This window comes from Streptomyces montanus, assembly GCF_005786655.1.
GTDB classification, from domain to species: domain Bacteria; phylum Actinomycetota; class Actinomycetes; order Streptomycetales; family Streptomycetaceae; genus Streptomyces; species Streptomyces sporangiiformans.
The window spans coordinates 56792-114462 of record NZ_VBZC01000027.1 but is presented as its reverse complement, the minus strand read 5'-3'; the positions used below and the strand labels follow the sequence as shown (position 1 = coordinate 114462).

Sequence of the window (57671 nt, the reverse complement as noted above, 5' to 3'; positions counted from 1 at the left end):
CGGGAACGGAGTCCTCGTGGGTCGCTACGACCTCCCTCAGTCGTTCCTCCGCGGCCGCGCGGTCAAGGTCCGTCGCGCTCATGACGAACGTGACGACTGCGGCTCCGGCTTCGTCTCCTGCTCCGGCTCCGTCTCCTGCTCGGGCTCCTTCAAGGTGGCGTGTGACGGCTCGTACGAGGGTGTCGTTCTCGTGTCCTTCGGGGATCACGACGAGCCAAGTGCCGTCCGGATGGGCGGGGGCAGGGGCGGGTTGGGCCTGCGGCCGCCATACGACGCGGTAGCGCCAGCTGTCGACTGTGGACCGCTGCTGACGACCCTTGCGCCAGGAGGACAGCGCGGGCAGCACCTCACCCAGCGACCCGGTATCCGCCACCCCCAGGGTCGCGGCGAGCCCCTCCAGATCCTCCCGCTCGACCGTCTCCCAGAACCGCGCCTCCACCGGATCCGCCGCCACCGCGGGCCTGGACGGTTCCAGCCAGTACCGCTGCCGCTGGAAGGCATACGTCGGCAAGTCCACCGGCCTGGGGACCTGCCCCGCGAAGGCCGGCGTCCAGTCGACCTCCACACCCCGGACCCACACCTCACCCAACGAGGCATAGAACCGCTCCAGGCCCCCCTCACCACGCCGCAGCGTCCCGGCCACCACCGCCTCCGAGCCGGCCGCCTCCACCGTCTCAGCCACCGGCACCGACAACACCGGATGCGGACTCACCTCAACAAACGCACCATAGCCAGACGTTGCGAGCGTGCGCACGGCAGGCTCCAGCTTCACCGTCTGCCGCAAATTCGCATACCAATACCCGCCATCGGTGACCGGCTCCTCGATCCACTCCCCCGTCACCGTGGAGAAGAACGGCACCTCAGGCACCCGAGGCTCCAACCCACCCAGAACCTCAGCCAACTCCTCCTCGATCAACTCCACATGCGCCGAATGCGAGGCATAGTCCACCTCGATCCGCCGCACCCGCACACCCTCCACCTCGCAGTGCGCGACCAACTCATCCAACGCGTCCGCATCACCGGAAACCACCACCGACGACGGCCCATTCACCGCCGCCACCGACACCCGGCCCACCCACGACGCCAGCAACACCTCAACCTCGGCCCTCGGCAGAGCCACCGACACCATCCCGCCACGGCCCGCCAACCGCACCAGAGCACGCGAACGCAACGCCACCACCCGCGCCCCGTCCTCCACACTCAACGCACCCGCCACCACCGCAGCAGCGATCTCCCCCTGCGAATGCCCCACCACCGCAGCAGGCACCACACCATGAGCACGCCACAGCTCCGCAAGCGACACCATCACCGCCCACAACACCGGCTGGACGACATCGACGCGGTCCAGGCCCTCACCGGAACGCACCACATCCACCAACGACCAGTCCACAAACGCAGACAACGCCGCCTCACACTCACCCAACCGGGCAGCGAACACCGGCGAGGAATCCAGCAACTCCACCGCCATCCCCACCCACTGCGCCCCCTGCCCCGGAAACACAAACACCGTTTCGATGTCGCCCTCGGAACCCTCGGCGACCCCGCGCGCCCCGCCACGCGGGATCTCCCCCGCAGCCACCGCCCGCAGCCCGTCAAGCAGTTGGTCACGGTCGTCGCCGACCACCACGGCGCGCTCCTGCAGGGCCGCTCGCGTGGTGGCCAGGGCATGTGCGACATCCAGCGGGTCGAGATCGTTCTCTTCCACGCGCTCCACGAGCCGCCCGGCCTGCTCCCGCAGCGCCGCCGCCGAACGCGCCGAGACCACCCACGGAGCCGCCACATCACCAACCGGTTCAGCCGACGAGGACGCTTCCTCCACCGGTTCCGGCTGTTCGAGGACGACGTGCACATTCGTACCGCTGCCGCCGAACGACGACACACCCGCCCGCCGCGGGCGGCCGGTATCCGGCCAGTCGACGGTGTCGGTCAGCAGCCGGACGGTGCCTGCCGACCAGTCCACGTGCGGCGAGGGCTCGTCGAGGTGCAGGGTCTTCGGGAGGACGCCCTGCCGGAGTGACCCGACTGTCTTGATCACACCGGCGATGCCCGAAGCGGCCTGCGTATGACCGATGTTGGACTTCACCGAACCCAGCCACAGCGGACGACCTTCGGCCCGCTCCTGCCCGTACGTCGCGATCAGCGCCTGCGCCTCGATCGGGTCACCCAGCTTCGTCCCCGTACCGTGCGCCTCCACCACATCCACATCAGCGGCCGACAGACCCGCGTTCGCCAACGCCGCCCGGATCACCCGCTGCTGAGATGGACCGTTCGGCGCCGTCAACCCATTCGACGCACCGTCCTGGTTCACCGCCGAACCCCGCACCACCGCCAACACCCGATGCCCACGACGCCGCGCATCCGACAACCGCTCCAGCAGCAGGACACCGACACTCTCGCCCCAGCCGGTGCCGTCGGCACCGGCGGCGAACGGCTTGCACCGGCCGTCCGGAGCCAGCCCGCGCTGCCGGCTGAACTCCACGAAGTTGCGCGGGGTCGCCATGACGGTGGCACCGCCGGCCAGGGCCATCGAGCAGTCGTCCATGCGCAGCGACTGGACTGCCAGGTGCAGGGCCACCAACGACGACGAGCACATCGTGTCGATGCTGACCGCAGGTCCTTCCAGGCCGAAGCTGTACGCGATGCGGCCCGAGAGCACGGCGGCGGACCCGCCGGTCAGCAGGTGGCCCTCGACGCCGTCGGGCGCGTTGCTGCCGTCTGCCGCGTAGCCCTGGTTGCTCGCCCCGATGAAGACGCCCGTCTTGCTGCCGCGCAGGGAATCCGGGTTGATGCCCGCCCGCTCGAAGACCTCCCATGTCGTCTCCAGGAGGAGGCGCTGCTGTGGGTCGGTCGCGATCGCCTCACGGGGGGAGATCTCGAAGAAGCCCGCGTCGAATTCGGCCGCGCCGTGGAGAAAGGCGCCGTCACGCACGTAGCTGGTGCCGGACCGGTCGGGGTCCGGGTCGTACAGCGACTCCACGTCCCAGCCACGGTCGGTGGGCATGGCCGAGACGGTGTCGGTGCCCTCGGCGACGAGTTGCCACAGCTTCTCGGGGGTGTCCACTGCCCCGGGCATGCGGCAGGCCATCGCCACGATGGCGATCGGCTCCTGTTCGCGCGCCTCGACCTCCGCGAGCTTGTTGCGGGTCTGCCGCAGCTCCGTGGTGACGCGCTTGAGGTAGTCGCGGAGCTTGTCCTCGTTGTGCATGGGGGAGCCAACCCTTCGAGAATCGGGATGTCGTGACGAGATGTCGTGACGAGGTGTCATGACGGGACGTCGTGACGAAATGTCGTGACGGGGTGTCGGTTCAGGAAATCCCGAGTTCCCTGTCGATCAGGTCGAACATGTCCTGGTCGGAAGCAGTGGTCAGTTCTTCGTCCACAGTCGGTTCCTGCGGGCTGTCGCCGGTGTCCGCCCACGTGTCCAGCAGGGCGCGCAGCCCTTCGGCGAAGGCCTGGCGGGCGGCGGGATCCGTCGCCTGCCGCAGCGCGGCCTCCACCTGTTCCAGCCCTGCGGGTACGGGGCCGACAGGTCCGCCGGCGGGCCGCAGGAGCTCTGCGTTCAGGTGCTCGGCCAACGCCTTCGGTGTCGGATGGTCGAACACGACGGTTGCCGAGAGTTTGGTGCCGAATTCGGCGCCGAGCCGGTTGCGCAGTTCCACGGCGGTCAGGGAATCGAAGCCCATCTCCCGGAAGGCCTGGCCGGCCTTGACCGTGTCCGCCGTGGCGTGCCCCAGCACCGCTCGGGCGTGGGTGCGGACCAGGCCGACGAGCCGACGCACACGCTTGGCCTCCGGCAGCTCCGCGAGCTCCCGCAGCAGTGCGGGCGGCGCGTCGCTCCGTTCCCCGGCCCCCTCGGTCTGCTCCGCTCGCTGCCGGTCGATCAGCTGCCGCACCTCGGGCACCTCGTCCAGGAGGGGGCGATGCCCGTGGGCACAGTAGGCGGGCACGAAGCGGTCCCATCGGATGTCAGCGACGACGAGCGTGGTCTCCCGCCCCGCCACCGCCTCCCGCAGTGCGCGCACCGCCGGTTCCGGTTCCATCGGCGAGACTCCCCGACGGCTCAGCTGCTCGGCGACCGTCACGTCCACCATGCCGCCGCCTGCCCAGGCCCCCCAGGCGATCGAGGTCGCCGGCAGTCCCTGCGCCTGCCGGCGCTCGGCCAGCGCGTCGAGGTGGGCATTGGCCGCCGCGTACGGAGCCTGCCCGCCGTTGCCCCACACGCCGGCTCCGGAGGAGAAGAGGACAAAGGCCTCCAGCGGGTGGTCGGCGAGCAGTTCGTCCAGGTTCAGGGCACCGGTGACCTTGGCGCGCAGAAGGGCGACGACGTCGTCCATGGACAGGTCGGCCAGCGGCCGTGCCGCGTCGACCGCACCCGCCGTGTGTACGACGGCCGTCAGCGGAAGGTCACCGGGAACGGCGTCGATCACCGCGGCGAGTGCGGCACGGTCGGCCACGTCGCAGGGCGCGATGGTGACGCGGCAGCCCATTTCGGTGAGTTCGCACCGCAGTTCCTCCGCGCCTGGGGCGTCGCTCCCCTGCCGGCTGGTCAGCAGCAGGTGTTCGGCACCGTCGCGGGCCAGGGCGCGGGCGACGTGCGATCCGAGCGCACCGGTCCCACCGGTGATCAGTACGGTGCCACGCGGCTGCCACAACTCGCCCGCGGCGGAGGAGGGCTCGGCCGCAGCGGCTTCGGTGGATGACATGTCGGAGGGCTTGTCGGCGGGCTTGTCGGCGGGCTTGTCGGCGGGCTTGTCGGCGAGATTGCCGGAGAGCTTGAGCGGGAAGCGCACCATGCGTCGCCCAAGAATCCCGGCCGCTCGCACCGCGAACTCCGTTTCCCTGCCGCCGCCGTCCGCGTCCACCGCCCCGACGCCCGCGAGCAGACCGGGCAGTTGCTTCAGGCCGGACGCTCCGTCGGTGGCCGGAAGGTCGACCAGGCCGCCCCAGCGGTCGGGGGTGTCGAGGCCGATCACGCGTGCCAGCCCCCAGACCGCCGCCCGCGCGGGATGCGTGACGATGTCCTCGGGGCCCGTGGAAACGGCCCCCCGGGTGACACACCACAGCCGCCCGTGCAGCCCGGTGTCGTCCAGAGCCTGTGCCAGCGTCACCGTGCCGAGCAGGCCGCAGGAGACGCCCGGGCTGCGGTCGCTGTCCCGGTCGTTCAGCGCGAGCAGGGAGAGGATCCCGCCCAGAGGCTCGTCCGTGTCCAGTTCGGCGACGAGTCGTCCGGCCAACTCGGCACGGTCGGCACCGGCGGGCACGGAGAATTCGCTGATCCGGGCGCCCGATGCCTGCAGCACACCGATGGCGTTCTGTACGAAGCCGTCGTCTTCGTGGCCTTCGGGGATCACGACAAGCCAGGTGCCGTCCAGGCCGGCGTCCGCAGCAGGCGGGGCCTGGGGCCGCCATACGACGCGGTAGCGCCAGCTGTCGAGCATGGACCGCTGCTGACGGCCCTTGCGCCAGGACGACAGCGCGGGCAGCACCTCACCCAGCGCCTCTTGATCCGCCAGGCCCAGCGTCTCGGCAAGGCCTTCGAGGTCCTCGCCCTCGACCGTCTCCCAGAACGCCTTGTCAACAGCATCGGTCCCCACCGACGTCGGGACGACCTCACGGCTCGGTTCCAGCCAGTAGTGCTGCCGCTGGAAGGCATACGTCGGCAACTCGACACGCTTCGGCGCATGCCCGTCGAAGGCCGGCGTCCAGTCGACCTCCACGCCACGGGTCCACAGCTCACCCAACGAGGCGTAGAACCGCTGCAGCCCGCCATCGCCACGCCGCAATGTCCCGGCCACCACAGCCTCCGAGTCGGCCGCCTCCACCGTCTCAGCCACCGGCACCGACAACACCGGATGCGGACTCACCTCAACAAACGCACCGAACCCCGAAGTCGCAAGCGTGCGAACGGCAGGCTCCAGCTTCACCGTCTGCCGCAGATTCGCATACCAATACCCGCCATCGGTGACCGGCTCCTCGATCCACTCCCCCGTCACCGTGGAGAAGAACGGCACCTCAGGCACCCGAGGCTCCAACCCACCCAGAACCTCAGCCAACTCCTCTTCGATCAACTCCACATGCGCCGAATGCGAGGCATAGTCCACCTCGATCCGCCGCACCCGCACACCCTCCACCTCGCAGTGCGCGACCAGCTCATCCAACGCGTCCGCATCACCGGAAACCACCACCGACGACGGCCCATTCACCGCCGCCACCGACACCCGGCCCTCCCACCGCGCCAGCAACACCTCAACCCCGGCCCGCGACAGAGCCACCGACACCATCCCGCCACGGCCCGCCAACCGCACCAGAGCACGCGAACGCAACGCCACCACCCGCGCCCCGTCCTCCACACTCAACGCACCCGCCACCACCGCAGCCGCAATCTCCCCCTGCGAATGCCCCACCACCGCAGCAGGCACCACACCATGAGCACGCCACAGCTCCGCAAGCGACACCATCACCGCCCACAACACCGGCTGCACCACATCCACCCGCTCCAGACCCGGCGCACCCTCCACCCCCCGCACCACATCCACCAACGACCAGTCCACAAACCCAGACAACGCCGCCTCACACTCACCCAACCGCGCAGCGAACACCGGCGAAGAATCCAGCAACTCCACCGCCATCCCCACCCACTGCGCCCCCTGCCCCGGAAACACAAACACCGGCTTGGCCACATCGCCCGAGGCGGCACCTGTCGCCACGACGTTCGGCCCGATCAGCACGGCACGGTGCTCAAAGACAGGACGGTCGGTCTGGAGTGACCAACCGGCGTCCACCGGATTCAGGTCATGTGCACGGATGTGCGACAACAGGCGCTCCACCTGCTCCTCAAGGGCTTCGGAGGACCGGGTGGACACCGTGAGCGGTACGACGGGCGGCTGTTCCGCACCGGAGGTGTCAGCTGACGGTTCCTCCGCGGGTTCCGGCTGTTCGAGGACGACGTGCGCGTTCGTACCGCTGATGCCGAAGGACGACACACCAGCCCGCCGCGGACGGTCCTCCCCCTCCCACGACCGCGCCTCCGCCAGCAACTCCACCGCGCCCGCGGACCAGTCCACGAACGGCGACACCTCGCCGGCGTGCAACGACTTGGGCAGCACACCCTGCCGCATCGCCATCACCATCTTGATCACACCGGCCATGCCCGAAGCGGCCTGCGTATGGCCGATGTTGGACTTCACCGAACCCAGCCACAACGGACGGCCCTCCGCCCGCTCCTGCCCGTACGTCGCGATCAACGCCTGCGCCTCGATCGGATCACCCAACCGCGTCCCCGTACCGTGCGCCTCCACCACATCCACATCCGCCGCCGACAACCCCGCGTCCGCCAACGCCGCCCGGATCACCCGCTGCTGAGACGGACCATTCGGCGCCGTCAACCCATTCGACGCACCGTCCTGGTTCACCGCCGAACCCCGCACCACCGCCAACACCCGATGCCCACGACGCCGCGCATCCGACAACCGCTCCAGGACCAGCACACCCACGCCCTCCGAGAGGGCGAACCCGTCGGCCGCTGCCGAGAAGGGCTTGCACCGGCCATCCTCCGCGAGCGCCCTCTGACGGCTGAAGGCAACGAACTGGCCGGGCCCGGTCATCACCGTGACGGCGCCCGCGAGGGCGAGTGAGCACTCGCCGGACCGCAGCGACCGGACCGCCATGTGCAAGGCCACCAGCGACGACGAACACGCCGTGTCGACCGTCACCGCAGGACCTTCGAGCCCCAGCGTGTACGCGATGCGCCCGGACGCCACACTCGCCGCCGCCCCCGTCGCCAGATAGCCCTCCGCTTCTCCGGTCGCCGCGCGGAGCCGGGCGGCGTAGTCCTGGTCGGCCATGCCGACGTACACACCTGTCGTACTCCCGCGCAGCGCCTTCGGGTTGAGGCCGGCCCGCTCCAGGGCCTCCCAGGTGGCCTCCAGGAGCAGCCGCTGCTGCGGGTCCATCGCCAGTGCCTCGCGCGGCGAGATCCCGAAGAACGCGGCATCGAACTCCGCTGCGTCGTAAAGGAATCCGCCCTCACGGACATAACTGGTGCCGGACCGGTCGGGGTCCGGGTCGTACAGCGCCTCCAGGTCCCAGCCCCGGTCCGCCGGCAACGCGGAGACCGCGTCGGCCTCGTCCCGGACCAGCCGCCACAGGTCCTCGGGAGAACGCACCCCACCGGGGAAGCGACATCCCATCGAGACGATCGCGATCGGCTCGTCGCCCTCCCGGTCGTCCGACTCCCCGTTGTCCGACGCCCTGATGTCCGTCGCCGTGGCCGCGTCGGCCGCGCCGGAATCGCTCAGCTCACCGAGGAACGCGGCCAGCGTCGCGATACTGGGGTGGTCGAACACGACGGTGGTGGGCAGGCTCAGTTCGGTGGCCCGGGCCAGCCGGTTGCGCAGTTCGACGGCCGTCAGGGAATCGAACCCGAGCTCCTTGAAAGCGCGCTCGACCTCAAGAGAGCCGGCGTCGTCATGGCCGAGCACCGAGGCGACCTGCTCGCGCACGACTTCCTGGAGCACCGCCAGGCGCTCGGTCGGGTCGAGCCCGGAGAGCCGCTCGGCCAGGGCGGACTCGCGACCCGAACCCGGCTCCTCGCCCCCGTCCGCCCGGGCCTCCGGCAGCTCGGCGAGCAAGGGACTGCGCCGTACGGACGTGAACACACCGGCGAAGCGCCGCCAGTCGACGTCGGCGATCGCGACGAAGGTCTCGCCGAGGTCCAGTGCCTGTTGGAGGCCCGCGACGGCGGTGTCCGGGTCGATGACGGGCACCCCCCGGCGGCGGAGCGTGTCCTGTACGGACTCGGCGATCATGCCGCCCCCTGCCCAGGGGCCCCAGGCCACCGAGAGGACGGGCACGCCGTCGGCGCGCCGCCGCTCGGCACACGCGTCGAGGATGGCGTTGGCGGCGGCGTACGCCCCGTGGTCGGCCACGCCCCAGGTGCCGGAGATGGAGGAGAAGTACACGACCGCGTCGAGTTGAGCCGGGTCGAGCAGGGCGTGGAGTTGATCGGCGCCCAGCACCTTGCCCGACAGCGCGGCGGCCAGGTCACTGACACCGGCCGTGGCCAAGGTGCCGAGTGGGCTGACGCCCGCCGCGTGCACGACCGCGCGTACGGGGGTCGCGCCGTCCTGCTGGACCTCACACAGGAGCGCGCCGAGCGCGTCCCGGTCGGCGACGTCGCAGGAGGCGACGGTAACCCGGGTGCCCTGTTGCTCCAGCTCCGCGCTCAGCTCCGCCATACCCGGGGTGTCGGCGCCGCGACGTCCCGTCAGTACGAGATGCTCGGCGCCGTTGCGGGCGAGCCAGCGGGCCATACGCCGCCCCAGGGCACCGGTGCCACCGGTGATCAGAACGGTGCCGCGCGGCTTCCACCCCCTGGGCGCGGTGACGTCCTTGCACGGGGCGTGCACGAGCCTGCGTCCGAAGACGCCCGCGCCACGAATCGCCACCTGGTCTTCGGCCTGCCCGCCGACGGCCACGTCCAGGAGCAGCGCAACGGTACGCGCGTCCACCGCGTCCGGCAGATCGACCAATCCGCCCCAGCGCCGCGGATGTTCCAGAGCCGCGACCCTGCCGAGCCCCCAGATGCCCGCCTGGACAGGGGCGGTCGGCGCAGAGTCCTGCTCCGTGGCCACCGCGCCACGCGTGGCGCACCACAGCGGCGCGTCGATCTCCGCATCACCGAGCGCCTGCACGAGCGCGAGGCTCACCGCCAGGCCCACGGGGACGGAGGGGTTCTCCGGGTGCGGCTGTTCCTCGATGCCTGCCAGGGAGAGCACACCGGTGAGAGGCCCGTGCGCGACCTCGGCCCGAAGTCGCCCGGCCAGCGCTTCTCGCTCCGCGTCCCGCACACCCAGGGTCAACACCCGTAGGCGATACGCCCGTTCGCCCATCTCACCCACGACGGCTTGTACGAGGGTGTCGTCCTCGTGGCCTTCGGGGATCACCAGAAGCCAGGTGCCGTCCAGCCCGGCGTCCGCAGCGGGCCGGGCCAGGGGCCGCCACGCGATGCGATACCGCCAGCCATCCAGCTTGCTCCGCTCCCGACGCCCCTCGCGCCAGGAGGACAGCGCGGGCAGCACCTCACCCAGCGACCCGGTATCCGCCACCCCCAGGGTCGCGGCCAGCCCCTCCAGATCCTCCCGCTCGACCGTCTCCCAGAACCGCGCCTCCACCGGATCCGCCGCCACCGCGGGCCTGGACGGTTCCAGCCAGTAGCGCTGCCGCTGGAAGGCATACGTCGGCAACTCGACACGCTTCGGCGCATGCCCGTCGAAGGCCGGCGTCCAATCGACCTCCACACCCCGGACCCACACCTCACCCAGGGAGGCATAGAACCGCTCCAGACCGCCGTCACCACGCCGCAGCGTCCCGGCCACCACCGCCTCCGAGCCGGCCGCCTCCACCGTCTCAGCCACCGGCACCGACAACACCGGATGCGGACTCACCTCAACAAACGCACCGAACCCCGAAGTCGCAAGCGTGCGGACCGCCGACTCCAGCTTCACCGTCTGCCGCAAATTCGCATACCAATACCCGCCATCGGTGACCGGCTCCTCGATCCACTCCCCCGTCACCGTGGAGAAGAACGGCACCTCAGGCACCCGAGGCTCCAACCCACCCAGAACCTCAGCCAACTCCTCTTCGATCAACTCCACATGCGCCGAATGCGAGGCATAGTCCACCTCGATCCGCCGCACCCGCACACCCACTTCCTCGCAGTGCGCGACCAACTCATCCAACGCGTCCGCATCACCGGAAACCACCACCGACGACGGCCCATTCACCGCCGCCACCGACACCCGGCCCACCCACGACGCCAGCAACACCTCAACCTCGGCCCTCGGCAGAGCGACGGAAACCATCCCGCCACGGCCCGCCAACCGCACCAGAGCACGCGAACGCAACGCCACCACCCGCGCCCCGTCCTCCACACTCAACGCACCCGCCACCACCGCAGCCGCAATCTCCCCCTGCGAATGCCCCACCACCGCAGCAGGCACCACACCATGAGCACGCCACAGCTCCGCAAGCGACACCATCACCGCCCACAACACCGGCTGCACCACATCCACCCGCTCCAGACCCTCACCGGAACGCACCACATCCACCAACGACCAGTCCACAAACCCAGACAACGCCGCCTCACACTCACCCAACCGCGCAGCGAACACCGGCGAAGAATCCAGCAACTCCACCGCCATCCCCACCCACTGCGCCCCCTGACCCGGAAACACAAACACCGGACGGTTCACGGAGTCCGGGGCGAAACCGGAGCAGTGCGGCGCCCGCAGCGCGGTCACCATGGCCGAGGGATCCGAGCCCACCGCCATCGCGCGGTACTCGAATGCGGTACGTCCCGAGAGGAGCGACCAGCCCACCTCAACGGCGCCGGGAGCGGTCGCGGTCACACAGGCGTCGAGCCGTTCGACCTGCGCCTCGAGTGCCTGTGGAGTACGTGCCGAGACGAGCCACGGCACCACCACACCGTTGGCCGGTTCGGCCGGTTCGGCGGACGCGGTGCGCTCCTCCTCCACGGGTTCGGGCTGTTCGAGGACGACGTGCGCGTTCGTACCGCTGATACCGAAGGACGACACACCAGCCCGCCGCGGACGGTCCTCCCCCTCCCACGACCGCGCCTCCGACAGCAACTCCACCGCGCCCGCTGACCAGTCCACGTGCGGGGTCGGCTCACCGGCGCACAGCGACTTCGGCAGCACACCGTGCCGCATCGCCATCACCATCTTGATCACACCGGCGACACCGGCCGCCGCTTGGGCGTGTCCGATGTTGGACTTCAGGGAGCCCAGCCACAACGGACGCTCCTCCGCCCGATCCTGCCCGTACGTCGCGATCAGCGCCTGCGCCTCGATCGGATCACCCAGCTTCGTCCCCGTACCGTGCGCCTCCACCACATCCACATCCGCCGCCGACAGCCCCGCGTCCGCCAACGCCGCCCGGATCACCCGCTGCTGGGACAGACCGTTCGGCGCCGTCAACCCATTCGACGCACCGTCCTGGTTCACCGCCGAACCCCGCACCACCGCCAACACCCGATGCCCACGACGCCGCGCATCCGACAACCGCTCCAGGACCAGCACACCCACGCCCTCGGCCCAGCCCGTGCCGTCGGCACCGGCGGCGAACGGCTTGCACCGGCCGTCCGGAGCCAGCCCGCGCTGCCGGCTGAACTCCGTGAACATGCCGGGGCCGGCCATGACCGTGGCTCCGCCCGCGAGGGCGAGTGAGCACTCGCCGGACCGCAGCGACCGGACCGCCATGTGCAAGGCCACCAGCGACGACGAACAAGCCGTGTCGACCGTCACCGCAGGACCTTCGAGCCCCAGCGTGTACGCGATGCGCCCGGACGCCACGCTCGCCGTGGTGCCCGTGAGTACGTGGCCTTCGACGTCCTCGTCGCCCTCGTACAGACGGGGTCCGTACTCCTGCGCGGTGGCACCGACGAAGACGCCCGTGGGGGTGGACTGGAGGGAGCGCGGATCGAGTCCGGTACGCTCGACCGCCTCCCAGGCAGTCTCCAGGAGCAGTCGCTGCTGCGGGTCCATCGCCAGTGCCTCGCGCGGCGAGATCCCGAAGAACGCGGCATCGAACTCCGCCGCGTCGTAAAGGAATCCGCCCTCACGGACATAGCTGGTGCCGGGCCGTTCGGCGTCGCCGTCGATGAGCGCGTCCAGGTCCCAGCCGCGGTCGGCCGGGAAGGCGGAGACCGCGTCGACCTCGTCGCGCACCAGTCGCCAGAGGTCCTCGGGCGACTGGACGCCTCCCGGGAGGCGGCAGGCCATGGAGACGATGGCGACAGGCTCGTCGGAGGGACGGTCGGCCGGAGCCGCGGTGGCGGGCCCGGTGGCGGGCGCGTCGGTGCCGCTCAGTTCGCGGTCCAGGTGGCGCGCCAGGCGGGCGACGGAGGGGTGCTCGTAGAGCACCGTGTTGGGCATCCTCAGCCCGGTGGCCAGGTTGAGGCGGTCGCGCAGTTCGACGGCGGTGACCGAGTCGAAGCCGAGTTCCTTGAACGAACGTGTGACGTCGACGGCCTTCGCGTCACCGTGGCCGAGGACGACGGCCGCGTTCTCCCGTACCAGGCGCAGGCTGTCACCGCGGGCGTGGGGCGCCTCGGGCGCGGAGCCTGACGCCACCTCGGGCCCGGAGGCCGACGCCGCCGTGGGCACGGAACCGGACGCCGCCTCGGTGGCGGCGACAGCCGGGGGATGCACGGGCCCGCCGATCCAGTGACGCCGCCGCTGGAAGGCGTACGTGGGCAGGTCCACGACAGCGGGTGTGCGGCCCGCGAAGGCGGGTGTCCAGTCGACGTCGGCGCCGCGCGTCCACAGCTCGCCGAGGGAGGTGTAGAAGCGGGCGAGTCCTCCGTCGTCGCGCCGCAGGGTGCCGGTGACGACGGCGGGCGCGTCCGGGGTGGTGGCCTCCGCGGTCTCCTGGAGCGGGACGGTCAGCACGGGGTGCGGGCTGACCTCGACGAACGCCCCATGCCCTGCGGTGGCGAGGGCCCGTACGGCCGGTTCGAGGAGGACCGGCTGCCGCAGGTTGGCGTACCAGTAGGCGGCGTCGGTTCCGGTCTCGTCCAGCCAGTCGCCGGTGACGGTGGAGAAGAACGGCACGTGCGGCCGACGGGGGGTAACGGGTGCGAGCACCCGCAGCAGTTCGTGGCGTACGGCTTCCACATGAGCCGAGTGGGAGGCGTAGTCGACGCCGACGCGCCGGACGCGGATGCCCTGTGGTCCGGCCGCGGTGGCCAGTTCGTCCAGTGCCTGCGCATCGCCGGAGACCACCGTCGAGGAGGGGCCGTTGAGAGCGGCGACCGTGATGCGACCGTCCCAGGGGGCGATCAACTCCTCCGCCCCTTGTCTGGGCAGGGCCACGGAGGCCATCCCGCCGGGCCCCGCTATGGCGGCGAGTGCCTTGCTGCGCAGGGCGACGACCAGGGCGCCGTCCTCCAGGCTCAGTGCGCCCGCGACGACGGCGGCCGCTATCTCACCCTGCGAATGTCCCGCCACCGCGGCAGGCACCACACCATGGGCGCGCCAGAGCTCGGCCAGCGACACCATGACGGCCCACAGGACCGGCTGGACGACATCGGCGCGGTCCATCGGGGGTGCGTCGGCGTCGCCGCGCAGGACGGCGGTCGGGGACCAGTCGAGGTGCGGGGCGAGGGCGGCCTCGCATTCGGCGAGCCGGGCGGCGAACTCCGGGGAGGTGCACATCAGTTCGGCTGCCATGCCGGGCCACTGGCTGCCCTGCCCGGGGAAGACGAAGACGGCGTTGTTCACGGCGTCCCCGGCGGGTCCGGGGGACATGGAGGCGGCCAGGGCGGTGAGGATGGCGTCGGAGTCGGTGCCGACGCCCACCGCGCGGTGGGCGAAGTGGGTGCGGGTGGTCAGCAGGGACCAGGCGATGTCCACCGGGGCGGCGGCGTCGGTCACCGTGGTGCCGGCGGCACCGGTCACGGTGGGGTGGGCGGCGAGCCGGTCCGTCTGGGCGCGCAGGGCCTGTGGTGTCCGAGCCGACACGAGCCACGGCACGACCGGGCGGTCGGTGCCGGCGGGGCGCGGCTCGGCGCCTGCCGAAGACGACCGTGCCGGCGCCTGCTCCAGGACCAGGTGTGCGTTGGTGCCGCCCATGCCGAAGGAGGAGACGCCCGCGACGAGGGGGCGGGCGGCGTCGGCCGGAGTCCAGTCCGCCGCCTCCTGCTGCACGCGCAGACCGAGCGCGTCCATGTCGATGGCGGGGTTGGGGGTGGCGTAGTTGAGGCTCGGCACGAGGCGGCCGTGGGCGAGGCAGAGGACGACCTTGATCAGTCCCGCGATGCCGGCCGTCCCCTCCAGGTGGCCGATGTTGGTCTTGACCGAGCCGACACGCAGGGGCGTGCGGCGGGTGGGCGCCGTACCGAGGACCGCGCCCAGCGCCGTGGCTTCGACAGGGTCGCCGGCCCGGGTTCCGGTGCCGTGGAGTTCGACGTAGTCGACGAGGCCGGGGTCGACGCGTGCCCGGGCGTACGCCTGCCGCAGGACGGTGGCTTGAGCCTCCGCGTCGGGGGTGGTCAGGCTGGTGCCGGCGCCGTCGTTGTTGACCATGCCGCCGCGGATCACGGCGTGGATGCGGTCGCCGTCGGTGAGGGCCTTGGACAGGGTCTTCAGTACGACGAGGCCGGCGCCCTCGCCACGGACGAATCCGTTGGCACGGGCGTCGAAGGTGTGGCACTGCCCGTCGGGGCTGAGGGCGCCCAGGTGCGCGACGGCGAGTGTGCCGCTCGGCAGGAGATTGAGGTGCACGCCTCCGGCGAGCGCGAGTTCGCAGTCGCCATTGCGCAGGCTGTCGCAGGCGAGCTGGACGGCGACGAGGGAGGAGGACTGGGCGCTGTCGACGGACAGGCTCGGGCCGGTCACCCCCAGCGCGTACGAGAGGCGGTTGGCGATGAGGCCGCGGTTGAGGCCGGTCATCGTGTGATGTCCGATGCCCTCGGGGCCTTGGCGGTGGACGAGCTGGGCGTAGTCGGAGACGTCGGCGCCCACGAAGATGCCGGTGGCCTTCGGGACTTGGTCGGCGGGCGTGCGTGCGTGTTCCAGCGCTTCCTGTCCGAGTTCGAGCACGAGTCGCGCCTGCGGGTCCATGGCCTCGGCCTCACGCGGCGAGATTCCGAAGAAGTCCGCGTCGAAGTCCGCCGGGGCGTCGAGGAAGCCTCCCCTGAGGGGGATGGGGCTTCCGTCGGGCCCGGCCGGCGTCGTACCGGACAGTGCCTCGTCCCGGCGCTCCTGGGGAGTGTCGGTGACGGCATTGCGGCCTTGTTCGAGGAGGCTCCAGTAGGCGTCCGGTCCCTGAGCGCCGGGCAGCCGGCAGGCGAGGCCGACGACGGCAACGGGCTCGTGTTCCGAAGCGGTGGTCCAGGAGGCCGCGGAGACCGGCTCGTTCATGAAAGGCACTCCAAACACCAAGAGGACAGGGTCGGGGCGCCAACACGGTTGCACGACCCCACCCCGCCGGCATCGCTCGCGCCAGGTGCTCTAGGGGAATCTCTAAGCGGTCTCCGTCCGCCCCCTTCGGCGGTCACCGGCAGCGTCATATAGCGAGGACCGATGTGCGAGGCAACAGCCAAAACTTTAGGAGTACGCCGGAATTCCGCAGGCCATGCTGGGGCCAGGGCAGCCGGCCGTCGACGCCGCGGACCCCTGTGGGCCCGGAAGACGGCGCACACCGCACAACCCCGTGTCCAGGGAAGGGATGAGACAATACCGATGACCGCGACAAGCCCGGTGCTCCCGCCGCGCACCCCCGATTCCCGGGCGGCATCCCTGCTGGCGGAATCGGCGGCGGCCGTCGATGGCGGCGTGATGACCCATGCGGAATTCTTTCGCTGGCTCGACGAGCGCAGAGAAGAACAGGCCCAGCGAGTGGAGCGCGTTCCCTTCGAAGCATTGCGCGGCTGGGACTTCGATCCGCACACAGGGGATCTGCGGCATGCCACCGGAGGTTTCTTCTCCATCCGCGGGCTGCGGGTGCGTTCCGGCTTCGGTCCGGTGCGGGAATGGTCGCAACCCGTCATCCTCCAGCCCGAGATCGGCATCCTGGGTATCGCGGTACGTGAATTCGACGGCGTCCTGCACCTGTTGATGCAGGCGAAATCGGAGCCGGGCAATGTGAACGGCGTGCAGCTGTCCCCGACGGTGCAGGCCACCAAGAGCAACTACACCCGGCTGCACGGCGGGTCGGCCGTCCCGTACCTGGATTCGTTCCGCATGCCCGATCCGCGCAAGGTGGTGGCGGACGTGCTGCAGTCGGAGCAGGGATCGTGGTTCCTGCACAAGCGCAATCGCAACATGGTCGTCGAGGTGGGTCCCGAGGTCGAGGCGGGGCGGGATTTCTGCTGGCTGACACTTGGTCAGGTCAACGCCCTTCTGCACCACGACAACCTGGTCAACATGGATGCGCGAACGGTCCTTTCCTGCCTGCCCGACTGGCGGTACGCAAGCGGCGACTCGGCGCGGGACCACACGTCGGCGCTCCACAAGGACCTGGAGATCCGCAGTTGGATCACACGGCGCCGGGCGGAACACGATGGCGCGGTCGAGCTGATCCCCCTGAAGGACGCCGACGGCTGGCGCCGGTCGAGTGACGCGCTGTCGCATGCGCGTGGGCTGTTCTTCAGCATCGTCGGGGTCGACGTGTCCTCCGGGCGGCGTGAGGTTCCTGCCTGGACCCAGCCGCTGCTCCAGCCCCATGGCACGGGTATCGCCGCGCTGCTGGTGAGGAATATCGGAGGGGTGCGGCACGCGCTGCTGCGTGCCCGGGCCGAACCCGGATTCCTCGACGTGGTGGAACTGGGCCCGACCGTACAGTGCGCTCCGGAGAACTACGCGCATCTACCCCCCGCGGATCAGCCGCCCTACCTCGCCGAGGTCCTCCGCCGGCGTTCGGCCGGCGTGCTGTACGACACAGCGCTGTCGGAGGAGGGCGGACGTTTCCGGAACGCGCAGAGCCGCTACATGATCATTGAGGTGGAGGAGGACTTCCCCACCTCGGCCGCAGAGGACTTCCGTTGGGTGACACCGTGGCAACTGGACGCACTTCTGAAGTACAGCCATCATCTGAACGTTCAGGCCAGGACGTTGGTCGCGGCGCTGCGGACGCTGTGACGGGCGCGGACGCCGTGCCGGGCGCGGACGCCGTGACGGACCGGGCAGATCCTCCGCTGCGGCTGGGTGCGCTGGGCACCTCGTCCATCGCGTGGCGCCGTACGCTGCCCACCGCCGTGCGTGCGCCCGAGGTGGACCTGGTGGCCCTCGCGGGGCGGTCCACCGAGAAGGCTGAGCGTTTCGCCGCGCACTTCGGCTGCGCGGCGGAGTCCGGCTTCGACGCGCTGCTGGAGCGCCCTGACGTCGAGGCGGTGTACATCTCCCTGCCCACCGCGCTCCACCACGCGTGGGCGGCGAAGGCGATACGGGCGGGCAAGCACGTACTGGTGGAGAAGCCGGTCGGAGTGGACGCCCGTGAGGCACGGGAGTTGTGCGCCCTCGCCGAGGAGCACGATGTGGTGCTGCGGGAGAACTTCATGTTCCTGCACCATCCTCAGCACTCTTTCGTGCGGGACTTGTTGGAGAAGGGGCGCCTGGGCACCCTCAGTTCCTTCCATGCCGCCTTCTGCATCCCGCCGCTGCCCGCCGACGACATCCGGTACGCGAGCGACATGGGCGGTGGCGCCCTGCTGGACGTGGGGGTGTACCCGCTGCGGGCGGCGGGACTGCTTCTCGGGCCGGGGGTTCGCGTGGCGGGAGCGACGCTTCGGACCAGGGCTACGGACGGGCTGGACCTGTCGGGGCAGGCGCTGCTGGTGTCCCCCTCCGGCGTCCTGGCCCACATCGCCTTCGGCTTCGAACACGCCTACGCGTCCACGTACGCCCTGTGGGGTGATCGTGCGCGGGTGACCGTGGACCGGGCCTTCACGCCCCCGCCGGCGTACGAACCGGTGGTGCTGCTCGAGGAGCAGGGGCACCAGGAGCGGTTTTCGCTTCCGGCAGCCGACCAACTGGGCGCCTGTCTCGCCTCGTTCGCCGCGGCGGTGAGAGCGCGGGGTGCCGACTCGGCGCGGGAGGAGGCAGGCCGGAGACATGACACCGTGGCAGCGATGGAGTTGGTCGACGCGGTCCGCCGGGAAGCGGTACGCGTGACCGTCGGCCAGTAGGGGAATGCATGCCACTTGTCGGACACGCGGGCAACCGACTGCATCGTCACCATAATTTTGGAACCATGAATTCACAGATCAAGCACAGCAATTCTCGGACCTTCACGCAGGAGGCCAGGAGGGCCCAGATAGTACAGGCCGCAATCGAGACGATCGCCGAGCTCGGATGTTCGAAAGCATCATTCGACAAGATCACCAGACACGCGGGCCTGAGTAGCACCGGCATGATCTCCTATCATTTCTCCGGAAAAACAGAGCTGTTCGGGGAGATCATCAACACCATCCATGGAATCGCCGGAGAGGTGTCCCGATCCCACATCAACAACAAAGACACATACCGAGAAAAGGTTGGGGCATACATCCAGGCCAACTTCGATTTCGTCTCCAGGTACCCGGCACACGCCAAGGCTCTCGCGGAAATCGTCGCGCTCAAGCACTGCCGGGGAATAGACGGTATTGACAGCGTCGAGCGGCAGGTCATGTCCGTGGACCGACTCGTCGATCTCCTCGAAGAAGGCCGCAGCGCCGGGGAGTTCGGGACATTCGACTCCCGCACCATGGCGATGGTGATCCGCACGGCGATCGATGCCTTCTTTCAACGTCACTTCTCCCGCACCGAGCTCGACCTCGACCGTTGCGCACGGCAGTTGACGGACATCTTCGACCGTTGCACACGACCGGCCGACCGCCCCGGCGCCCGCTCTCCCGCCGAACAAGCCCAGAAGGTGTTCCCGTGACGCCCTCCGCCGCCTCCCGCCCCGCCGAAGAACCGCCCCGCGCCTCGTCCGGGCCCGCAGCCGGCACACCCGCCCCGGCCCATGACTCCCCCGACGGCTCTTCACTCGACGGAGAGGAGCAGGGCGCCGCGCGTTCCTCCTCGTCGGCCGGGGCGTTCCTGATGACCGTCATCTGCGACATCGTCCTGCCGATCGGTCTCTACTACACCCTGCGTGGCGCGGGGTTCAGCGAGGTGTCGGCACTCCTCATCAGCGGTTCCGCCCCTGCCGCACACGCGCTCTACGGGGCCGTCAGGCACCGGACGATCAACGCCATCGGCGTGTTCACCCTCGCCATCCTGGCCGTGAGCGCTCTGGCCACACTGGTGACCGCGAATCCTCGCGCCGCGCTGGCACGCAACGGCGCCTTCACCGCCCTCGCCGCCGTCTGGCTGTTCATCACCCTGTTCACGAAGCGGCCCTTCACCTATCAGGCGGCGAAGGCGATGCTGCCGCGCCGGAGCGCGGCACTGGAACACCTGCTGGCGACGGACCCGTCCTTCGTCCGCGTGTGGCGCGGACTGACGGTGATGTGGGGGTGGGGGCTCCTCGTGGACGCGGCCCTTCGCGTGGTGATGGCCTACACGCTGCCCGTCGACACCGTTCCGGCGCTGGACGGCGCGTTGTACGCGGTGACATGGCTCGCGCTGCAGATCGTCACCCAGATCACCCTGTACCGCACCGGAACCCTTCGCAAGATCTTCGCCGACGGCCCGCCGTCCTCCGCGCAGGCCCCACAGCACGGCAGATGACCATGCCCGCCCGCGCCGGGAGGTGAGTGAACGGATGGGGACACGACCGAGGCTGCTGGCCATCAGCGATCTACATGTCTCCTCCCAGGAGAACTGGCAGTTCGTGGTCGAGGCCCGCCCGACCACCGACGAGGACTGGCTGCTGCTCGCCGGAGGCGTGTCCGAGAGGGCGGAGGACATCGAACTCGTCCTGCGCACCCTGTCCCAGCGGTTCGCCAAGGTGGTGTGGGTGCCGGGCAACCACGAACTGCGGACCGTGGACGACGACTCCCTCCGACTGCGCGGAGAGGCCCGCTACCGCCACCTGGTGGAGATGTGCCGGTCGATGGGGGTCGTCACCCCGGAGGACCCCTACCCGGTCTGGCAGGGTCCGGGCGGTCCTCTGGTGGTGGCTCCCTTGTTCCTGCTCTACGACTACACCTACCGCCCCGAAGGCACGGCCACCAAGGCGCAGGCCCTTCAGCGCGCGTACGAGGCCGGTGTCGTCTGCGCCGACGAATTCCGGCTCTTCCCGGATCCCTACCCCGACCGGGAATCCTGGTGCCGCGCCCGGGTGGCCGAGACCGAACGCCGCCTGACCGCGCTCGATCCCGCCCTGTCCACCGTGCTGGTCAGCCACTGGCCGCTGCTGCGAGAGCCGACCCGAGTCCTCTGGTACCGCGAGCTCGCGCTGTGGTGCGGTACCGAACTGACAGCCGACTGGCACCGGCGCTTCCGGGCGGCGGCCGTCGTCTACGGCCACCTGCACATTCCGCGGACGACGTTCCACGACGGCGTGCGCTTCGAAGAGGTGTCCGTCGGCCATCCGCGGGAGTGGCGGCGCCGCCGCCACCCGCAGGGCGCCCTGCGTGACGTCCTGCCCGCACGCACCCTGGCCCCGGGAGCGCCGCTCCTGTGATCGGCGACCCGTTGCTGGGCGGGGCGCTCGATGCCCGGATGGGCCGCCCGCACGGCCCGCGCTGGCTCTGCGGTGCCCTCGTCCCCCGGCCCGGACCGCGCGCAGGCGGATGGCATCCGGCCGCGAGGCGCGGGCGTCACACGGGTCATCACCGAACTGGGCCTCGGATCGATCTGCCCTAGGGGGAAGCCTCCCGGCGAGACAGGCGGCTGCCGGTACGTCCGCGGCGCCCTGCTCTCAGGACAGCAGAGCCGAAGGCGTCGAGGAGGCCACGTAGGCGAGCCCGTCGTACTCCCGGCCCAGCACCGTGGGGGTCATGTGGAAGCGGTACGTCACGCGCGGGACCGATGCGCCGAAGGACCGTACGAACTGCTGACCGTCCAGCCACTGGCCGACGGCGGGCAGCGCCCGGCCGGCGCGGAGGTCGATCAGGTGGTCCTCGGGTGTGGCCGCGGCGAGTTGGGCCTCGACGGACCTCGGACCCGCCGAACTGATCCTGTGCCTCCGGGGCGGTCGCGTCGCGGAGTTCCCCGGTCGGGCGCGGAAGGCGCCCTCGCCGAACAGCAGGCCGAGGGCGTAGTAGGAATCACCGTAGTGCTTCCTGAGGTGCTGCCCCATGGCGGGGACGTCCGAGGCGTAGTGATCGGTGGAGACATGGCCGTTGTGGGCCCACACGGCCACCTTTCCGACGGACCGCTGCTCAAGGGAGATCACGTCCTGCGCCATGTAGCGGTCCCGGATGGCCAGGGCGCCCGCCTCCTCGGCCTCGCCGTGCAGCGGCCGGGCGGCGACATCGGCGGCCGCCACGACGACGCGTGCGTGGCCGAGCGCACGACCGACCGTCTCGGCGCCCACGCGTCCGGTGAGTTGGGGCTCGTGTTCTTCGAGGAACCGCACGAGGTCGCGCGCCTCGTCGAGGACCTGCTCGCCCTGCACCGTGAAGGATCCCGGCTTGGCGTCCGCGAGGGTGCCGAGGGGGCCGCTCATGATGTCCGCCCGCTCGGGCGCCATCGTCCGCAGCAGTGCATCGAGCGCGGCGAGGGAGGGGCCACATCGCTGTGGGTCGATGCCGACGAACCGCACGGCACGTTCCGGCGGTGCCGTGCGGTTGTGGTCGCGCATCCACTCGACGACGTCGAGCATTTCGCGGGTCCGCCAGGTCCAGAACCCGAGGCCGACGAGGGCGTCGGAGGCGTCCCCGGTGCCGTGCAGCACATACTCGTCGACCGCCTGCGCGGCCGAGGCGCTGGCCTCCATGGCAAGGGTGGTGAAGCCCATGTCCCGGACGAGGAAGCGCAGTAATCGGTGTTTGAGCCGGAAGAACTCACCGGTTCCGTGCGTGGCCTCGCCCATGCCCAGGACGCGTACGTCTTTCAGTACGTCGCGCAACGGCTCGAGGTCATGGTCGTGATCGTGGTCCGATGCCTCGCCCTGAAGGCCCCTCAACGGTAAAGCGTTCTGTTTCAGCCACCGTTGCACTTCTTCAGTCATCGCATCTTCCCTTCGCTTCACCTCTGGATCCGCGGCGCCGCGGGAGGCCGTTCCGCACAGGCCGGGCAAGGTGATCGTAGCGGCTATGAAATCACCACCGGGAGTTCGGCGGGAAGTTGGGCACCAAGTTGGGCAGGGAGTTCGGCCGAGAGTTCCATCAGGTCTTCCACCGCGGCATTCCATCCATGCACGAGACCCACGCCTGACGAATTGAGGACGACCTCGTCCACACCTGCTCGGGCATATTCCGCCAATTCCGTCGCCACTTCCCGAGGTGTGCCGTAGACGAATGTTCCCGAATCAACCAGAGAACGTGCGTTGAGATAGGGCTGTGAGGCATGCACGCGCAGCCCCGCGCGCTTCAGCATGTCGGTGTAGTGCGGTGCGGCGAGGTGGTTGCGGGCGGCCGTGTAGGCGAGTTGGTACGGATCGCGTGCGCGCCGGGCGACGGCGACGTGGACGACGGTGACCAGGCGCGGCACCGGGCGGTCGGCTGCCCGGGCACCCCGATGGAGAGCGGGCACGAGGTCGCGCGCGATGTACGGGGGCGGTGTCATCCAGCTGATCGCGGCGTCAGCGGTTTCACCGGCGACCTGGGCGAGCGTGGGACGGAGGATCCCCAAGCCCAGTTCCACACCTGGATCGGCGATGTCCGGCAGCCCTCCTCTTCGTGGCCGGTCTCGCTCGGGACCCTCCGCCTGCTGCCGCACGAGGAATCCGCGCACCTGTCTGAGGTATTCGGCGCACGCGGCTTTCGGGCTTTCGTAGGGCTGCCCTCGCAGACTTGCCACGAAGTCAGGGGCTCCGGGGCCGATTCCGAGCGTCACCTGCTTGCCGGTCAGGCGCGCGAGAGACCGGGCGTGTGCCGCGGCTTCCATGGGGTGCCGCAACGGCATCAGCGTTACGGCGGTGCCGAACGGCAGCCGGAATCCCAGGCCCGCGAGGTAGGCGAACAGCTGATGGGTTTCGATGGTGAGGGACTGGCCCTGCCACAGGCGTGGCATTTCCCCGTCCCTGACGAGTTCCGCGAAGGGAATCACGTCCGACGGGTCCGTGGGCATGACGGGGAAGATGACCGACGTTTCCATGGACGGACCTTTACTGGGAGGCGGGTTCGCCGAGGTATCCCGCGGCCTGCAGGTTGAACAGGTAGGCGTACACTCCGTCGGCTCTCAACAGGTCGTCGTGGGTTCCTTCTTCGATGACCCTGCCCTGGTCCATCACCAGGATCTTGTCGGCGATGCGCACGGTGGAGAAACGGTGCGCGATGATCAGTGAAGTGGCCTCTCCCGCGATGTCGCGGAGGCGGCCGAAGATCTCGGCCTCGGCCTCCGCGTCGATCGCCGACGTCGGCTCGTCGAGGACGACCACCGGAGCCTTCCTCATGAAGGCCCGGCTCAGGGCCACCTTCTGCCACTGACCGCCCGACAACTGCCGGCCTTCCTCGAAGTGCCTGCCGAGCATCGTGTCGTACTTGTCGGGGAGTTCGGAGACGATCGTGTCCACACCGCCGGCCATCGCGGCGGCTCGTACGCGCTCGTCGTCGTCCATCGCCTCCACCCGACCGAATCCGATGTTGCTCCGGACGGGCATCTCGTAACGGATGAAGTCCTGGAAGATCACGCCGATATGGCGCTGGAGGTCGTCTAGGTCGTACTCCTCGATCGGCACGTCGTCGATCAGTATTCGCCCTCCTGTCGGCTCGTAGAGCCGGGTCAGCAGTTTGACGATGCTCGTCTTCCCCGCACCGTTCTGGCCGACGAGCGCCACGCACTTCCCGGCCGGGATGACGAAGTCGAGACCGTCCAGAACGACCCGGTCGGTGCCGGGATACACGAAGCTGACGTTCTGGAACTCGATCCCCTTGCGCAGCTTCGCCGGGAACGGCCGCGTGCCGCCGGTGATCCGGCGCTCCGGAAGATCCAGGAACGCGAACAGGTTTCCGAGGAAGAGCGTGTCCTTGTAGAGCGTGGCGATCCCCAGGAGCATTCCGTGTGCCGATGCCTGGATGGTTCCCATGGCCTGCAGGTAACCGGCGAGCCGGCCCACCTGCCCGTCGTCCGCGGCCGAACCGATGGCCCACAGCAGCGCACCGGAGGAGGCGAGGACGCTCAGCAGTCCCAGCGAGCCGACGATGCCCGACTGGCGGCGGGCGAGCTGCCGGTCGATCCGGAAGAATTCCAGGACGAGCTTGCGGTACCGCTCGACGAAGTACGGTCCGAGCTGGAACAGACGCACTTCCTTGAACGAGTGATCCGTCGTGGTGAGGTACTGGTAGTAGTACATGCGCCGGCGATCGGCCGCGCGCGCGTACTCGACGTCGAACGCCTTGTGGGTGTAGATCATGTGCGCGATCACCGACGGGATCGGTGACAGCAGGATGAACAGGGCGACCCACGGCGACCAGGCGAACAGCACGACGCTCACCGAGGCCACCGTGACCAGTTCGCGGCTGACGCTGAGCATCTCGGAGAAGAGCTGGTAGATACGGCCTCCGTTGCTCTCCTGGAAGGCGCGCTGGAGTTTGTCGTACGCCTCGGCGTCCTCGTACTGCTGCAGGTCCAGCCGGGTGCCCTTGACCATCACCTGCTCACCGATCTTGGTGGTGAGTTCCAGGCGGAGCAGGGAGTCCAGGTACTGTCCCCACACATCCAGCAGGTGTCCGGCCACAGCGAGGATCAGCAGGGCTAACCCGGCCTGCAGGGCCTGCCGTTGTGCCCCCTCGCTTCCACCGGCCGCGTGCGCCACCGACTGCACCGCGCTCGCCGTGAGCCCGACCTGCGCTCCGGGGATCGCGGCCGACAGCACCGAGACGACGGCGAAGGCGGTGACTTTGGCGGGGCTCAACTTCCAGAAGAGCCGCAGTACTCGGAGCCAGATCACTTGCCCTCCTCGGCGGCCAGCCGGCCGCGCAGGGTCCGCAGGGTGTGCCGCAGCAGCCCGTAACAGCGTTCCTCGCGCGCCAGATCGACCGACAGGAGGCGGTTGACCTGCATGTGGGCGAGGCTGCCGATGACATGGGCCGACGGCACCGCGAGGCGATCACGCTCGACCGCCTGCCGGACCGCCGCGGATGCCGCGCGGACCATCGACTCCTGCGGCGCGAGGGCCTCGGCGATCCGCAGGCGGTGTTCCCGGCCGGTCTCGTGGGTGAACCGGTCCCAGGGCAGCAGGAGTTCGCAGAGGTAGTCCCGCGCCTTCTTGAAGTCGTCACGGGTGCCGCTGTCGTCCGCGTGGCCGGGAAGGAGGTCCATGCGCTCGGCGAGCGGGATGCCCCATTGGCGGTAGAGGGTGTCCACCGCGGCCACGGCCAGATGCTCATCCCCCATGTCCGTCATCTCCGGGCGCTGCGCGATCAGTTGGGCGGTGGCGTCGCTGTTGGCCTCGAAGAGGCGCTCGACCGCGTCGAAGGTGTCGGGGCCGCCGTAGCGCATAGTCTCCGGGCAGTAGCTGTCCATGGCGAGGTCCTGGGCGAGTCCGGAGTCCACCACGCCCTTGCCCCAGGTTCCGATCCGGCCGAGCATCCAGGGCCGGTCGCTGCGCACCCTGATGCGCAGGTGCGGGCGCGGATCGGCGTACCGGATGTAGAACCACCGGTCCACGGCGTCCTCCGCGCGCAGTTCGGCGACGAGTTCGCGGAGCGGACCGGCGATGATCTCGTCGTGGCGCTCGAATGCGGCGTACAGCTTGACGTATGACCACTCGCTGCCCGGCACGTACCGCCGTGAGGGGATCTCCACCTGCCGGCCGGCGCCGCTTCGCGCGACGGTCTCGGGGCGGGCCGCGATGACGGGGACCACGATCTCCTCCGTGTACCGCCGCCCGGAGTCGTCGCTCAGCCAGTGGTTCGCGAAGTCCGGCAGCATCTCGTGGAGCAGCACCGCGGCGCCACCCTTGCGGCGGGTCTCCTCCCGCAGCTCGTCGGCGCACCGGGGGTGGTCGAGGTCGAGCAGGAGCCGGTTGTCGTGCTCCACCAGGTACACGTGCCGGGGTACGTTCCACCGCTCGCGCCATGCCGCGAGGTCTTCGAGCCCGTGGCTGTCCAGCCGCCATTCGGCAGGCCGGAGCACCACCTTGCCGCGGGTCACCCGGGGCAGGAAGGTCGCGTGGCTCACGGGGCCCCAGTGGAATCCGCCGGGCATCACGTACCCGTCCTGCGATGCTTCCAGGAGGAACCGGGCGACGTTCGGGGCGGCCAGTGGGCTGAGCATGTGGTGCTGCGTCACGACGACCTCGCGGTCGAGCCGCCGTGACCACAGGTGGAACCGCCCCTCGTCGGCGCCCACCAGGATGTCGTCCAACGGCAGGACGTGGTCGGCGGACGCCGAGGGGCTGGTGTTGACGGGTATCTCGTACGACCTCAGGCCCGGGTGCGCGGCCACGTTCCCCGCCCTGCCGTAGGTGGGGAGGTAGGCCAGCTCGGCGTACGCCACGTGCGGCTGGAGCTCCTCCTCGCGCCGGGCGAGTTCGCGCAGCCGGTCCACTAGGCGGTCGCCGAGCAGGTCGAAGAAGCGCCCGAAGGTGCGGCCGCCGTGGGCGAGTCCGTCGGCGCGGACGACGGCGCGCCACTCGCCCCGGTCGACGGCCTGCCGGTCGGCGGCCTCGATCTGCAGGTAGACGTCCATGACGGGAAGCAGCGGGCCGACCGAAGCATCGGGGGCGAGGCGGTCGAGCCAGGAGTCGGTGAGTTCCACCTGGAGGGACCCGTCGGACCAGGCCTGCCTCGCGAACTCGACGACGGCCCGGTCGTAGGAAGAGGTGTCCTCGGGCGAGGTGTTGCCGGGCGCTCCGGCCGTGCGGGGAGGCTCCGTGTAGGACAGTGGCGCGTCCAGGCCCTGGTCCGGGCTGAGCAGTTCGAGCACCGGGACGCGTACGCCCTGGCCGTACCGTTCGAGGAATTCCTCGCGGTACTGCGCCAGGTGAGCGTTGCCGCCGCCCGTGGCCGCGCTCAGGCGCATGAGCACGTCCACCGTGTCCGCCGCCGCGTCGGCCACGGACCGGTTGAGCTCGGCCGACCGCAGATCGATCGCGGAGTCCAGCTGGTACGTCTGGCCCGTGTAGCCCGGCACGAGCTTCTCCTGTGCCGCGCGCAGCGCCGAGAGCGAGGCCGGGTCGTCGGCGTGCCGGATCAGCTCGACGATCTCGCGCAGACGTTCCGCCGCGTCGGCCGCCTGCGGGATTCCGGTGAGCCGGTCGAGCAGGTACAGCTCGGGCCTGGCCGACGTCTGGGGCGGACGGAGGTCGCTGGTCAGGAAGTTCAGGTCCCACAGCTGCTGGACCAGGTTCTCCTTCGCCGGACCTGCCGCCTCGGGGAAGGCGGCAGACAGCGCGTCGATGATCTCCGAGTACGTCACGGGGGTCCTGGCGGCATCCAGGACGGCATGGACGGCGGGGGTCGCGCGTACTCGTACCGAGGTGCGGTCGCTCTTTCCGTACACGTCGGCGTGCGGCAGGACCATTCGGTCGCCGGAGACGTGAGCTGTGGCGTTGCGGACGATCCTGAGACCCCTCCAGGTGGCCGGGTCGTCCTCGAACTGCTTGATGCAGGCGAGGATCCACCCCATGTCCGCTCGCACCCGAACGCTCGTGATCGCGGGACTCCCCAGCCGCGCGGTGGTGCGCCCGGAGAATGTTCCCGCTGCGACACCGGAGAACGCCCCGAAGGGCGTGGGCCGTGTCGACATCCTGGTGAGGTAGCGCCACAGCCGCGAGTGCACTCGGGCCACGCTCTTGGGGGACATCCGGTCCAGGCGTTCCAGGCCCTCCGCCAGGTCCTCGCTGGCGACGGCGATCGCCCGCCGTACCTCCGGGGCGCGGGCCAGTCGTAACAGCTCGTCGGACGTGCGGTCCGCGTCTTGCATGAACTCCAGGAACGTCTCCACGGGCAGCGCGGGAGAGCGCAGCAGGTAGAAGTCAGCGGGCACATACCGGGACATGCGCATCACCTTGCGAAGAAGGCCCGGAACCAGGCCGGACGGTCGTCGTTCAGGGCCGCGAGGATCGCCAGGGCCACGCCGGCGGCCCCGGACAGCAGGCCGGGGTCGTCCACGAGGTTTCCTGGCACCTCGTGATCGGCGAAGACCACAGGCCGGGCTTCGTCGGAGTGGTCGAGCAGCCGGTCGAGCAGGGCAGGAATCGCCTCGCGGGCGCTGTCACTCCAGGGCGCGAACGCGCGGCACATCATCAGCAGGCCGGCCTGTCCGTGGCACAGGGTGGGCGACATGGGGCCGGCGTGCGCGGCTCTGCGCAGGACGGCCTCGAACGCCGTGACGGCGGTTTTCAACAGGTCGCCGTCGCCGGTGCTGCGGGCGATGCTCAGCAGGGCCGAGGCCACGCCGGCGGTGCCGTAGCACCAGGCGATCTGGTCGTGGCCGTGGGCGCGTGGCTGTTCGTTGCCGTCCTCGTCGACCGGAACGCCGTCGGGCCACAGCGGACCGAACTCGTCGGAGGTCTGGTGGGTGAGGATCCAGGAGGTGAGGCTGGTGACGGCCGTCTCGAGTCCGGGATGGCGGTGGCCGCCTGCCGCGGCCCCCGCCAGCGCCGCGGCGACGCCTGGGATGCCGTGGGAGAAGCCCAGGTTGAGGTACCCGTGCGGATACTTCTCGTGGTAGTCGCCCACAGGGGGGTAGACCTCGGGGACGAGCAGCCATCGGCGCGGGGTGCGCGCGGTCTGCGGGGGTTCACTCAGCCACACCAGGTAGGTGAGGAGTCGGTCCACGGCTTCCCTGACGACCGGGCTCGGATCCTCGACCGCACCGAGATGGGCGAGGACACCGGCCGCTCCGCCGATCCAGTCGTAGTCGGCGTCGCTCAACCCTCGTTCCACGGCCGGGTAATGAGAGTCGAGGACCTGGGCGGCGAGCTGGTCGTGCACGCGGTGCAGGCTCGGCAGGAAGCGCGGCTCCTCGCGGGCGCAGTCGGCCAGGGCGAGCGCCAGTCCGGTGGTGCCGCCGAACATCCCGGGACTCTCCAGCGGGACGACCCGAGTGCCGAGAACGGCTTCCCGGATGTGTTCGAAGGCTGCCTCCCGGTCGCCGACGCCGGCGCGGGCGGCGTACAGGTGCAGCAGGGCCGTTCCCGCCTGACCGTGGCTGAGGCTCGGGGGGAACCAGCCCACCGGGTGCACCGCCTGTTCCGCGGCGGCCAAGGCCAGTTCGGCGACCTGGTCGGTGGTCGAGGTCCGTTCGGCGACAAGACGGACGGCGCGGTGTGCGCGTTCGGTGAGTGAGTCCTCGTCCAGTCGAGCCGGCCGGCCGGCCGTTTCCTGGTTCTCTGGCATGTTCCATCCCTCGTGTCGCGGCCGTTCGGCTGTCACAGTGGGGACGGGTGTTGCCGTGCCAAGCCCACGGCAACACCCGTCGTCGAACGTGCGCCCATCTCAGCGCGATGGGCTCATCCCGCTCAGTGCTTCTTGACGCAGCCCGCGGTGCAGTTGGTGGTGCAGACGCAGGTGCAGGTGCCGCGGCAGGTCACCCGCGTGCAGACGGAGCGCGTGAGAAGCGAGGTGATGGACGCCGGAGCGCGGTCCCCGGCCGGACCGGACGGCGAGGTGACCTGGACGTCCAGATCGAATTCGTTCCCGGACATGTGATTTCCTTTCGGGCTGGAATTCCGCCGGATATCGCGGAACTACGCAGAGTCCGTCTCTGCGTTACCTCTATTCTTCTCGCCGACCGCAACGGCACCCATTGTCGTTCGCGACAGTATTGCGAAAGAGGTAGGACGCCAGACAGACGCTCAACCGTGAGTCCAGTTCCAGCTTTTCGGTCACGGCCGACAGATGCGCGCGCACGGTACGTTCGGTCAAATAGAGGCGGTCCGCCATCCGCTCGTTGGACAACCCCTCGGCCATCATGACGAAAACCTCGAACTCACGGGGAGTCAGACGGTCCAGGCGCTGCAGTGCGGCCGTCCAATAGGGTTCTTGTACATGGATTTCTTGCATGTCCTCGGCGGTCAATGTCACAGCTGCGACTCCTGCGCGGACATCTCCGACTGGATCAGGTGGCTTTCGATCAACTGCCTGTAGGTCCGGTCGCCTGCCAGGAGTTCCTCGTGCGTGCCCATGGAGCTGACCCGGCCGCCGTCCATGACGACGATCCGCCGCGCCGCACGGACCGTGGACAGCCGATGGGCGATGACCAGCAGGGAGCAGCGTTCGGAGACCTTCAGCAGGGCTTCGGCGAGTTCGGCCTCGTTGATGGTGTCGAGTTGCGAGGTGGGCTCGTCCAGCAGGAGCAGGTCGGGCTCGGCGAGCAGGGCGCGCGCGATGGCCACGCGCTGGCGTTCGCCGCCGGACAGCCGCAGCCCCCGTTCGCCGACCTCGGTGTCGAGCCCGTCCGGCAGGCCTCGTACCAGCGAGTCGAGGTTGACCGTGCGAAGGGCTTCGCGGATGGCGTCCTCGCCGGCGTCGGGCGCGGCGTACGTCAGATTGTCGCGCAGTGACCCGTAGAGCAGCGGCGTGTGCTGCTCCACCAGCGCCACGTGCCGTCGGTAGCTCCGGTGTTCCAGCTTCCGGACGTCGACGCCCCGGAACAGCACCGCTCCGTGGGCCGGATCGTAGAACCGCTCGATGAGGGAGGCGACCGTGGTCTTCCCGGCGCCGGACCTGCCCACCATGGCGAGGTACCCGTGCTCCGGGATCTGCAGCGACACTCCGCTCAGGACCTGGCGTTCCCCGTACGAGAAGGAGACGTCACGCAGTTCGAGCAGCGGTCCGTGCCCCCGGGCGGGAGGCTCGGCGGCGTCCGCGGTGGCTTCCACCGGGAGCCGCAGGGCCTCCTGAATACGTTTCAGGGATCCCAGGCCGCGCTGGATGAGCGTGACAGCGCTGAAGAGGCCGGCCAGCGGCATCACCAGATAGGTCGCGTAGAGCAGGAAGGCGACGAGTGCGCTGATCGTCAAGTCGCCGTTGGAGACGCGCACGGCGCCGATCAGCAGCACGAGCAGGAACGAACCATTGACGGCGACCTCCATCATCGGCCCCACGAGGGAACCCAGTCGCGCGGCACGCACCCCGCTCGCATAGGCCTCCTCGGCATCCGCCCCGATGCGCTCGGTCTCGCGGTTTTCCGCCCGGCAGGCGCGCACGGTCCGGATGTTGCCCAGTGCCCGCTCGAGGTCGGCCGTCATGGTGCCGACGCCCGCGAGGGATTGTTCGGTGGCCCCGCGGATGCCGGCCATGACACCGGCGACGACGACCGCCGCCGCGACGATCGTGGCTATGACCACGGCGAACATGACGGGGTCGATCCACAGCATCAGGCCCGCCGTTCCGACGGCGGTGAGCGCCACAGTGACGAGCTGGACGAAACTGCCCGCCACCATGTCGCGCAGCACGGTCGTGTCCGTTCCGACGCGGGAGAGCAGATCACCGACCCGCTGGCGGTCGAAGGCGCCGATACGGGCGAGCAGCAGCCGGTTCACCAGGTTCTTGCGCAGCCGCAGAACCACGCCCTCGCCCGCCACGTCGAGCAGATATTGGCCCATGGCCTCGACGCAGGCCTGGGCGAGGAACAGCCCAGCGAGTACCAGCACCGGCACGACCAGCGACTCCCCGGTGCCCACCCGGTCGATCAGCCGCATCGTCATCAGCGGCTGCAGCAGCCCGAGTGCCGTGCCGAGGACGGTCAGTGTGAGCGCCCAGACGACGGTGGTCCGCTTCTCCAGGAGCAGCGAGAACAGGTCACGGTAGCCTACGCGTGAATCCTCGGCCGTGGCGGCCATCGGTTCCCTCCTTCGTAGCGTGCGGTGCCACGCTGAACAGCACGCGGAAGTAGCCGTCGGGGACGCCCTCCCCCACCATGCGGCCGTCGGTCTCGACCCAGGCGTGGGCGGCGAACGGTGGGGCCGAACGGATCCCGACGCACCAGGTCGGCCACACGCCGCGGGCCCGGCACAGCAGCGCGGTCGCGATCGACCGCTGCAGGCATCCTTCGCGTCCCGCACACACCAGGCTGACGGTGGTCACCGCGTCCCTCGCCGCCTGCGTCTGATCGAAGGCGGCCGGCCGTGCGCCGCGGGCGGCCGCGGTCAGCAGGCGGCGGATGCGGTGCGGCGGCAGGTAGGTGAGCGGCTTCGCGGCCCCCACGGCCAGGCGCGCGGCCAGCCGGGCACGGCGGGGGACGGCGGACGGGGGACGTAGAACGGTCTGGAAGCTCACCGGTCGACCAGCCTCGCCTCCACCAGCGCCGCGACAAGCGCCTCGACGTCGGAGCGCGCCCGTTCCGCGTCGACCTCGAACTCCTCGGTCAGCCTGGTGGTCACCGCACCGGTGTCACCGCCGGACATCAGCTCGCCCAGCACGAAGCTTCCCGTCGGGTTGAGCTCCCAGTACTTCCCGGTGCGCTCGTCCAGCAGGACGTTCCCGTACTCGGTCTCCACCAGTGACACGTCGGCTCTCAGCCGCATGGTTTCCCCCTTCGAATGGTGCTCAGATGGTGCGCAGCCATATCTCGCAGGCCAGCGTCGAGTCGAGGCCGGCGTAACGCAGTTCGGGCGAAGACGGCTGCAGCGTGATCCTGACGAGCTTGTCCGCGTCGACCAGTCCCATCCGGGCGAGGCGGGAGTCGTGCCACAGCTCGGCGATCCGGGCCCGGTTCTCCCGCAGGCCGTTGGCGGCGTCGGTGGACGCCTCTCCCTTGGTGTCGCGCCCGAGCACGGTGGCGGGCACGACACCGCGCATCGCGGCTTTGAGCAGCGGCTTGTACTGCCAGGGCGACGACCGGGCCTCCGGCCGTACCGCCCAACACGCCTCGATGACGCGGTCGTCGAAGAACGGGCTGGCCATCGGCAGCCCGCCCTGCTCGGCGACCTGGTGGAGGACGCGAGTCACCCGTGTCCCGTGGTGCAGGACGTTCAGCTCGTTGTGCTGCGCCCGGGTCTTGCCCAGTGGTGCGGCCGACTGCGCCGCCTGCCGCATTCTGCGGCGTACGGCGGCGACGGCGTCCGGTGTCGCCCAGCCGGGAAGCCGGGGCGGGACGTCCCACGCGAGGACGTCCGCGCTGTGGGGCGCGGCGCGGGATGCGGTGAGCCGGTCCGCGCTGTCGGCCAGCCACTGGCCGTACGGCCTGCGGTCGCTGATCACCGAGAAGGCGTCCCGGAGCGACCACCTGTTGTGCGCCCGGTAACCGCGGATGTGGCGCAGGGCCCGGACCGGGTCGGTGGTCAACCGCTCGAGAGCGTGCGCCGGGTGCCCCCACAGGACATGGTCGCCACCCATGCCGGTGAAGTGCAGTTCGGCGCCGCGGGCCAGCATCTCGTCGTGGCCGGCGAGTTGCCGCGGCTGGTCGAGGATGGTCGGCACCGGTTCGTCGACCGGGCCGGTGACCTCCAGCAGACCGCTGTAGAACAGCGGGACGCGGTCGACGGCGAGCACGACGTGCTCCGCGTGGTCGAGATCGGCCGCGGCCAGCTTCGCCCAGTGGAGGTCGTCGTCTCCTGGGTCGCGGCTCGGCATGGTCAGTGCGACCGGGGTGGCACCGGCCGCGGCGGCGAGGGCACAGACAGCGGTCGAGTCGAGCCCTCCGGAGAGATCGGAGCTGACGGTGGTCGCCGCCCGCGTGCGCGCGCGGATCGCCGAGTCGAGCTCGGTCCGCAGCATCGCCGCCCCCTCGTCGAGCTCCAGCCGGGGCTCCGGGGGGCTCCACCACCGCGTGCACGAACTGCCGTCCGGGCCGGTGTCCAGCCGGAAACCCGGGGGGACGGCGTGGACGCCCCGCCACAGCGGGACGTCCCCGAGCGGATGAGGGACGGAGTCCAGCAGACGGACGGCGAGGAGTTCCTCGTCGAGGGGGGCGTCGAGCAACCCGGCGATTACGTCGGCCCGGTTGCTCGCCACCGTCACGCCCGGGGCGTCGCCGTAGAACACCCGCCTCATCCCGGACGCGGTGCCCTGCACTCGCAGCCGGCCGTCCGCGGCGACGACGAGGTGGAACTCGCCGCGCAGCGATCTTGCGACGCGGGCGGCGGACTCGATGTCCCGCTCGTCCGCGAGGCGTTGCGCGAGGTCGCGCTCGTCGGCGGAACTGCACCCGATCGCCGCGATCCGCAGGCCGTGCCGGGTGGTCGTGATGAACGCGGGGCCCCAGGAACCGATCAGAAAAGGGCGACCGGAAGGGTGGAGTACTCGCTTTTCCGCCGTGATTTCCGCTTGTTTTTCAAGATGCGAGGCCACGGCGAGGCCGGCCTCGCAATCAGGCAGTACCGCAAACCAGCTTTCGCCGTGGCCCGACATCATTCTCCTAGAGATCTCCTAGAGACCCAGCGGCAGCCGGACCCTGGGCTCGTGCGGACCACGCCGCAGGAATCCGGTGTCCAACCGGAAATCACCGGCAACGAACATCGCCGGCGCCTCGTAGATCTTTCGACCCATTCTTTTCACCCCCGTCCTGTGAGGAGTTGACGCGGTGACTTCAGTGGTCATCCGGTCGCTGGAGAATCTAGGTGGAGGCGATGGCGGCAATCAACGAGAAAACACTGCCGGTACTCTGGGTAGCCGTCGGAGGCACAACGCCCGCCGCGCTCCGGCAGGTGTACCTGGCCTGGGCTTTCTCCGGGAGACCGACGAGCCTGAACCCTGCCCGGGCGGGTCGAAGAGGTATAGCTTCTCTGGCACCATCTTGACCCTGTGTATTAGCTCCATTGCCACCATCCACCGTGGGGCGGGCCGTCACACAGTGCCGCGTCTGCCCGGTCTGAACGAGGCGTACGGCGGCTTTCCACCGCGACTCCGCGGAGTTTCCTCAGCCACCGCGGTTCGTGTGGCGGGCACCGGAGGAATCCGCTGCACCGCAGCGATGACGGCCGAGCGGGAGATCCCCGACGCGTCGGCCAGGTTGACCACGCGCCGGAGCTGCTCGGAGATATCCGCGATGTCTACGTTCTGAGCGGAGTGCACCACGACGGCGCCGCGACCTCGACCGAAGTCGATCAGCCCTTCGCCACGCAGCATCCGGAGGGCCCGGAGGATCGTGTTCTTGTTCGCGCTGTATTTCTTTCCGAGTTCCCCTGCCGGGGGCAGGTGCTCACCCCGACCGTAGACACCGGTCAGGATCTCCCATTTCAACTTCTGCTTTATCTGGACATAGAGCGGCGATTCGGCGCCCGCTGCGGCACCGGCACCCCGGTGACCGCCGATCGGCTCGACGTCGGATGCGACTGGCCCTGGCGCGGATTTCATCCCTGCGTTTCCCCCTCGCGCTTTTCCTTCATGGCACCGGCGCGGCGACGACGCCCCTCCGAGAGGGTTCCGCACTCCACCGCTCCGCCGTCACCGCCGGAGGTCAGCCGGCGTGACGTTCAGACATCAACTCGGATACAGGAGGCCGAGGTCATCACGTTTCACCACAGTCGAAACGCGCCCCAGCACCCTAACGCAGGGCTTGACACCCTTCAACTACCCTGAAGAGACTGCGCTTTGTACGGTTTCACACCAGTGGAGACCAAACAGCCGCAGCAAAGTAGGTTCCATGCCAGAACGAGCAGGTCTCAGCCTCGCAGAGAAGCTCAACCAGCTCTTCGCGACCGTCCGGCCCGATCCGGACCACGAGTACAGCAACGAGCAGGTCGCCGCCGCGATCCGGGACACCGGTATCTCCATCTCGCAGAGCTACATCTGGCAGCTGCGCAAGGGCAAGAAAACAAACCCAACTCTCAGACACATGCAGGCGTTGGCTCGTTTCTTCGGCGTTCCCGCCGCCTACTTCGTCGACGACGAGGCGACGGACCGCGTCACGCAACAACTCGAACTGCTCGCCGCCGAGCAGGCGCGGCTGCGGGAAGCGGGTCAGGGCAGCGACGTGAAAATGATGGCCATGCGTGCGGGACAGCTCTCCCAGGAGCACCGCAAGCAGGTCATGGACCTTCTTGACGTCGTCTACCGGCTGGAACAGGCGGAGCGCGGCACCGAAACGGATGACTGATCCTTTCTTGCTGACCGTCAACTCCTTGTGCTGTTGTGGGACGCGTCCGTACGACCGCATACCGCAATCGGAGCGACTCGTTGAACGAGCGACACTTACGCAAGCGATGCAAACGCACCCTCAGATCTCTGGGAATCCGGCCGCCCCTACAGGTGGACGTACTCTGCGAGCGCCTCGGTGAATACCGCGGCCGTCCCATCCGGCTCGTCCCGCATTCATTACCCGTTCCCGGACCGTTCGGGGCGTGGATCGCCACAGAGCGGGCCGACTACATCCTGTATCAGAAAGAAACCAGCCGCGCTCACCAGGACCACATCGTTCTGCACGAGGTCGGGCACATACTCGCGGACCATCGAAGCGACGAAAGCGACGGCGTTTCCTGGCAGTCGACGATGCCGGAGATATCACCCGACGTCATCAAGCGGGCGCTCCGGCGGACTTCGTACGACGAGGACCACGAACGCGAGGCGGAGCTGGTCGCCACCATCGTCCTGGAGTGGGCGTCCGTGCTGGACCGCGTGACACCGCGGACGCCGGACGACCCGTCGGCCCACCGGGTCCAGGCGGCTCTGAGCGATCGGCTGGGGTGGCTCTGACCGTGCTGACCCTTCTCCTCGGAATCGTCCTCGTCCTGGCACTCGTCTGGAAGCTCAGCCAGCTCGCCAAAGCCCCGTCGGACAGACTGCTCCAGGCCGTCTCGCTGTGCCTCGTCTGCGCCGCTCTCGCCTATCCCCTGGGCCTGGCGCCCGGCGCCCGGGCCACTGATTCCCTCATCGGCGGTGGCACGGCCAAACTCCTGCAGAACGTCTTTCTGCTCGGCGCCGTATACGCCCTGCAGTGCTTCTTCCTCCACTCCGCCTCCGACCGCGACACCGGCCGTCGGCGTGCGCGCAGGGAACTGATCCCGCTGGGGCTCACCGTCGCCGTCATCACCCTGGCCATGCTGGTGACGCCGGAGAGCGAGCGCAGCCACACGTACGCCACGGCGAACATGCGGTTGGCCGGAGTCGCGGTCTTCTATCTGACGGCCGGTCTCTACCTGGTGTACTCACTCGCCATGGCGCTGTGGTGGACCGTGCGCCACGCGCGCGTGTCCGGCAAGCCACTGCGGACCGGCCTGCGGCTGGTGGCGACGGCACTGAGCGCCATCGTGCTGGCCGGCGCCGTACGCGAGGTACTCAACGTGGTGCGCTGGCTCGGCGGTGAGGTGCATCCCGCCGCGATCACCGGCGCCAAACTCCTCCTCGACCTCGCCATCCCCCTCTTCGTCGTCGGGATCATCTATCCGGCGACCGTCACCCGCTGGGCGACCGCGCGCCTGTGGTGGCACCACCGCCGGACGTATCGCCGACTGGGCCCGCTGTGGACCGCACTGAACCGGGCGTTCCCCGAGGACGCGCTCAACCGGACGCCCTCGAGCGCCTGGCGCGACACCCTGCGCGTCACCGGAGTCCACCGGCGCTACTACCGGCGTGTCATCGAGTGCCGCGACGGCCTGGTCCACATCAGCCCGTACCTGGCCCGGCCGGGACCGGACGAGGAGCCCTCGGGTCCTCTGACGCCCGAGGTCGTCGCACGCCGTCTGCCCGAGGCGCTTCGCGCCCACACGGTCGGGGAGCCGGTGTCCACCCGAGCGGTGCCGGTCGCCCTGCCCAGCGGTGACGGGCTCGACGACGACGTGCGCCAACTCGTCGCACTGTCCGACGCCCTGCAGAAGGCTTAGCCGCCCACTGCATCACCCCACACGCACCCCTACACCCCCACCCCTGTCACCCCCACCCCCACACACTTCCCCCCCACAGGAGAATGCCAGATGGTCATCCCGACCGATGCCCTGATCGCGGCCGACCGAATGATCACCGGTCCTCAAGGACGCCACATCAGCGACGGCGCCGTGGTCGTGCAGGAGGGAATCATCAAGGACGTCGGCCCCCGGGCGGAGGTCGAGGCACGCGCCCCGCAGGGCGTCGCCCGGCTCCGCTTTCCCGAGGGCACACTGCTCCCCGGCCTCATCGACGCTCACGTACACCTCGTGCTCGACGCCGGAGCGGACCCGGTGTCCGCCCTCCAGGACACGGACGACGTGGATGTCTTCCCCGGCATGGCCGACCGGGCTCTGCAACTGCTCGACAGCGGTGTCACGACGGCGCGGGACCTCGGCGACCGGAATGGACTCGCCGTACGGCTGCGCACGGACATCGCGGCCGGCAGGCTGCCCGGCCCCCGTATCCTCGCGGCCGGCACGCCTCTGACCGGGCCCGGCGGACACTGCTGGTTCCTGGGCGGCGAGGTCGACGGGCCCGACGAAGTCCGGAAGATGGTGCGGCACAACGCGGAGAGCGGCGTCGACGTCATCAAGGTCATGGCCACCGGCGGGGGCATCACCAAGGGTGGCCCCCCGATCTGGCAGGCGCAGTTCACCACCGAGGAACTGCGCATCGTCGTCGAGGAGGCACGACGGGCCGGGCTCCCCGTCGCGGCACACGCGCACGGCACCGAAGGCATCGCGGGGGCGGTGGCGGCCGGCGTGGACACCATCGAGCACTGCACCTGGATGGCCCCGAACGGCTTCGAGGAATCCGAGGAACTCGTCGCCGGCATCATCGCGAAAGCCATCCGCGTCTGCCCGGCGGCCAGCCCCGACTGGCGGGGCTTCGCCCGGCGCTTCGGCCCCGAACGTGCCGAGGAGATGTTCGGCCGGCTGCGCGCCATGAGCCAACGGGGAGTACGCCTGATCGCCGGAACGGACGCCGGCGTCACCAGGGCCGTCTTCGACGACTTCGTCTCGAGCCTGGAGTTCTTCCAGCACATCGGCTTCACGCCGGCCGAGACCATCGACGCGGCCACGCACGAGGCCGCACAGGGCCTGGGCGTCGCCCACGAGACCGGCACGCTCCGTCCAGGTCTCCGGGCCGACCTCCTCGTCGTGGACGGCAACCCCCTCGACGACCTGCAGGCCCTGCGCAGGGCGCGCCTGGTCGCCTCGGGGGGACGCCTGCACACTCCCGGTCCGCGGCGTTGAGTCCTGGCGCGCACCGAGCCACGCCGCCCGAGCTCCCACGGCGACAAGTACGGGCCGGGAGCGGGCGGCCGTTGGCTCGAGGGAAGACGCTGATTCGGTCCTGACCCACGAGGACACCGTGGCGATGCACACCCTCATGACCGGCCGTGCCCTGACGGGTCAGGCGGCCTTTCGGTGACTGGTGCGCGCCGGATCACCGCCTCGCTGGACCAAGGCGTGCGCCGCGGCAAGCTCCGGCGCGGAACGCGATACCGCGCTCGACTGCCTGCGGGTCACGACCGACCTCGAGTTCAAGGACCCGCTGCACGCCGCGCCACCGCTGCTGCTGCGCCGAGAGCATCGGGCTCGCGCGGTCCCGCCCCCTCTCAGCCGAGTTCGGTCAGATCGCCGTCGGTGATGCGGCGGCGCAGGAGGAACTTCTGTGTCTTGCCCATGGCGTTGGCGGGGACATCGTCGGTCACGTACCAGTGGCGTGGTGTCTTGTGGGGGGCCAGTGCTGTGCGCAGGTGCTCATGGAGTTCGGCGGCAGTGGGGGGACGGCCGCGATCGTCGGGACTGATCACGGCGGCGAGCCGGGCGGGGCGACTTCGGCCAGTGCCACGCGATCCGGCGCGGCCGCGGCCGCCCTGCGCAGCACCTCCCCCGCTGTCAGTTCCTTCCACAGTCGGCGCTGACCGGGAAAGCGCGGCCGCGAGGATCCCGGCCCTCACGCGCCGGCCGGCTGCGACGGAACCCTCAGCCGCGCAGCAGGTCGCGGAAGCCGGCGAGGAGGGCTCGCAGGCCGACATCGAAGGCGTTCGTGGCGCGGCTGCGGTCGGCGGGTGTGTGGTCGAGTACGGCGCTGAGGTGGGGGGCGGTTTCGCGGGCGACGTCGGAGACCATGACCGGGGGTGCGACGAGGTCGAGGGCGGAGCCGAGGATGAAGTTCTCCAGGGCAGTGATCAGCGGCATGACCTGGTCCTCGGCAAAGCCGGCGGTCAGCAGCAGCTCGGCGGCGTTCTCGTACATCGCGTGCATGAAGGGTTCGGCGAGCGGGGCGGTGGCGAGGAGCGGGACCGCGCCGGGATGGGCGGCGAAGGCGGAGAGGTAGGTGCGGGCCCAGCTGTCCAGGGCCTGTTCCCAGGGCTGGGACCAGATCTGTGCGTCCTGTCCCGCTCCGGTCGTGAGCACGAGTTCCTCGCGCATGAGGGAGATGATCTCGTCACGGCCGGAGACGTGGTGGTAGAGCGCGGAGGGGGCCACGCCGAGGGCCCTGGCCAGGGCCGGGATGGTGAGGGCGCCGTTCTCGTCGGCCAGGCGTAGTGCCGCGGCGCCGATGCGGCGGCGGTCCAGCAGGGGTGTGCGCGGCCGTCCCACAGAGCTCCTCGTTCCCTTGCGCGGCGGGATTCGGCCCACTCGCCTCCGCCACCGCAACCCAACCGTTACCGAATGACTTTCAGTTAAACCCTTCCCGGCGATCCGGGCGCCGCCTACATTACCGGAAACCGAATGCCTTTCAGTTAGGCGGCCGGGGCCACATCCGCGTCAGGAAAGGGCACCTCCACACGCCATGCATGCCGACATCGTCTTCACGGGTGGGACCGTCAGGAGCGGGGACGCGTCCGTCCACGACGCCCTCGCGGTCACGGACGGCAGGATCAGCGGACTCGGCGCCGAGGCGCTCGTCGCCCGCGGCCCTCGGACGACCGTGGTCGACCTGGCGGGCGGCGCGCTGCTGCCCGCCTTCGGCGACGGTCATGTGCACCCGGTGCTGGGCGGACTCGGACTGCGCGGCGTGCCCGTCCGAGAGTGCGCCTCCGTGGAGGAGATCGTCGAGGCCGTACGGCGCTGGGCCGCCGAGCACCCCGAGGCCGAGTGGATCACCGGGGACGGCTTCGATCCCTGGCTCGCCCCCGACGGCCGGTTCGACGCGCGGTGGCTGGACGCCGCCGTCTCCGATCGGCCGGTCGTGCTGCGCACCACCGATCACCACACGGCCTGGGTGAACAGCGAGGCCCTGCGCGGTGCCGCGTACACCGCCGCCACCCCGGACCCGGCCGGCGGGGAGATCGTGCGCCGGAACGGATCCGCCGAACCGCTGGGCACCCTGCGCGAGTTCGGCGCCCTGAACCCGGTCCTCGCTCTCGTCCCGACGCCGTCCCGTGAGGCACACGTCGACGCCCTGCGCGAGGCATGCGCCCGGTTCGCCGCCTCCGGAGTGACATGGGTGCAGGACGCCCTGGTGGAGCCGCACCACGCGGACGCCTGGGTCACCGCTGCCACCACCGGGCCCGGGCTGCCGGTCCGCGCCGACCTGTGCTTCCTCCTGGAACCCGACGGCTGGCGCGAGCGGATCGCCCGGTTCGCCGCCGACCGCGAGCGCGTGGAGAGCGCCGCGCCCGGAGTACTCACCGCCCGCAGCGTGAAGTTCTTCGCGGACGGTGTGATCGAGTCGGGCACCGCGTCCCTGCTGGAGCCCTACACCGACTGCCCGCACTCGCACGGCATCGCCACCTGGACACCCGGCGAACTCGCCGCGGCCGTCACCGCCGTCGACGCCCTCGGCTTCCGTCCGCACCTCCACGCCATCGGCGACGGCGGGGTCCGTGCCGCCCTGGACGCCATCGAGGCCGCGGCCCGTACCAACGGCCCCCGCGATCGCCGTCCGGTCATCGCCCACGCCGAACTCATCGACCCCGCCGACCTGCCCCGTTTCACCGAACTGACCGTGATCGCCAACCTGCAGCCGCTGTGGGCCCAGTGCGACCCCTTGATGAGGGAGCTCATCCTGCCCCGCATAGGCCCGGAGCGCGGCGGACGGCAATACCAGATCGCCACCCTGCTGGCCGCCGGCGCCCGCGTCTCCTTCGGCAGCGACTGGCCCGTCACCTCCCATGAGCCACTGCGGGGCATCGCCACCGCAGTCACCCGCCAGACGCCCGACGGGACCCCCGCGGGCGGCTGGCTCCCCGCAGAGCGGATCGACACCCCGACCGCTCTGGCCGCCTACTCCACGGGCTGCGCCCACCAGGCGTTCGAGGAGAAGGAATGGGGCGCCCTGCGCCCCGGAATGCGCGCCGACCTGGTGCATCTCGCCGCCGACCCGATCGGGACGGCACCCGCCGAACTCGCGCGTCTGCCCGTCCTGGGCACCTGGCTCGCCGGCCGCCGCACCCACGACGCCGCCGCTCCGGACGGCTCGTGTGCCGGGAGACGATAGACGTACCGTCGTCATCGACACGTCAGACGTACGTCGTCACCAGACGTACTCGGACACCTTCGGACGTACGTCGTCGTCACGGACCGGCCCGCGTGCCCAGCCCCTCCCCTCGCCCCCTCACCACACGCACCACGCGGAGACCTCCATGACCGAGCCCCTCGTCCCCACCGCTTCCCAACAACCCCCGCAGGCCACCGGACCCGGCGCGAGCCCACACCTGCAACGCGGCACGCTCGGCCTCGCCGACATCGTGTTCTTCGTCGTGGCTGCGGCGGCCCCGCTGACCGTGATGGCCGGCATCGCCCCGCTCGCGATCCTCTTCGGCGGCATCGGCGCCCCGGTCGCCTATCTGGCCATCGGCGTGCTGCTGTGCTTCTTCGCGGCCGGCTTCACCGCCATGACGCCGTACATCCGCAACGCGGGCGCCTTCTACTCCTACATCGCCCGGGGTCTGGGCCGTCCGGCCGGGCTCGGCGCGGCACTGCTCGCCGTGTTCTCCTACAACGCCCTGCAGATCGGCACGTTCGGGGCCTTCGGCTTCTTCGCCGCCGGAACCGTCAACGACCTCCTCGGCGTCGACCTGCCCTGGCCGGTGTACGCCTTCGCCGGGATCGCCGTCGTATGGTTCCTCGGCTTCCGCTCGATCAACCTCGGCGCCAAGGTCCTGGCCGCGCTGCTGATCGCCGAGACCGCCGTCCTGGTGCTGCTGGCCGGCGCGATCCTGATCAAGGGCGGAGCGAGCGGCCTGAGCCTGGACTCCTTCGCCCCGTCCCACGTCTTCACCTCGCAGATGAGCGCCCCGCTCGGTCTGGCCGTCGCCGCCTTCATCGGATTCGAGGCGACCGCCATCTACCGCGAGGAGGCCCGCGACCCCGACCGCACCGTGCCCCGGGCGACCTACCTGGCCGTCGGTTTCCTCGGCCTCTTCTACACCTTCGTCGTCTGGGTCATCGTGCAGGCCTTCGGCAGTGCCCAGGCCGTGGGAGCCGCCGCGCGGAATCCGGCCGAGATGTTCTTCACGGCCATGACCCGCTACGTCGGCGGCTGGGCCACCGACCTCCAGCGCGTCCTCATCGTCACGAGCCTGCTGGCCTCCCTGCTCGCGTTCCACAACGCCATCACCCGCTACGTCCACGTCCTCGCCGCCGAGCACACCCTGCCCGCCGGCCTGGGCCGGATCCACCCCCGGCACGGCTCGCCCTGGAGCGCGGGCATCGCCCAGACCCTGCTGGCCGCCGTGGTCGTCGCCGTCTTCGCGGCGATCGGCGCCCACCCGTACAACCAGTTCCTCCTCTGGGTGAACACCCCCGGAGTGGTGGGCATCCTCGCGCTCCAGACGCTGGCGGCCTGCTCCGTCGTGTCCTTCTTCCGCCGCAACCCCGCCACGCGCGGTGAGAGCGGCCTGCGCACCCTGGTCGCACCCGCCGTCGCCGCGGTCCTGCTCACCGTGACCACCGGGCTTGTCTGTACGCGCCTGGACCTGTTCACCGGCGCCGGTCCGGCCGTCAACTGGACGCTGGTCGCCCTCACCCCGGCCGTCTTCCTGACCGGTGTCGTCCTCGCCGCGCGGATGCGCCGCCGACGGCCCCACGTCTACGCCAAGCTCGCCACGACCGACGTCGACGCCGGCTGAGCGCACGCGACGGTCCCGTCACCCTGTCCTGCACGGGTGACGGGACCGTCCATGAACGTCTCCGGGGTGTACCCCTGTGGTGAATCAGTCCGCCGGGGCGGGGTACGTCGGGTACTCCACGCCGGAGACGTGCTGGACGACGCGGATGACCTGGCAGGAGTAGCCGAACTCGTTGTCGTACCAGAGGTAGAGGATCGCGTTGTCGCCCTCGACCTTGGTGGCGCCGGCGTCGACGATCGAGGCGTGCCGCGAGCCGATGAAGTCGCTGGACACCGCGTCGGGGGCGCTGATGAAGTCGATCTGGCGCTTGAGCGGCGAGGTCAGTGACACATTGCGGAGATGGTCGAGGACCTCCTCGCGGTTGGTCTCGCTCTCCAGTTGTAGGTTGAGGATCGCGATCGAGACGTTCGGCGCCGGGACGCGGATCGAGCTGCCGGTGATCCGTGCCTTGAGGTCGGGCAGCGCCTTGGCGACGGCGGAGGCGGCACCGGTCTCGGTGATGACCATGTTGAGCGGCGCTGAGCGGCCGCGGCGGTCGGAGCTGTGGTAGTTGTCCAGCAGGTTCTGGTCGTTGGTGAACGAATGGATCGTCTCCACGTGCCCACGCTGGACGCCGTACTCGTCCGCCATCGCCTTCAGCGGCGGGACGATCGCGTTGGTGGTGCAGGAGGCACAGGACAGGATCTGCTCGTCGGGCTTGATCGTGTCGTGGTTGACGCCGTGGACGATGTTGGGCACGTCACCCTTGCCCGGCGCGGTCAGAACGACCTTCTCGATGCCGGGGCGGAGGTGCTTCGACAGGCCCTCGCGGTCACGCCACTTGCCGGTGTTGTCGATGAGGATGGCGTCCTTGATGCCGTACGCCGTGTAGTCCACCGACGTCGGGTCGTCGGAGTAGATCACCTTGATCTCGTTGCCGTTGGCGATGATCTTGTCGCTGGTCTCGTCGACGGTGATCGTGCCCTGGAACTGACCGTGGATGGAGTCACGACGCAGCAGCGAGGCGCGCTTGACGATGTCCTGGCCGCCGCCCTTGCGGACGACGATGGCGCGCAGCCGCAGACCGTTTCCGGAGCCGGCCTTCTCGATGAGCAGACGGGCGAGGAGCCGGCCGATGCGGCCGAACCCGTAGAGAACGACGTCGCGCGGTTCCCGGCGCTCGATCTTGTTGGCACCCGTGGCGCCTGCGACGGCTTCGGCGGTGAACTCCTCCACCGAGAGACCGCGGTCGTCGGCCCTGTACGTCGCGGCGAGCATGCCGATGTCGATCTGGGAAGGGCCGAGATCGAGCGTGGTCAGAGCCCGCAGGAAGGGCAGCGTCTCGGTGACCGAGAGCTCCTCACCGGCGATCTGCCGGGCGAACCGGTGGGTCTTGAGGATGCTGACCACCGACTTGTTCACCAGGGAGCGGCTGTGGAGCAGGACCGTGACGTCCCTCTCCCGGTGCAGCTTCCCGATCATCGGGATCATCGACTCCGCGATCTCCTCGCGGTTGTTCCAGTCGGTGAACGAATCCTCGTTGACAGTCACAGGTTTCTCTTTCGAGCTAGGCGGCGCTCATATGCTAAACCCCCGGCCTCCATGGTCATTCACCGGGTGCCGCCCGAGGGGGATCACCGCCACGGGGTGGGCGTCGTCATCCGCCGCGGTCCGAGACCGGCCACAGGTACGGCAGCGTGTCCGGGACCCCGGGGAACTTCTCGGCGTAGTGGCTGGGGTTCTTCCGTACGAGAGCCGACTGGTGACTGCGGTGGAACGCCGGGTCGCCCAGCCAGGGTGGCAGTGCACCCGCCCGCCGGAGGGCGTCCTGAGGGCGCGGTTCGGCGATACCGGTCGCCGCGCCGAGATCCGCGCGCAGGGTATGGGCGCAGGTGTCCGCGCGCCCCAGGCCGCACCAGCGCCCGCACATCTCCAGCCCGTAGCGGACCAGCGCCTCCTCGTACCCGGCCCACATACGAACGGCGGGATGCCGCCTCCAGCCGTACCCGGGCACGGTCAGTCCGCGCAGCACCTGGATCGTCTCCACCCGCTGTTTGCCCAGACGCAGCGGGTCCAGCACCGCGGCGCTGCGGGTGAAATCGGGATAGGGCAGGAACGTCTGCATGATCCTCGCGGGACCTGGACGAGGTTTCGCCGTACGTCTTGGGTACCCCGCCGTGGCCGCCTAGTACCCGGGATCGCCATCAGGCCGGACCGGAGATTCCTCGTGTTCGGGCTGGAGGAGGCAGGAGGCGACGACGACAAAGGGCCACAGGGACTGAACGGCCGTCACAGCGCGTTCAGCCACGCCGGGGGCACCGTCACGATGGAGTTCGATCAGGAACCACGCCGCACCGATGCCCATCAGAGCGGTCACCACGATGGAGGGCGCGGGCCGGAGTCCCCATGGTGGGGCTCCGCTGCGATGGGCGGCCAGGACCGGCCACACCGCAAGGAGAGTGAATCCGACCACGACAACCGAACCGTGCCGCAGCGAACCCCCACTGCTCGGTGCCGGGAACAGCGCCACCACCAAGGCGGCAGCACCACCGGCGGCCAGCGCCACACGTCCGGCGAGTGCGGCGGGGCGCAGCCCCCAGGCGGTGAGCAGATGACAGGCACCCAGGGCGAGCAGCGCTCCGGTCATCACCCAGAACCCCGAAGCCCCGTCGGCCGCCAGGACGCTGATCGTTTGCCTGGTCGGGTTGTAGGCGGGCCCCTCGAGCCGCGCCGCGATCACCCAGCCTCCAACCAACAGGAAGGGCGCACACCCCGACGAGAGCAAAGCCCATCTAGGTACAAGTCGCATCAGACCACCGTAAAACGCCCCATCACCCCTCCGCCGCACACACGCGGGCGGAGGGAGTCCGAGCGGGCGACCGGTGGAGCGGAGGATGACGGTCCGGTACACGCCCCGTTCCGGGGATGGCGCTGCCCCGGCCGTGCGGCGAGGATGCTCCTTCGGTCCCGAGGATCGGAGGAGCCTTCCGATGGGTTCACACGCGGCGCCGAACCACCGCAACCGGGCACGTGCCCTGTTGGTACCGCTTGGTCTCCTGCTCCTTGCCGTTCTCCTGGGCGTTCCCCGTGCCGACGGGGCACCCGGCCCTGCCGACGCCTGCCGCACCACGGGCACCGAACTGCCTCGCGGCGACTGCGGGCCCTTCTGGCAGGTCCTCGCGGAAGATTTCAACGGTGACCGGGTGCCGCTGGGCGCGTTCAGCGACTGCGACCATCATGTCGACACCTCCGCCGCGCACTGCGGGGGCCTGAGCGGCGCCTACCGCGACAACTGGTGGGCGTATCCCACCGGTTGGCGTGACACGGCCAACGACCGGGGCCGGGACGTGGTGGGCGTCTACCACCCGGAGGACACGGTGAGCGTAGGTCCTGCGGAGAACGGCGACGGAAGGATGTCCATCCGGATGTGGCGGCCCTCCGACGGAGGCCCCGTGCACGCCGCGGCCGTGGTACCGCGTGCTGTCATGCAGATGAAGTACGGCAAGTACAGCGCCCGCATCAAGGTGACCAAACTCGCTCCCGGATACAAGTCCGCCTGGCTGCACTACGGCGGGGGCTGCGAGATGGACCACCCCGAAGGCGAGTGGACCGGCCCCCTCACCGCCTTCCACCATCCGTGCGGCGGCGGCGAGCAGGGTTACTTCCCGGGGAGTGACAACTGGACCGAGTGGCACACCGTCTCGACCGAGTGGACTCCGGGACACGTGCGGTTCTTCGTGGACGGCCGGCAGACGGGACACGACACCCGCAACGTGCCGGACCGTCCCCTGTCCTGGGTGATGCAGAACGAAAGCGCCCTGCAGGGGCCGGGCGCCGCTCCCGGCAGCAGCGCCCAACTCGAGGTCACCTGGGTCGCCGCGTACGCGTACGGATGGAAGTAGGGCGGCAGCGCGTCCTGGGCGGTTTGCGATGCGATGAGGTGCGTCACACCGCCTTCCGGGGCCGGTCCGCCCTCTGATAGACGTGGCTGACCAGTACGTTTCGTCCGGAAGATCACCCATGGACCAGGGCCCCGCACCCGACCGCCTGAACTTCTCGATCGACCTCTCCGTCGAGGAGGCACGGCGGCGGGCCGAGGTGGTGGCGGCACTGGGCCCCGACTGGGACCCGGTGGCCGCACTACGCGACGAAGAGGCAGCCACCGCTCTGCTGTACTCCGGCCTCGACCCCGAGCAGGAGCGGCTCTACGCCATGCTCGTGGCGGCCGGCGTACTGCCCGGACGAGGACCGGGCGAGGCGGGGCCGGGCACACCAGGACCGGGCGAGGCGGGATACGGCGATGCGGCTTCCCATTGACCCGCAGGCGGACCGGGCCCGCCGCGCCTGGGTCGCCTGTCCCGGATGTGACGACGGTCGTGACTGCGCCACCTGCACGGGCGGGCGCAACTGCTCGGTGCACTGGCGCTACCTCCTGGCGAACGAGGGTGCGCGGGTCCATCTGCAGTGCCCCAGCTGTACGTACACATGGACCCTCGACACCCGCCGCGGCCGCAGGGCGCCCTAGGCCCTGGGTCTCTCAGCAGATCCGGGGGAGCTGCTCGCCCAACGGGAGGTCCACCACCCGGGTGCCGCCGAGGGCGGTGCGGGCCACCACCATCCCCGGGTGGGAGTCGACCACCTCGCCGATCACCGCGGCATCCGCCCCCAGAGGGTGGGCCCGCATGGCCGCGAGGACCTGCTCGGCATGAGCACGCGGGACGAACGCGACCAGTTTGCCCTCGTTCGCCACGTACATCGGGTCCAGACCGAGTACGGCGCAGGCATTGGCCACCGGTGGCGGGACGGGCACGGCGCGCTCTTGGACGACGATCCCCGTACCGGAAGCGGACGAGATCTCGTTGAGCGAGGCCGCCAGTCCCCCGCGTGTCGGGTCCCGCAGCACATGCAGATCCGGCGTCACGGCGAGCATCGCCTCCACGAGCCCGCCCAGCGGAGCACAGTCGCTTTCGATCTCGACCCCGAACTCCAGTCCCTCCCGCACGCTCATGATCGCCACACCGTGGACTCCGACGGCCCCGCTGACGATCACGACATCGCCGGGGACGACCCGCTCGGGACGGAGATCGACTCCCGGCGGGATCAGTCCGATGCCCGCGGTGTTGATGAAGACGCCGTCCCCGTGGCCGGACTCCACCACCTTGGTGTCACCCGTGACCACTTCGACGCCCGCCGTACGGGCCGCGGCGCCCATCGCCTGCGCGACCCGCTCGACCACGTCGATCGCGACGCCCTCTTCGAGGATGAAGCCGCAGGACAGACAGGCGGCGCGGGCCCCGCTCATCGCGAGGTCGTTCACCGTCCCGTTGACGGCCAGGTCACCGATGCTGCCGCCGGGGAAGAACAGCGGCCGCACCACGAACGAGTCCGTGGAGAAGGCCAGCCGCGCGCCGCCGATCTCCACCGCGGCGGAGTCCGTCAGCCCGGATGGCCCGGGGCCGCCGAAGGCCGGCGTGAAGATCTGCTCGACGAGTTCGGCGGACATGGCGCCGCCCCCGCCGTGCCCCATCACCACCCGGGGCTGATCGCGCAGCGGGGCGGGGCACGTCCAGGAGAGCATGTCCGGTCCGACGGGCTCGCCGCGCTCCGCCGTCGTCGAGGCAGCGGCGGCCGGGCGCGCGGGAGACGGGGCGCTGGTGGTGTCAGACAACGGAGCTGCCCTCCAGGGACGGGGACTGGCACGAAGCCGCGGAAGGGGACGGGGAAGGGGACGGGGACGCGGGCGGGGACGCCGTCTCCGCGGACGGTGGCCGGGCCGGGGCTCGGTTCTGCGGGGCCGGGGCCGGGGTCTGGGCCGTCAGGTCGAGCCGCCGGTACAGGTAGTACGCCGCGCACGCGCCCTCGCTGGACACCATGGTGGCTCCGAGCGGGCTGCGCGGTGTGCAGGTGGTACCGAAGGCCTCGCACTCGTGGGGCTTCAGCAGCCCCTGAAGCACCTCCCCGCTGCGGCATGCGGCCGGCTCACGGGTGGTGATGCCGTCGACCTGGAAGCGATGCTCGGCGTCGTAGTCCCGGTAGCGCTCGGACAGCCGCCATCCGCTCCCCGGGATCACCCCGATGCCGCGCCACGCGCGGTCGGTGACCTCGAAGACGTCGTCCAGCATGGCCCGGGCGGCGGGATTGCCCTCGGATCTGACGGCCCGGGGGTAGGCGTTGTCCACGGTGTGTTCGCCGCGCTCCAGTTGCAGCACGGTGCGCCGTACCCCTTCGAGGATGTCCAGGGGCTCGAATCCGGTGACGACGATCGGCACACGGAACCGCTCGGCGAGCTCCGGGTACTCCCCCGTGCCCATGACGCTGCACACGTGCCCGGCGGCGAGGAAGGCCTGCACCCGGCAGTCGGGCGACCGCATGATCGCCTCGATCGCCGGTGGAACCCGCACATGGGAGACCAGCATGCTGAAGTTGCGGATCCGCTGCCTTCGGGCCTGATACACCGTCATCGCATTGGGCGGCGCGGTGGTTTCGAAGCCGATGCCGAAGAACACGACCTCCCGGTCCGGGTTCTGCTCGGCGATCCGCAGCGCGTCGAGTGGCGAGTACACCACTCGCACATCGCCGCCCTCCCCACGCACCTGGAACAGATCGCGGCCGGTGCCCGGGACACGGAGCATGTCCCCGAAGGAACAGAAGATCACCCCGGGTTGGGAGGCGATCTCCAGGGCCTTGTCGATCACCTCCAGGGGTGTCACGCACACGGGGCAGCCCGGACCGTGGATCAACTCCACCTCCTCCGGGAGGAGTTGGTCGATGCCGTGCCGGATGATGGTGTGCGTCTGACCGCCGCAGACCTCCATCAGAGCCCAGGGCCTGGTCGCGGTGGCACGGATCTCGTCGATCAGCCGCGCCGCGAGGCCGGGGTCCTGGAATTCGTCGATGTACTTCACCGCTGCACCTCCCCGGCGGCCACGTCGTGCGACGGCCGCCCGCTCCCGTTCTCCGCCGCGGCCTGTTCCCACGGATCGCCGAACTCCTCCTGCAGCATGCCGAGGTTCTCGAACAGCTCCAGCGTCCGGCGGGCCGACTCCTCGTCCAGCCGTTGCAGCGCGAACCCGACGTGCACGATGGCGTACTCACCGACCTTCAGATCCGGCAGGTACTCCAGGCACACCTCCTTGACCACACCGCCGAAATCGACGGTGGCCATACGGGTGCCGTCCCGTTCCTCAACGCCCAGCACTCTGCCGGGTACCGCCAGGCACATGTGTGTCTCCTTCGCTGTTGCGCTGATCGGCCCGCACGTGTCATCCAGCCCCGTCCGCCTCACGCGCGGCCACGACGAGTTGACCGAGGGCCAGCCCGCCGTCGTTCGGCGGGATCCTCTGATGGCGCAGCACGGTGAAGCCGTCCTGCCGCAGACCGCGGGCGCAGAGCGAGGACAACAGCGCGTTCGCGAACACCCCGCCGGACAGGGCGACGGTCTCCAGCCCGGACGCGTCGCGGGCAGCGGCGCACACCCTCCGTACCAGCCGGGCCACCGCGCCGTGGAAACGCGCCGCCACCAGGGGCGCCGGGATGCCGCCTCGTACGTCGTCGGCGATCGCGGCGAGCATCGGCGCGGGATCAGCGGTGAGCGGATCACCGGGCCGCGCCGCGCCGGTCAGCCCGAGGGTGTAGCGGGGGTCGTCCTCGGCCGGTGTGTCGACCGCGGCCGCTTCGAGTTCGATGGCGGCCTGCGCCTCGTAGCCGGCCCGGTGGCAGACGCCTGACAGTGAGGAGACGGCGTCGAAGAGACGGCCCATGCTGGAGGTGGGGACGCAGTGCAGCTCGCGCTCCAACTGCACGTCCAGCACGGCGAGTTCATCGGGCGGGCATGCCGCCACGCACGGCAGGTCACGGCGCCAGGGGATGGCCGCGGCGCGCAGGTGCGCCAGAGCCATCCGGTACGGACGCTCGACCGCCGCGTCACCTCCGGGCAGCGGTACGTACGCGAGGTGCGCGAACCGGGTGAAGCCTCCGTAGCCCGCCAGCAGGAACTCACCGCCCCACACCGCTCCGTCGTCTCCGTAGCCGGTGCCGTCGAAGGCCACACCGATGACGCGACGGCTGCCGTCCAGACCGTGCTCGGCCATGGCCGAGGCGATGTGCGCGTGGTGGTGCTGGACGCGGGCCACCGGTCGTCCGCCGGCCAGGCGCCGGGCCCACTGGCCCGACCGGTACGCGGGGTGCCGGTCGGCGACCAGGATCCGGGGGCACACCCCCGTGACCGACTCCAGTTGCTCCTCGGCACGTTCGAACGCCCGCTGGGTGGCGAGGTCGTCCATGTCTCCGATGTGGGCCGACAGCCAGGCCTTGCGTCCCTCGCCCAGGCAGAAGGTGTTCTTCAGGTCCCCGCCGACGGCGAGGGCCGGGGCCACCGACGTGGGCAGGACGACCGGCAGCGGAGCGTGCCCGCGGGAGCGGCGCAGCACCAGCGGCTCGCCGTCGAGGACGCGGACCACCGAGTCGTCGCACGGCACATGGATGGGGCGGTCGTGCAGGAGCCAGGCGTCGGCGAGTCCGGCCAGCCGGTCCAGCGCCTCGGTGTCGTCGGTGACGATGGGTTCACCGGCCAGGTTGCCGCTGGTCATCACGAGCAGCCGGGGCGCGGCCCCGCCGGCGTCGTCCTGCGCGCCCAGCCCGAGAAGCAGATGGTGGACGGGGGCGTACGGGAGCATGAAACCGAGGTCGGGACTGCCCGGCGCGACCTCTTCGGCCGGCACGAACCCTCCGGCCGGCCCGACCGCGCCCGACCGGGGCGGTACTCCCCTGCGGCGCCGCATCAGAACGACCGGCCGTACGGGTCCGGTGAGCAGGTCACGTTCCACGGGGCCGACATCGACGAGTCGCTCGATGTCGGCGATGTCCCTCGCCATCATGGCGAAGGGCTTGTCGCCACGGGCCTTGCGGCGACGCAGTTCGGCCACGGCCCGGGGGTTCGTGGCGTCGCAGGCCAAGTGGTAGCCGCCGATGCCCTTCACCGCGAGGATCGCACCCTCCGCGAGCAGCGCGCGTGCCGCGTCGACCGGGTCCACCCCTCCCTCCCCACCGCCCGGGATGTCCCCTGTCTGGCGCGCCGGGACCAGCCGCAGCCGGGGCCCGCAGGCGGGGCAGGCGACCGGCTGCGCGTGGAAGCGGCGGTCGGCGGGATCGCGGTACTCCCGGGCGCAGTCGGCGCACATCGCGAAGCCGGCCATGGTGGTGTGCTCGCGGTCGTACGGCAGGCCGGTGACGATGGTGAAGCGCGGCCCGCAGTGCGTGCACGTGATGAACGCGTGCCGATGGCGGCGGTCGGCCGGGTCCGCCAGTTCCGCCAGGCAGTCACGGCAGGTGGCCGTGTCGGGGGCGACCAGCGTGCGCGCGGGGCCGCCCGTCTTCGACGGGACGATAGTGAAGCCGCTGTCTCCGACGGCGGGTACGTCGAGGGCGTCCACCGATTCCACCTGCGCGAGTGGCGGCGCCTCGGCGGCGATGCGGTCACGGAACCGGGCGACGGCCCCGGCCTCCCCCTCGACCTCCACGACGACGCCGTCACCGGTGTTGCTCACCCGGCCGGAGAGCCGTAGTTCCGTCGCGAGTCCGTAGAGGTAGGGCCGGAACCCCACCCCCTGCACCACGCCCCGCACGACGATCCTGCTGCGCCGCGTGGCCGGTGCCAGGGTGGCGGCGCCGTTGACCGGTGTGCTCACGCGTGGGCCCTGGCCATCACCGGGGCGTGAACGGGGGTTCCGTCGGCCGCCGCAAGCGCCCGGTCGACCAGTTCCCCGGCGCCCTCACCGCTGCGTACGGAGGCGAGGAGCACGTCGACGCCAGGGTTGACCTGCTGCACATGGGCGCGGAAAGCCGCCTCGTCGAAGTCGGCCGCCTCCGCCAGATCGGTCTTGGTGACGATCACGAGGTGGGCGAGGCCGAAAGCCGTGGGGTATTTCAGCGGCTTGTCCTCGCCCTCGGTGACGGAGGCGAGGACGACGCGCAGCGACTCGCCGAGGTCATAGGAGGCGGGGCAGACGAGATTGCCCACGTTCTCGACGAACAGCAGCCGGGTGCCGTCCGGCAGCCAGTGGTGCAGATGCCCGGCGAGCATGTCTGCCTCCAGGTGGCACAGCCCGTCGGTGAGCACCTGTTTGACGGGGACTTCGGATCGCGCGAGGCGTTGGGCGTCGTTCTCCGTCGCCAGATCGGCGGTGAGCGCCGCCGTGCTGACACCTCGTTGTCTCGCGAGCCGCAGTTCTCGCTCCAGCAGGGCCGTCTTGCCGCTGCCGGGACTGGAGAGCAGGTTGACGACGGTGGTGCCACGGGCGGCGAGTTCCGTTCGCAGGACCTGGGCCGCCATCGCGTTCTTGGCGAGCACCGCTTGCTGCAGGTCGACGACACGGCACATGGTCAGCTCTCCTCGTTGATCGATGCGCGGGTACGCTCGCGTGCTGCCGGTGGGGCATCGGCCCACCCCACCTCGCAGATCCGCAGCTCGCGGCCGGAGACCAGCTCGCCGGCGGCGTCGCCGCAGTCGGGACAGAGCAGTTGCGGAGGCATCCCGACCTCCCATGTGGTCCGGCAGCGGGCGCACCGGGCCGTGCCGGGGACGGTCCGGGTGATCAGTTCCGCGCCCTCCAGGGCGGTGTCGGCACAGGCGAGTTCGAAGCAGAAGGCCAGCGCCTCGGGGACCACGCCGGCCAACTCGCCGATCTCGAGCCGCACCTGTGTCACCCCGTGGGCGCCTTCGGCGCGCGCCGCCTGCTCGACCTGGTCGATCACCGCCAGCGCGACGGACATCTCGTGCATCGCCTCTCCGTCCTGCGCGGCGGCCGCCTGTCCGGCGCCCATTACATGACGGGGTCCCGAGGCCGGACCGACAGCCACGCCGGAACCCCACGGCTGCGTACGCCGTTGGGTGCACCAGTGCCCCGGCGCCCCTTCGACGTGGGTGTCACATCCTGCGGATGCGCAGGTAGCGCCGGAGGTCGGGCATGAATGCCTTGACCATCGCAGCGAGGGCGGTGGCGGCAGCGGCGCCTCCGATGATGTTGCTCGCCTTCATCGTTTGTTGCCTGTGGTGCTTCATACGACGGCCTCCTGTCGGACCAGTTCATTGACCATGCGCACCGCTTCCGGCACCGCGGCGGTGACCGGTGGGCTCAGCCCCATCCCTTCCTCGACGTCGGCGGGTTCGCAGCCGACGACCAGGATGCGGCGCGGTGGCCGCGCCCCGGTCGCCGCGCCCAGGGTGTCGAGCAGGGCCAGCACGGTGTCCGGTGTCATCCGGTGTCCGTCGAGCGGGACGTTCTCGACCGTACGGCGGCTGCCGGATGCCCCGGCGTCGATCAGGTACAGCGTTCCCGGCTCGCCTCCCCGCGCCGTCGCGTCGATGAGGACGAGGCTGTCGTACCCGTCGAGTACCTGGTAGGCGAGATGGACACCGCGGACACCGATGTCGGCGACCTCCACGTCCGGAGGCAGGTCTTCCTGGGACAGCCGCCGTGCCGCCTCGACGCCGAAGCCGTCGTCGCCGAGGAAGATGTTGCCGATGCCCGCGACCAGGGTGCGGGGGCATGGTGCCGCGGGGCCGGTCACGTGTCCCCCAGGGGTTCGATCTCGTCGGGCTGGAAGTAGAGGTAACGGCCCTGCTCCCGGCGGATGTCGGCGCCCGGATCGTCCTCGACGGTCACCGCGATGTGCACCCCTCCGTCGACGTCCTTGAGAACGGCCTCGACCTGTGCGGTGCGACCGCTCAGGAAGAGGTCCTGAGCGTCGGTGTGACGCAGTCGGGGCCGCAGTACGACGCGGCTGCCCGCGCGTACGGTCCGGCCGTCGACCAGTACGTGGTCGTGGGCGGGGTCGACTCCGGGATCACTGCCCGGGTCCCACCACGGGGTGTCCGGGCGGACGACGGCCGGTTCGGCCCCCTCGCTCCCGGTTCTGGTGGCCTCCCGCAGTCCGCGCACCGCTCCGTGCAGCCGTTCCAGGACCTCCGGGGGCATGGAGTCGGCCAGATCGATGACGGCGGCGGCCCGTGCGTCCGTTCCCCGGGCCTCGCGCTTCTCCTCGTCGGTCAGCGCCGCGGTACGCAGGGCCAGGATCTCGTCGATCTCGGTGGCGTCGTACAGCGGACCGGGGCTCTCGGGGGCGATGGCCGGGTGGTCTTCCAGGATGATCGGTGAGGAGAGGACCAGGTCCGCACGGTCGGGCTCCCCCGCCAGCACGGGCCAGGTGTGCAGGTTGCGGCAGGCGGCGACGGCGCCCTTCGCCCACTCCGGCGGATCCGTCATGGACAGGAAGTTCCCGCCGTCCAGGCGCAGCAGGACATGACTGGCGATCAGTGAGTACGGCAGGGCGGCGTCACGGGCGGCGCCGCTGTCGGGCAGCCACGCGCTGGTGTTCTCCACGACCACGCGCAGCCGCCGTGTGCGGTAGGGCCCCTCCAGCTCGGCCGCCGAGAGCCGTACGGCTCCGCTGATCTCCTCACAGCGGCGGACGAGCCGCCCGACGGTCCGCCCGGCGGTGTCGGTGACCGGTTCGATCTCCTCCGCCGCGGGGCGGGTGAAGGCGAACACAGTCCCGTCCTGCGGGAGTTGATCCACCGGGACGACGTGGGTGACGGTCTCCTCCAGGCCCTCGTCCCAGGGGACCAGGACCCGGTCGTCCAGGCGCAGTTCGCTCACCGTCTCGAAGTCGCCGTCGGGCAGGGCTCGTTGCACGATGCGCCGCTGGGCACGCAGGAAGCGGACCTCGACGGCGAGCGTGGCGTCCCGCTTCGGTTCCATCAGGCATTCGGTGTGCTGGAAGTCGTGCTCCTCGGCCGCCGCGCTCCAGGCCGGGGGCACCAGGACGCCGAACTGCCAGCGCAGCCGGTTCTTGGCGGCCGACGCCCGGTACGGGTAGAGCACATAGCCCTCGAAGAGGACGGCGTCGGCGACCCGCCGCGCGACGGCGAGCCGGGCCTCGGTGTCGGGGGTGAAGGCGGCCGCGGTCGTGGTCATGGTGTTCTCTCCCCCGAAGGAGTCCTCTCCCCCGATCGGGGCCTCTCCTTGTGCCCCGATGGGGACCTCTCGTTCTGTCCCGACTGGGACCTCTCGTTCTGTCCCGACGGGGGCCTCTCCTTCGCCGCTTCGAGGAGTGTCTCGACGGTCGCCTGCCATGAGGGCAGTGCGTGCCGCGACCGGTAGGCGAGCAGCTCGTCCATGGCGTCCCGGGGCAGCCGGATCCAGCCGCAGCCGGGGAAGTGCTGCTCGATCATCTCCCGCCAGGTCTTCACCGGCATCCGGTGCACGACCTCCTTGTCCCAGGGCACGGGCTCCA

At 70.2% G+C, this 57671-nt stretch carries 44 protein-coding genes and 1 pseudogene (2 of these 45 running past the window's edge); 15 read left to right on the top strand and 30 right to left on the bottom strand.

What is annotated here, in order from left to right; all coding sequences use genetic code 11:
- Nucleotides 1–3265, bottom strand: the start of a protein-coding gene (locus FE633_RS24445; RefSeq protein WP_425473222.1) for a type I polyketide synthase. Its footprint begins 12119 nt before the window's first position; 3265 of the gene's 15384 nt are visible here — the first part of the coding sequence; it begins with the start codon at nucleotides 3263–3265; its stop codon lies beyond the left edge, outside the window.
- Between the two features lie 40 nt (nucleotides 3266–3305).
- On the bottom strand, nucleotides 3306–15941 hold the full coding sequence (locus FE633_RS24440) for a type I polyketide synthase (RefSeq protein ID WP_138047324.1): 12636 nt from the start codon (nucleotides 15939–15941) through the stop codon (nucleotides 3306–3308).
- A gap of 339 nt (nucleotides 15942–16280) precedes the next feature.
- On the opposite strand from FE633_RS24440, the gene FE633_RS24435 reads away from it, so the two are divergent.
- From FE633_RS24435 to FE633_RS48635, 6 genes and pseudogenes are all read left to right on the top strand, one after another.
- Nucleotides 16281–17660 carry an NDP-hexose 2,3-dehydratase family protein gene (locus FE633_RS24435; RefSeq protein WP_342791208.1) on the top strand — a complete coding sequence of 460 codons (1380 nt, stop codon included), beginning with the start codon at nucleotides 16281–16283 and terminating at the stop codon, nucleotides 17658–17660.
- Entirely contained in the window at nucleotides 17657–18706 is a 1050-nt protein-coding gene (locus FE633_RS24430; RefSeq protein WP_246113811.1) for a Gfo/Idh/MocA family protein, read from the top strand. Before FE633_RS24435 ends, FE633_RS24430 begins: the two co-directional genes overlap by 4 nt.
- Nucleotides 18707–18771: 65 nt before the next feature.
- The gene (locus tag FE633_RS24425; protein WP_171060105.1) at nucleotides 18772–19443 is read left to right on the top strand and encodes a TetR/AcrR family transcriptional regulator; all 672 of its coding nucleotides are present in this window, start codon (nucleotides 18772–18774) and stop codon (nucleotides 19441–19443) included.
- Nucleotides 19440–20234, top strand: coding sequence for a VC0807 family protein (locus tag FE633_RS24420; RefSeq protein WP_138047321.1), 795 nt, complete (start codon nucleotides 19440–19442; stop codon nucleotides 20232–20234). The genes FE633_RS24425 and FE633_RS24420 overlap by 4 nt, the downstream gene beginning before the upstream one ends.
- A 34-nt stretch (nucleotides 20235–20268) precedes the next feature.
- Nucleotides 20269–21132: a metallophosphoesterase family protein gene (locus FE633_RS24415; protein WP_138047320.1), complete on the top strand. Its 864-nt coding sequence runs from the start codon at nucleotides 20269–20271 to the stop codon at nucleotides 21130–21132.
- Nucleotides 21133–21210: 78 nt separating this feature from the next.
- A pseudogene (locus FE633_RS48635) lies at nucleotides 21211–21297 on the top strand (3-oxoadipate--succinyl-CoA transferase subunit B); the annotation flags it as partial.
- Nucleotides 21298–21369: 72 nt separating this feature from the next.
- Here the strand turns inward: FE633_RS48635 and FE633_RS24405 are convergent.
- The 13 genes from FE633_RS24405 to FE633_RS24350 form a co-directional block, all read right to left on the bottom strand.
- A complete protein-coding gene (locus tag FE633_RS24405; protein ID WP_138047319.1) occupies nucleotides 21370–22623 on the bottom strand; it encodes an erythromycin esterase family protein in 1254 nt (417 codons plus the stop codon).
- An 83-nt stretch (nucleotides 22624–22706) separates the two neighbouring features.
- A complete protein-coding gene (locus tag FE633_RS24400; RefSeq protein WP_138047318.1) occupies nucleotides 22707–23711 on the bottom strand; it encodes an LLM class flavin-dependent oxidoreductase in 1005 nt (334 codons plus the stop codon).
- 10 nt (nucleotides 23712–23721) lie between these two features.
- Nucleotides 23722–25506 (bottom strand): ABC transporter ATP-binding protein, encoded by a 1785-nt coding sequence (locus FE633_RS24395; protein ID WP_138047317.1) that lies wholly within the window; start codon nucleotides 25504–25506, stop codon nucleotides 23722–23724.
- Nucleotides 25503–28559, bottom strand: coding sequence for a lantibiotic dehydratase (locus FE633_RS24390; RefSeq protein ID WP_138047316.1), 3057 nt, complete (start codon nucleotides 28557–28559; stop codon nucleotides 25503–25505). Before FE633_RS24390 ends, FE633_RS24395 begins: the two co-directional genes overlap by 4 nt.
- A gap of 5 nt (nucleotides 28560–28564) precedes the next feature.
- Nucleotides 28565–29902: a lanthionine synthetase C family protein gene (locus FE633_RS24385; protein ID WP_138047315.1), complete on the bottom strand. Its 1338-nt coding sequence runs from the start codon at nucleotides 29900–29902 to the stop codon at nucleotides 28565–28567.
- A gap of 122 nt (nucleotides 29903–30024) precedes the next feature.
- Nucleotides 30025–30210 (bottom strand): FDLD family class I lanthipeptide, encoded by a 186-nt coding sequence (locus tag FE633_RS24380; protein ID WP_138047314.1) that lies wholly within the window; start codon nucleotides 30208–30210, stop codon nucleotides 30025–30027.
- A gap of 70 nt (nucleotides 30211–30280) precedes the next feature.
- Entirely contained in the window at nucleotides 30281–30589 is a 309-nt protein-coding gene (locus tag FE633_RS24375; protein ID WP_246113810.1) for a response regulator transcription factor, read from the bottom strand.
- Nucleotides 30586–32349, bottom strand: a complete 1764-nt coding sequence (locus tag FE633_RS24370; protein ID WP_138047313.1) for an ABC transporter ATP-binding protein — start codon at nucleotides 32347–32349, stop codon at nucleotides 30586–30588. The genes FE633_RS24375 and FE633_RS24370 overlap by 4 nt, the downstream gene beginning before the upstream one ends.
- Complete coding sequence (locus FE633_RS24365; protein ID WP_138047312.1) at nucleotides 32309–32785, bottom strand: lasso peptide biosynthesis B2 protein; 477 nt, start codon at nucleotides 32783–32785, stop codon at nucleotides 32309–32311. The genes FE633_RS24370 and FE633_RS24365 overlap by 41 nt, the downstream gene beginning before the upstream one ends.
- Nucleotides 32782–33033: a lasso peptide biosynthesis PqqD family chaperone gene (locus tag FE633_RS24360; protein WP_138047311.1), complete on the bottom strand. Its 252-nt coding sequence runs from the start codon at nucleotides 33031–33033 to the stop codon at nucleotides 32782–32784. The genes FE633_RS24365 and FE633_RS24360 overlap by 4 nt, the downstream gene beginning before the upstream one ends.
- A 22-nt stretch (nucleotides 33034–33055) precedes the next feature.
- A complete protein-coding gene (locus FE633_RS24355; protein WP_138047310.1) occupies nucleotides 33056–34798 on the bottom strand; it encodes an asparagine synthase-related protein in 1743 nt (580 codons plus the stop codon).
- Between the two features lie 78 nt (nucleotides 34799–34876).
- Nucleotides 34877–34996 carry a keywimysin-related RiPP gene (locus FE633_RS49825; protein ID WP_425473220.1) on the bottom strand — a complete coding sequence of 40 codons (120 nt, stop codon included), beginning with the start codon at nucleotides 34994–34996 and terminating at the stop codon, nucleotides 34877–34879.
- Nucleotides 34997–35293: 297 nt separating this feature from the next.
- On the bottom strand, nucleotides 35294–35803 hold the full coding sequence (locus tag FE633_RS24350; RefSeq protein ID WP_138047309.1) for a GntR family transcriptional regulator: 510 nt from the start codon (nucleotides 35801–35803) through the stop codon (nucleotides 35294–35296).
- A 289-nt stretch (nucleotides 35804–36092) separates the two neighbouring features.
- On the opposite strand from FE633_RS24350, the gene FE633_RS24345 reads away from it, so the two are divergent.
- The 4 genes from FE633_RS24345 (at nucleotide 36093) to FE633_RS24330 (ending at nucleotide 39567) form a co-directional block, all read left to right on the top strand.
- The gene (locus tag FE633_RS24345; protein WP_138047308.1) at nucleotides 36093–36545 is read left to right on the top strand and encodes a helix-turn-helix domain-containing protein; all 453 of its coding nucleotides are present in this window, start codon (nucleotides 36093–36095) and stop codon (nucleotides 36543–36545) included.
- Between the two features lie 392 nt (nucleotides 36546–36937).
- Complete coding sequence (locus FE633_RS48630) at nucleotides 36938–37141, top strand: hypothetical protein (protein ID WP_246113809.1); 204 nt, start codon at nucleotides 36938–36940, stop codon at nucleotides 37139–37141.
- Between the two features lie 2 nt (nucleotides 37142–37143).
- Nucleotides 37144–38268 (top strand): MAB_1171c family putative transporter, encoded by a 1125-nt coding sequence (locus FE633_RS24335; RefSeq protein WP_138047306.1) that lies wholly within the window; start codon nucleotides 37144–37146, stop codon nucleotides 38266–38268.
- A gap of 90 nt (nucleotides 38269–38358) precedes the next feature.
- A complete protein-coding gene (locus FE633_RS24330; protein ID WP_246113808.1) occupies nucleotides 38359–39567 on the top strand; it encodes an amidohydrolase family protein in 1209 nt (402 codons plus the stop codon).
- Between the two features lie 365 nt (nucleotides 39568–39932).
- On the opposite strand, the gene FE633_RS49535 is transcribed toward FE633_RS24330, so the two are convergent.
- Together FE633_RS49535 and FE633_RS24320 are read right to left on the bottom strand one after the other, a co-directional pair.
- Nucleotides 39933–40130, bottom strand: coding sequence for a hypothetical protein (locus FE633_RS49535; RefSeq protein ID WP_212747270.1), 198 nt, complete (start codon nucleotides 40128–40130; stop codon nucleotides 39933–39935).
- A 172-nt stretch (nucleotides 40131–40302) separates the two neighbouring features.
- A complete protein-coding gene (locus FE633_RS24320) occupies nucleotides 40303–40923 on the bottom strand; it encodes a TetR/AcrR family transcriptional regulator (RefSeq protein ID WP_138047304.1) in 621 nt (206 codons plus the stop codon).
- A gap of 193 nt (nucleotides 40924–41116) precedes the next feature.
- On the opposite strand from FE633_RS24320, the gene FE633_RS24315 reads away from it, so the two are divergent.
- Together FE633_RS24315 and FE633_RS24310 are read left to right on the top strand one after the other, a co-directional pair.
- The gene (locus tag FE633_RS24315; RefSeq protein WP_138047303.1) at nucleotides 41117–42766 is read left to right on the top strand and encodes an amidohydrolase; all 1650 of its coding nucleotides are present in this window, start codon (nucleotides 41117–41119) and stop codon (nucleotides 42764–42766) included.
- A gap of 145 nt (nucleotides 42767–42911) precedes the next feature.
- The gene (locus FE633_RS24310) at nucleotides 42912–44399 is read left to right on the top strand and encodes an APC family permease (protein ID WP_138047302.1); all 1488 of its coding nucleotides are present in this window, start codon (nucleotides 42912–42914) and stop codon (nucleotides 44397–44399) included.
- An 84-nt stretch (nucleotides 44400–44483) separates the two neighbouring features.
- Here FE633_RS24310 and FE633_RS24305 read toward each other — a convergent pair whose 3' ends face one another.
- The 3 genes from FE633_RS24305 to FE633_RS24295 all read right to left on the bottom strand — a co-directional run bounded on the left by FE633_RS24305 (nucleotide 44484) and on the right by FE633_RS24295 (nucleotide 47187).
- Complete coding sequence (locus FE633_RS24305; protein ID WP_138047301.1) at nucleotides 44484–45929, bottom strand: glyceraldehyde-3-phosphate dehydrogenase; 1446 nt, start codon at nucleotides 45927–45929, stop codon at nucleotides 44484–44486.
- Nucleotides 45930–46035: 106 nt separating this feature from the next.
- Nucleotides 46036–46503 carry an MSMEG_6728 family protein gene (locus FE633_RS24300; RefSeq protein ID WP_138047300.1) on the bottom strand — a complete coding sequence of 156 codons (468 nt, stop codon included), beginning with the start codon at nucleotides 46501–46503 and terminating at the stop codon, nucleotides 46036–46038.
- Nucleotides 46504–46563: 60 nt separating this feature from the next.
- Nucleotides 46564–47187: a DUF998 domain-containing protein gene (locus FE633_RS24295; protein WP_138047299.1), complete on the bottom strand. Its 624-nt coding sequence runs from the start codon at nucleotides 47185–47187 to the stop codon at nucleotides 46564–46566.
- Nucleotides 47188–47368: 181 nt separating this feature from the next.
- Here FE633_RS24295 and FE633_RS24290 point away from each other — a divergent pair, with 181 nt between their 5' ends.
- From FE633_RS24290 to FE633_RS24280, 3 genes are all read left to right on the top strand, one after another.
- On the top strand, nucleotides 47369–48280 hold the full coding sequence (locus tag FE633_RS24290; protein ID WP_138047298.1) for a glycoside hydrolase family 16 protein: 912 nt from the start codon (nucleotides 47369–47371) through the stop codon (nucleotides 48278–48280).
- Nucleotides 48281–48398: 118 nt separating this feature from the next.
- Complete coding sequence (locus FE633_RS24285) at nucleotides 48399–48695, top strand: DUF6400 family protein (RefSeq protein WP_138047297.1); 297 nt, start codon at nucleotides 48399–48401, stop codon at nucleotides 48693–48695.
- The gene (locus FE633_RS24280; protein ID WP_138047296.1) at nucleotides 48679–48903 is read left to right on the top strand and encodes a hypothetical protein; all 225 of its coding nucleotides are present in this window, start codon (nucleotides 48679–48681) and stop codon (nucleotides 48901–48903) included. The genes FE633_RS24285 and FE633_RS24280 overlap by 17 nt, the downstream gene beginning before the upstream one ends.
- Nucleotides 48904–48915: 12 nt before the next feature.
- On the opposite strand, the gene hypE is transcribed toward FE633_RS24280, so the two are convergent.
- From hypE to FE633_RS24235, 10 genes are all read right to left on the bottom strand, one after another.
- A complete protein-coding gene (gene hypE, locus FE633_RS24275; protein WP_425473219.1) occupies nucleotides 48916–50046 on the bottom strand; it encodes a hydrogenase expression/formation protein HypE in 1131 nt (376 codons plus the stop codon).
- Complete coding sequence (gene hypD / locus FE633_RS24270) at nucleotides 50039–51283, bottom strand: hydrogenase formation protein HypD (RefSeq protein ID WP_138047295.1); 1245 nt, start codon at nucleotides 51281–51283, stop codon at nucleotides 50039–50041. The genes hypE and hypD overlap by 8 nt, the downstream gene beginning before the upstream one ends.
- Complete coding sequence (locus FE633_RS24265) at nucleotides 51280–51600, bottom strand: HypC/HybG/HupF family hydrogenase formation chaperone (protein WP_138047294.1); 321 nt, start codon at nucleotides 51598–51600, stop codon at nucleotides 51280–51282. The genes hypD and FE633_RS24265 overlap by 4 nt, the downstream gene beginning before the upstream one ends.
- Nucleotides 51601–51640: 40 nt before the next feature.
- Nucleotides 51641–54064, bottom strand: a complete 2424-nt coding sequence (hypF, locus tag FE633_RS24260; RefSeq protein ID WP_246113807.1) for a carbamoyltransferase HypF — start codon at nucleotides 54062–54064, stop codon at nucleotides 51641–51643.
- The gene (gene hypB / locus FE633_RS24255; protein WP_138047293.1) at nucleotides 54061–54756 is read right to left on the bottom strand and encodes a hydrogenase nickel incorporation protein HypB; all 696 of its coding nucleotides are present in this window, start codon (nucleotides 54754–54756) and stop codon (nucleotides 54061–54063) included. Before hypB ends, hypF begins: the two co-directional genes overlap by 4 nt.
- Before the next feature lie 2 nt (nucleotides 54757–54758).
- Complete coding sequence (gene hypA / locus FE633_RS24250; protein WP_138047334.1) at nucleotides 54759–55157, bottom strand: hydrogenase maturation nickel metallochaperone HypA; 399 nt, start codon at nucleotides 55155–55157, stop codon at nucleotides 54759–54761.
- Nucleotides 55158–55302: 145 nt separating this feature from the next.
- The gene (locus tag FE633_RS49270; protein WP_281291249.1) at nucleotides 55303–55437 is read right to left on the bottom strand and encodes a DUF6893 family small protein; all 135 of its coding nucleotides are present in this window, start codon (nucleotides 55435–55437) and stop codon (nucleotides 55303–55305) included.
- Entirely contained in the window at nucleotides 55434–55946 is a 513-nt protein-coding gene (locus FE633_RS24245) for a hydrogenase maturation protease (protein ID WP_138047292.1), read from the bottom strand. Before FE633_RS24245 ends, FE633_RS49270 begins: the two co-directional genes overlap by 4 nt.
- Nucleotides 55943–57352 carry a hypothetical protein gene (locus FE633_RS24240; protein WP_138047291.1) on the bottom strand — a complete coding sequence of 470 codons (1410 nt, stop codon included), beginning with the start codon at nucleotides 57350–57352 and terminating at the stop codon, nucleotides 55943–55945. Before FE633_RS24240 ends, FE633_RS24245 begins: the two co-directional genes overlap by 4 nt.
- Nucleotides 57349–57671 carry the final stretch of a DUF6084 family protein gene (locus FE633_RS24235; RefSeq protein WP_246113806.1) on the bottom strand. It continues 424 nt past the right edge of the window, so only the last 323 of its 747 coding nucleotides appear in the window; its start codon lies off the right edge, out of view; its stop codon occupies nucleotides 57349–57351. The genes FE633_RS24240 and FE633_RS24235 overlap by 4 nt, the downstream gene beginning before the upstream one ends.

What these genes read in the sequence shown, in the direction of transcription:
- FE633_RS24440 (WP_138047324.1), bottom strand. Translation starts at nt 15,941, where the DNA reads ATGAACGAGCCGGTCTCCGCGGCCTCCTGGACCACCGCTTCGGAACAC.
- FE633_RS24425 (WP_171060105.1), top strand. Translation starts at nt 18,772, where the DNA reads ATGAATTCACAGATCAAGCACAGCAATTCTCGGACCTTCACGCAGGAG.
- FE633_RS24415 (WP_138047320.1), top strand. Translation starts at nt 20,269, where the DNA reads ATGGGGACACGACCGAGGCTGCTGGCCATCAGCGATCTACATGTCTCC.
- FE633_RS24405 (WP_138047319.1), bottom strand. Translation starts at nt 22,623, where the DNA reads ATGACTGAAGAAGTGCAACGGTGGCTGAAACAGAACGCTTTACCGTTG.
- FE633_RS24400 (WP_138047318.1), bottom strand. Translation starts at nt 23,711, where the DNA reads ATGGAAACGTCGGTCATCTTCCCCGTCATGCCCACGGACCCGTCGGAC.
- FE633_RS24390 (WP_138047316.1), bottom strand. Translation starts at nt 28,559, where the DNA reads ATGTCCCGGTATGTGCCCGCTGACTTCTACCTGCTGCGCTCTCCCGCG.
- FE633_RS24385 (WP_138047315.1), bottom strand. Translation starts at nt 29,902, where the DNA reads ATGCCAGAGAACCAGGAAACGGCCGGCCGGCCGGCTCGACTGGACGAG.
- FE633_RS24380 (WP_138047314.1), bottom strand. Translation starts at nt 30,210, where the DNA reads ATGTCCGGGAACGAATTCGATCTGGACGTCCAGGTCACCTCGCCGTCC.
- FE633_RS24370 (WP_138047313.1), bottom strand. Translation starts at nt 32,349, where the DNA reads ATGGCCGCCACGGCCGAGGATTCACGCGTAGGCTACCGTGACCTGTTC.
- FE633_RS24360 (WP_138047311.1), bottom strand. Translation starts at nt 33,033, where the DNA reads ATGCGGCTGAGAGCCGACGTGTCACTGGTGGAGACCGAGTACGGGAAC.
- FE633_RS49825 (WP_425473220.1), bottom strand. Translation starts at nt 34,996, where the DNA reads ATGGGTCGAAAGATCTACGAGGCGCCGGCGATGTTCGTTGCCGGTGAT.
- FE633_RS24350 (WP_138047309.1), bottom strand. Translation starts at nt 35,803, where the DNA reads ATGAAATCCGCGCCAGGGCCAGTCGCATCCGACGTCGAGCCGATCGGC.
- FE633_RS24345 (WP_138047308.1), top strand. Translation starts at nt 36,093, where the DNA reads ATGCCAGAACGAGCAGGTCTCAGCCTCGCAGAGAAGCTCAACCAGCTC.
- FE633_RS48630 (WP_246113809.1), top strand. Translation starts at nt 36,938, where the DNA reads ATGCCGGAGATATCACCCGACGTCATCAAGCGGGCGCTCCGGCGGACT.
- FE633_RS24330 (WP_246113808.1), top strand. Translation starts at nt 38,359, where the DNA reads ATGGTCATCCCGACCGATGCCCTGATCGCGGCCGACCGAATGATCACC.
- FE633_RS24315 (WP_138047303.1), top strand. Translation starts at nt 41,117, where the DNA reads ATGCATGCCGACATCGTCTTCACGGGTGGGACCGTCAGGAGCGGGGAC.
- FE633_RS24310 (WP_138047302.1), top strand. Translation starts at nt 42,912, where the DNA reads ATGACCGAGCCCCTCGTCCCCACCGCTTCCCAACAACCCCCGCAGGCC.
- FE633_RS24300 (WP_138047300.1), bottom strand. Translation starts at nt 46,503, where the DNA reads ATGCAGACGTTCCTGCCCTATCCCGATTTCACCCGCAGCGCCGCGGTG.
- FE633_RS24295 (WP_138047299.1), bottom strand. Translation starts at nt 47,187, where the DNA reads ATGCGACTTGTACCTAGATGGGCTTTGCTCTCGTCGGGGTGTGCGCCC.
- FE633_RS24290 (WP_138047298.1), top strand. Translation starts at nt 47,369, where the DNA reads ATGGGTTCACACGCGGCGCCGAACCACCGCAACCGGGCACGTGCCCTG.
- FE633_RS24285 (WP_138047297.1), top strand. Translation starts at nt 48,399, where the DNA reads ATGGACCAGGGCCCCGCACCCGACCGCCTGAACTTCTCGATCGACCTC.
- FE633_RS24280 (WP_138047296.1), top strand. Translation starts at nt 48,679, where the DNA reads ATGCGGCTTCCCATTGACCCGCAGGCGGACCGGGCCCGCCGCGCCTGG.
- FE633_RS24265 (WP_138047294.1), bottom strand. Translation starts at nt 51,600, where the DNA reads ATGTGCCTGGCGGTACCCGGCAGAGTGCTGGGCGTTGAGGAACGGGAC.
- hypB (WP_138047293.1), bottom strand. Translation starts at nt 54,756, where the DNA reads ATGTGCCGTGTCGTCGACCTGCAGCAAGCGGTGCTCGCCAAGAACGCG.
- hypA (WP_138047334.1), bottom strand. Translation starts at nt 55,157, where the DNA reads ATGCACGAGATGTCCGTCGCGCTGGCGGTGATCGACCAGGTCGAGCAG.
- FE633_RS49270 (WP_281291249.1), bottom strand. Translation starts at nt 55,437, where the DNA reads ATGAAGCACCACAGGCAACAAACGATGAAGGCGAGCAACATCATCGGA.
- FE633_RS24240 (WP_138047291.1), bottom strand. Translation starts at nt 57,352, where the DNA reads ATGACCACGACCGCGGCCGCCTTCACCCCCGACACCGAGGCCCGGCTC.